At 29.7% G+C, this 57,671-nt stretch carries 48 protein-coding genes, 5 tRNA genes and 2 other annotated features (1 of these 55 running past the window's edge); of the genes, 2 read left to right on the top strand and 51 right to left on the bottom strand.

What is annotated here, in order from left to right; all coding sequences use genetic code 11:
• The 19 genes from sigF to B2694_RS13995 all read right to left on the bottom strand — a co-directional run.
• Window positions 1–194, bottom strand: partial view of an RNA polymerase sporulation sigma factor SigF gene (sigF, locus tag B2694_RS14085; RefSeq protein WP_035134413.1) — the beginning only. It extends 562 nt beyond the left edge of the window; only the first 194 of its 756 coding nucleotides appear in the window; its start codon is at window positions 192–194; the stop codon falls past the left edge of the window.
• 9 nt (window positions 195–203) lie between these two features.
• Window positions 204–635 (bottom strand): anti-sigma F factor, encoded by a 432-nt coding sequence (gene spoIIAB, locus B2694_RS14080; RefSeq protein ID WP_346886284.1) that lies wholly within the window; start codon window positions 633–635, stop codon window positions 204–206.
• A 17-nt stretch (window positions 636–652) separates the two neighbouring features.
• Window positions 653–988, bottom strand: coding sequence for an anti-sigma F factor antagonist (spoIIAA, locus tag B2694_RS14075; protein ID WP_346886283.1), 336 nt, complete (start codon window positions 986–988; stop codon window positions 653–655).
• Between the two features lie 410 nt (window positions 989–1,398).
• Entirely contained in the window at window positions 1,399–2,034 is a 636-nt protein-coding gene (locus B2694_RS14070; protein WP_346886282.1) for a cyclodeaminase/cyclohydrolase family protein, read from the bottom strand.
• Window positions 2,035–2,051: 17 nt separating this feature from the next.
• Window positions 2,052–3,308 (bottom strand): imidazolonepropionase, encoded by a 1,257-nt coding sequence (gene hutI, locus B2694_RS14065; protein ID WP_346886281.1) that lies wholly within the window; start codon window positions 3,306–3,308, stop codon window positions 2,052–2,054.
• A 22-nt stretch (window positions 3,309–3,330) separates the two neighbouring features.
• On the bottom strand, window positions 3,331–4,227 hold the full coding sequence (gene ftcD / locus B2694_RS14060; protein ID WP_346886280.1) for a glutamate formimidoyltransferase: 897 nt from the start codon (window positions 4,225–4,227) through the stop codon (window positions 3,331–3,333).
• Between the two features lie 116 nt (window positions 4,228–4,343).
• Window positions 4,344–5,867 carry a histidine ammonia-lyase gene (gene hutH / locus B2694_RS14055; protein ID WP_346886279.1) on the bottom strand — a complete coding sequence of 508 codons (1,524 nt, stop codon included), beginning with the start codon at window positions 5,865–5,867 and terminating at the stop codon, window positions 4,344–4,346.
• 285 nt (window positions 5,868–6,152) lie between these two features.
• On the bottom strand, window positions 6,153–7,037 hold the full coding sequence (locus B2694_RS14050; protein WP_035134402.1) for a DMT family transporter: 885 nt from the start codon (window positions 7,035–7,037) through the stop codon (window positions 6,153–6,155).
• 196 nt (window positions 7,038–7,233) lie between these two features.
• Complete coding sequence (locus tag B2694_RS14045; protein ID WP_414632736.1) at window positions 7,234–7,908, bottom strand: sugar transferase; 675 nt, start codon at window positions 7,906–7,908, stop codon at window positions 7,234–7,236.
• A gap of 218 nt (window positions 7,909–8,126) precedes the next feature.
• A complete protein-coding gene (locus B2694_RS14040) occupies window positions 8,127–9,296 on the bottom strand; it encodes a DegT/DnrJ/EryC1/StrS aminotransferase family protein (RefSeq protein ID WP_346886278.1) in 1,170 nt (389 codons plus the stop codon).
• Between the two features lie 11 nt (window positions 9,297–9,307).
• Entirely contained in the window at window positions 9,308–10,336 is a 1,029-nt protein-coding gene (locus B2694_RS14035) for a glycosyltransferase family 2 protein (protein ID WP_346886277.1), read from the bottom strand.
• Window positions 10,337–10,453: 117 nt separating this feature from the next.
• Window positions 10,454–11,617, bottom strand: a complete 1,164-nt coding sequence (locus B2694_RS14030; RefSeq protein ID WP_346886276.1) for a glycosyltransferase family 4 protein — start codon at window positions 11,615–11,617, stop codon at window positions 10,454–10,456.
• On the bottom strand, window positions 11,586–12,767 hold the full coding sequence (locus B2694_RS14025) for an O-antigen ligase family protein (RefSeq protein ID WP_346886275.1): 1,182 nt from the start codon (window positions 12,765–12,767) through the stop codon (window positions 11,586–11,588). The genes B2694_RS14030 and B2694_RS14025 overlap by 32 nt, the downstream gene beginning before the upstream one ends.
• Before the next feature lie 391 nt (window positions 12,768–13,158).
• Window positions 13,159–14,334, bottom strand: a complete 1,176-nt coding sequence (locus tag B2694_RS14020) for a glycosyltransferase (protein ID WP_346886274.1) — start codon at window positions 14,332–14,334, stop codon at window positions 13,159–13,161.
• 21 nt (window positions 14,335–14,355) lie between these two features.
• On the bottom strand, window positions 14,356–15,462 hold the full coding sequence (locus tag B2694_RS14015) for a glycosyltransferase family 4 protein (protein WP_346886273.1): 1,107 nt from the start codon (window positions 15,460–15,462) through the stop codon (window positions 14,356–14,358).
• Window positions 15,463–15,547: 85 nt separating this feature from the next.
• Complete coding sequence (locus tag B2694_RS14010) at window positions 15,548–16,648, bottom strand: Gfo/Idh/MocA family oxidoreductase (protein ID WP_346886272.1); 1,101 nt, start codon at window positions 16,646–16,648, stop codon at window positions 15,548–15,550.
• A 155-nt stretch (window positions 16,649–16,803) separates the two neighbouring features.
• Window positions 16,804–18,120: a nucleotide sugar dehydrogenase gene (locus B2694_RS14005; RefSeq protein ID WP_346886271.1), complete on the bottom strand. Its 1,317-nt coding sequence runs from the start codon at window positions 18,118–18,120 to the stop codon at window positions 16,804–16,806.
• A gap of 51 nt (window positions 18,121–18,171) precedes the next feature.
• Window positions 18,172–20,013: a nucleoside-diphosphate sugar epimerase/dehydratase gene (locus tag B2694_RS14000; protein ID WP_346886270.1), complete on the bottom strand. Its 1,842-nt coding sequence runs from the start codon at window positions 20,011–20,013 to the stop codon at window positions 18,172–18,174.
• Between the two features lie 181 nt (window positions 20,014–20,194).
• On the bottom strand, window positions 20,195–21,256 hold the full coding sequence (locus B2694_RS13995) for a tetratricopeptide repeat protein (protein WP_346886269.1): 1,062 nt from the start codon (window positions 21,254–21,256) through the stop codon (window positions 20,195–20,197).
• Between the two features lie 382 nt (window positions 21,257–21,638).
• On the opposite strand from B2694_RS13995, the gene B2694_RS13990 reads away from it, so the two are divergent.
• Entirely contained in the window at window positions 21,639–23,129 is a 1,491-nt protein-coding gene (locus B2694_RS13990) for an aminotransferase class I/II-fold pyridoxal phosphate-dependent enzyme (protein WP_346886268.1), read from the top strand.
• A 104-nt stretch (window positions 23,130–23,233) separates the two neighbouring features.
• Here B2694_RS13990 and B2694_RS13985 read toward each other — a convergent pair whose 3' ends face one another.
• The 21 genes from B2694_RS13985 to ytxC all read right to left on the bottom strand — a co-directional run bounded on the left by B2694_RS13985 (window position 23,234) and on the right by ytxC (window position 49,225).
• Window positions 23,234–24,094, bottom strand: coding sequence for a hypothetical protein (locus B2694_RS13985; RefSeq protein WP_346886267.1), 861 nt, complete (start codon window positions 24,092–24,094; stop codon window positions 23,234–23,236).
• Between the two features lie 271 nt (window positions 24,095–24,365).
• Entirely contained in the window at window positions 24,366–24,941 is a 576-nt protein-coding gene (locus B2694_RS13980) for an indolepyruvate oxidoreductase subunit beta (protein ID WP_346848610.1), read from the bottom strand.
• Window position 24,942: 1 nt separating this feature from the next.
• Window positions 24,943–26,709 (bottom strand): indolepyruvate ferredoxin oxidoreductase subunit alpha, encoded by a 1,767-nt coding sequence (iorA, locus tag B2694_RS13975; protein ID WP_346886266.1) that lies wholly within the window; start codon window positions 26,707–26,709, stop codon window positions 24,943–24,945.
• A 76-nt stretch (window positions 26,710–26,785) separates the two neighbouring features.
• Window positions 26,786–27,682 (bottom strand): phosphate butyryltransferase, encoded by an 897-nt coding sequence (locus B2694_RS13970; RefSeq protein WP_346886265.1) that lies wholly within the window; start codon window positions 27,680–27,682, stop codon window positions 26,786–26,788.
• Between the two features lie 250 nt (window positions 27,683–27,932).
• The gene (locus B2694_RS13965; protein ID WP_346886264.1) at window positions 27,933–28,955 is read right to left on the bottom strand and encodes an alpha-hydroxy-acid oxidizing protein; all 1,023 of its coding nucleotides are present in this window, start codon (window positions 28,953–28,955) and stop codon (window positions 27,933–27,935) included.
• 23 nt (window positions 28,956–28,978) lie between these two features.
• Entirely contained in the window at window positions 28,979–29,452 is a 474-nt protein-coding gene (locus B2694_RS13960; RefSeq protein WP_346886263.1) for a DUF523 domain-containing protein, read from the bottom strand.
• A gap of 24 nt (window positions 29,453–29,476) precedes the next feature.
• Window positions 29,477–31,843 carry an endonuclease MutS2 gene (locus tag B2694_RS13955; protein WP_346886262.1) on the bottom strand — a complete coding sequence of 789 codons (2,367 nt, stop codon included), beginning with the start codon at window positions 31,841–31,843 and terminating at the stop codon, window positions 29,477–29,479.
• A 17-nt stretch (window positions 31,844–31,860) separates the two neighbouring features.
• Window positions 31,861–34,227, bottom strand: a complete 2,367-nt coding sequence (locus B2694_RS13950) for a U32 family peptidase (RefSeq protein WP_346886261.1) — start codon at window positions 34,225–34,227, stop codon at window positions 31,861–31,863.
• 176 nt (window positions 34,228–34,403) lie between these two features.
• Window positions 34,404–35,396 (bottom strand): glycosyltransferase, encoded by a 993-nt coding sequence (locus B2694_RS13945; RefSeq protein ID WP_346848603.1) that lies wholly within the window; start codon window positions 35,394–35,396, stop codon window positions 34,404–34,406.
• A 166-nt stretch (window positions 35,397–35,562) separates the two neighbouring features.
• Entirely contained in the window at window positions 35,563–36,165 is a 603-nt protein-coding gene (locus B2694_RS13940; protein WP_346848602.1) for a cell division protein ZapA, read from the bottom strand.
• 305 nt (window positions 36,166–36,470) lie between these two features.
• The gene (locus B2694_RS13935; RefSeq protein ID WP_346848601.1) at window positions 36,471–37,142 is read right to left on the bottom strand and encodes an ABC transporter ATP-binding protein; all 672 of its coding nucleotides are present in this window, start codon (window positions 37,140–37,142) and stop codon (window positions 36,471–36,473) included.
• 21 nt (window positions 37,143–37,163) lie between these two features.
• Window positions 37,164–39,695: an ABC transporter permease gene (locus B2694_RS13930; protein ID WP_346886260.1), complete on the bottom strand. Its 2,532-nt coding sequence runs from the start codon at window positions 39,693–39,695 to the stop codon at window positions 37,164–37,166.
• Between the two features lie 288 nt (window positions 39,696–39,983).
• Entirely contained in the window at window positions 39,984–42,362 is a 2,379-nt protein-coding gene (gene pheT / locus B2694_RS13925; RefSeq protein ID WP_346886259.1) for a phenylalanine--tRNA ligase subunit beta, read from the bottom strand.
• An 18-nt stretch (window positions 42,363–42,380) separates the two neighbouring features.
• Window positions 42,381–43,400 carry a phenylalanine--tRNA ligase subunit alpha gene (gene pheS / locus B2694_RS13920; protein ID WP_035134359.1) on the bottom strand — a complete coding sequence of 340 codons (1,020 nt, stop codon included), beginning with the start codon at window positions 43,398–43,400 and terminating at the stop codon, window positions 42,381–42,383.
• Between the two features lie 170 nt (window positions 43,401–43,570).
• Window positions 43,571–43,785: a binding site (T-box leader), on the bottom strand.
• Window positions 43,786–43,888: 103 nt separating this feature from the next.
• Complete coding sequence (locus B2694_RS13915) at window positions 43,889–44,680, bottom strand: RNA methyltransferase (RefSeq protein ID WP_346877765.1); 792 nt, start codon at window positions 44,678–44,680, stop codon at window positions 43,889–43,891.
• Between the two features lie 12 nt (window positions 44,681–44,692).
• Window positions 44,693–45,352: a TrkA family potassium uptake protein gene (locus B2694_RS13910; RefSeq protein ID WP_346848593.1), complete on the bottom strand. Its 660-nt coding sequence runs from the start codon at window positions 45,350–45,352 to the stop codon at window positions 44,693–44,695.
• A 14-nt stretch (window positions 45,353–45,366) separates the two neighbouring features.
• Window positions 45,367–46,734 (bottom strand): TrkH family potassium uptake protein, encoded by a 1,368-nt coding sequence (locus tag B2694_RS13905; RefSeq protein WP_346886258.1) that lies wholly within the window; start codon window positions 46,732–46,734, stop codon window positions 45,367–45,369.
• Window positions 46,735–46,992: 258 nt separating this feature from the next.
• Window positions 46,993–47,346 (bottom strand): 50S ribosomal protein L20, encoded by a 354-nt coding sequence (gene rplT / locus B2694_RS13900; protein WP_346886257.1) that lies wholly within the window; start codon window positions 47,344–47,346, stop codon window positions 46,993–46,995.
• A gap of 27 nt (window positions 47,347–47,373) precedes the next feature.
• Window positions 47,374–47,571: a 50S ribosomal protein L35 gene (gene rpmI / locus B2694_RS13895; protein WP_035135823.1), complete on the bottom strand. Its 198-nt coding sequence runs from the start codon at window positions 47,569–47,571 to the stop codon at window positions 47,374–47,376.
• Window positions 47,572–47,590: 19 nt separating this feature from the next.
• Window positions 47,591–48,118 (bottom strand): translation initiation factor IF-3, encoded by a 528-nt coding sequence (gene infC / locus B2694_RS13890; protein ID WP_346886256.1) that lies wholly within the window; start codon window positions 48,116–48,118, stop codon window positions 47,591–47,593.
• A 33-nt stretch (window positions 48,119–48,151) separates the two neighbouring features.
• Window positions 48,152–48,262, bottom strand: a sequence feature (ribosomal protein L20 leader region).
• A 36-nt stretch (window positions 48,263–48,298) separates the two neighbouring features.
• Window positions 48,299–49,225: a putative sporulation protein YtxC gene (gene ytxC / locus B2694_RS13885; protein ID WP_346848591.1), complete on the bottom strand. Its 927-nt coding sequence runs from the start codon at window positions 49,223–49,225 to the stop codon at window positions 48,299–48,301.
• A gap of 188 nt (window positions 49,226–49,413) precedes the next feature.
• On the opposite strand from ytxC, the gene B2694_RS13880 reads away from it, so the two are divergent.
• Window positions 49,414–50,121, top strand: a complete 708-nt coding sequence (locus B2694_RS13880) for a DUF6873 family GME fold protein (protein ID WP_346886255.1) — start codon at window positions 49,414–49,416, stop codon at window positions 50,119–50,121.
• A 126-nt stretch (window positions 50,122–50,247) separates the two neighbouring features.
• Here the strand turns inward: B2694_RS13880 and B2694_RS13875 are convergent.
• The 11 genes from B2694_RS13875 to B2694_RS13825 all read right to left on the bottom strand — a co-directional run bounded on the left by B2694_RS13875 (window position 50,248) and on the right by B2694_RS13825 (window position 57,014).
• Window positions 50,248–50,321: transfer RNA gene (locus B2694_RS13875), tRNA-Cys, on the bottom strand.
• Between the two features lie 4 nt (window positions 50,322–50,325).
• Window positions 50,326–50,400: transfer RNA gene (locus tag B2694_RS13870), tRNA-Gly, on the bottom strand.
• Window positions 50,401–50,407: 7 nt separating this feature from the next.
• Window positions 50,408–50,483, bottom strand: a tRNA-Phe gene (locus B2694_RS13865).
• Between the two features lie 22 nt (window positions 50,484–50,505).
• Window positions 50,506–50,582: transfer RNA gene (locus B2694_RS13860), tRNA-Asp, on the bottom strand.
• A gap of 3 nt (window positions 50,583–50,585) precedes the next feature.
• Window positions 50,586–50,661, bottom strand: a tRNA-Val gene (locus B2694_RS13855).
• A 141-nt stretch (window positions 50,662–50,802) separates the two neighbouring features.
• Entirely contained in the window at window positions 50,803–51,684 is an 882-nt protein-coding gene (gene hslO, locus B2694_RS13850; RefSeq protein ID WP_346886254.1) for an Hsp33 family molecular chaperone HslO, read from the bottom strand.
• 4 nt (window positions 51,685–51,688) lie between these two features.
• Window positions 51,689–52,435, bottom strand: a complete 747-nt coding sequence (locus B2694_RS13845) for a class I SAM-dependent methyltransferase (protein ID WP_346886253.1) — start codon at window positions 52,433–52,435, stop codon at window positions 51,689–51,691.
• A gap of 218 nt (window positions 52,436–52,653) precedes the next feature.
• The gene (locus tag B2694_RS13840) at window positions 52,654–52,896 is read right to left on the bottom strand and encodes a small, acid-soluble spore protein, alpha/beta type (protein ID WP_035135812.1); all 243 of its coding nucleotides are present in this window, start codon (window positions 52,894–52,896) and stop codon (window positions 52,654–52,656) included.
• Window positions 52,889–53,011, bottom strand: a complete 123-nt coding sequence (locus B2694_RS13835) for a hypothetical protein (RefSeq protein ID WP_346886252.1) — start codon at window positions 53,009–53,011, stop codon at window positions 52,889–52,891. Before B2694_RS13835 ends, B2694_RS13840 begins: the two co-directional genes overlap by 8 nt.
• Window positions 53,012–53,108: 97 nt before the next feature.
• The gene (locus B2694_RS13830; protein WP_346886251.1) at window positions 53,109–54,806 is read right to left on the bottom strand and encodes a peptide ABC transporter substrate-binding protein; all 1,698 of its coding nucleotides are present in this window, start codon (window positions 54,804–54,806) and stop codon (window positions 53,109–53,111) included.
• 522 nt (window positions 54,807–55,328) lie between these two features.
• Window positions 55,329–57,014: a peptide ABC transporter substrate-binding protein gene (locus B2694_RS13825; RefSeq protein WP_346886250.1), complete on the bottom strand. Its 1,686-nt coding sequence runs from the start codon at window positions 57,012–57,014 to the stop codon at window positions 55,329–55,331.
• Between the last annotated feature and the right edge of the window lie 657 nt (window positions 57,015–57,671).

The raw sequence follows: 57,671 nt of genomic DNA, 5'->3' as shown, positions 1-57,671 counted from the left end.
ATGCATCCTATTTGAAATATATCATCGTACTCATAGCCTCTATTTAAAAACTTTTTGCTTATAGAAGAAACTAAAGGTAAATTCATTTCTGTTAAATATTCTAAAGCTTCATTATCTCCTTCTTTAGCCCGTTTTATAAGTTCCTTATTATCGTCATAATTATAGTTATTATTTCTATGAATTTTCTCACTCATATTTTTCACCTATCTTACAGTGTTGAAAGCTTTTTTCATTGTTACAGTTGTTCCCTCACCCTTTACAGATTCTACTATTAGGCTATCCATAAAAGTTTCCATAACTGTGAAGCCCATTCCTGATCTCTCTAGGTCAGGTCTAGATGTATATAGAGGTTGCATTGCCATATCTACATTATCTATTCCCGCACCATTATCTATTACTTTTACTGTAAACTCATTATCAATAATTGTAGCCTCTAATTTTACAAAGTTACCTTCACTTTCATTGCCATAGCCATGAATAATTGCATTGGTAACTGCTTCTGATACTGCAGTTTTTATATCACTAAGCTCGTCTAATGTAGGATCTAACTGCGCAGCAAAAGCTGCTATTACAACTCTTGCAAAGCTTTCATTTTTAGATAAACTACTAAATTCAACTTTGATTTTATTTTCCATATCATTAATTCCTCCCACTAAATGTTCCTTAGTGCTTCTTCAACATTTTCATACATTGAAATTATTTTAAACATACCTGAAAGTTCAAATATTCTCTTAACTGTAGGTGTGACATTTGTTAAGCACACCTTGCCACCCCTTAAGGACATCTTCTTATATCTTCCTATTACTGCTCCAATTCCTGAACTATCCATAAAATTCACACCAGAAAAATTAAAAATTAAAGCCTTATATCCATCTTTATCTAAAATATCATCAATCCTAGTTCTAACTTCTTCTGCACTGTGATGATCAAGTTCTCCTTGAAGTGTAACTATGATTTTGTCATCTAATGGTTCAAACCTAAGTAACATACGCTTCCCTCCAACCTATATTATATTCATAAATTTTTACATTTAGAACATACACTAATTATACACTATATTGTTAATTCGTTACAGTTTTTTCCAAAATTTATTTGAGAAATTTAATACAAAAATATTTACATGTCAACATATTTTTACATTCATCGCCTTCATTATTTTACATTTAAGCATAATTTTCATATTTACACAAATAATATTGATTTAAAACTTAGCAACTTAGCATAATAAAAATTAGAGGTATCGCTTCTCTGTATCTTTTTAATTTAAAAATTATTTAGTGAGTTCTTCATAGTTATAACTATATTTATAACTATAATCTTATTAAAAAAGAGAATGCACTCAATGGATATTCTTCCCTGAGACATTCTCTTTTATATAGTGTTTGTAATTATCTTAAGCTACATATGTTGATTTACAATAGCTAATATCTCTTTTTGCTTTTTCATACCATCTTCACTTAATTTTTTTAATTCACTTCTAATTTCCTCTGTATAAGCTTCATCCTTTATAGAAGAAAGATTTATTTTTACATTTAAAATTGCTCCTTCTATAGCACTTTGAGCCAATAATGCTGCTACACCACCATCAGAAATAGCGTTTTTATTACCATATTTAACGCATACAAGAATTCCTTCATAAATTTCATAGGATCTTCTTGCTACTTTTAATGGTACTTGTGTTGCCGCCTTATACCCTAATTGTATTTTACTACTTCTAACAGCTTTTTCTTCATCAGTATCCTTAGGCATTTTAAATGCAGCCATAAGTTCATTGAAAGCTTCTGTATCTTCATTCATAAGGTCTAAGAATTCATCCTTTTCTCTTCCTGATACTTCTAAATATTTATTTACTAATGCTTTTTCTTCCCCATTTAATGCTTCATAAGCTTTTTTGCCTACAGTTAAGTTAAAAACCATTGATGATAATGCACTAGATAATGATGCACAAAGAGCTGCTACACTTCCTCCACCTGGAGCTGGTGAATTTGAACCTAATTCTCCAATAAACTCTCTCACAGTTTTTGTATCTAACATAAATATTCCTCCTGTAATTACTTATTTTTTTCTCTATCTACAACTATCTTACCATTTTTTATTACCTTGTCTATAGAATTTATTCCAAAGTGATAAACTAGATAATTTAAGTTTTTGCTATTAAATATAGCTATATCTGCCTTTTTACCTTTTTCTATAGAACCTACAGATTTTTCTCTATTAATAGCACAAGCTGCATTTATAGTCATAGCATTGATTATCTCATTAGGAAGCATTCTCATTCCGAAACATGCAAAGGTCATAACATTTTGCATGGATTCAGTAGGAGATGTTCCTGGGTTACAATCTGTAGCAAGTGCAACGGCCACGTTATTATCAATCATATCTCTTGCCCTTGCAAACTTACCAAGCATTAAATAGAAAGCTGTAGATGGTAATAATACCGCTACCACATCATTTTCACTTAAAGCCTTTATTCCTTCATCAGAAGCTGCTATTAAATGCTCTGCTGAAATACATTTCAACTCTCCTGCAAGCTCTGCTCCCTTAACAGATTCAACTTCATCACCATGAAGCTTGAGTTTCATTCCATATTCTCTACCCTTTTCAAGGATTTTTCTACATTCCTCAGTAGTGAATACTCCTTCTTCACAGAAGCAATCTATAAATTCTGCTAAATTTTCTTTTGCTATACCTGGTATCATTTCTTCCATTATAAGTTTTATAAAACCTTCTCTATCACTTTTATATTCCTTAGGAATAGCGTGGGCTCCCATAAAAGTAGATACCACATCTATTGGATGAGTCTTATCCAATCTTTTATTTACTTCTAATATTTTTTTCTCGGTCTCTAAGTCTAAACCATAGCCTGATTTGCTCTCTACAGTAGTTGTACCGTGATTTAACATTATATTAAGTCTACTTTTAGCTTCTGCTACTAATTCATCTAGAGATGCTTTTCTAGTGTTTTCTACGGTACTTAATATTCCTCCACCCATATTTAGGATTTCAATATATCCTACCTTATTTAATTTTAGCGGTAATTCATTTTCACGACTTCCACTATAAACTAAATGAGTATGGGGATCTACAAGTCCCGGTGTAACTGTTTTGCCTTTACCACTAATAATTATGGTATCTTCATCTATATAGGATTTATATTCCTCATCTTTTCCTACAACAGATATTATCTCATCTTCTATAAATACAAAACCATTTTCTATGATATTGGCATCATTCATTTCCTTGCCTTTTTTTCTATGGCTACCTTCACAGGTAACCAGGCAATCAATATTCTTAATTAATATAGACATGTCTTTCAACTCCTAAGCTATTTTATTCGCTTATTCTTCTTTCTAGTATTTGATCCATGGAGAAATTCTCTATTTGAAGATAGTACTCAGCACTATTGATTAAAGCAGCCATTGGTACAAGTCCTATAACTTCACTACCAACTACTGGTACTCCATAGCGTTTTGCTTCCATCTTAACCATTTCAAAAGCTCTGTATACTGCTGTTTTTTCATAGTTTACTAAGTTCATAGATACTTGTGCTATATTTCTATCTTCAAGCATTACTCCCATAGCCTTTGCAAATCTTAATCCACCACCTAAATGTCTAACTGTCTTAGCAATAGTATCTGCTATTTGTAAATTGTCTGTTCCTAAATTTACATTGAAGGCTACTAAAGGTTGTCTTGCAGCAATAGCAACGCATCCACCCTTAACATTAACTTCTTTTGGACCATAGTCTGGTGCCCATTTATCTTCTTTTATTTTTTCAAAGAAGCCTTCATATTGACCTTTTCTTACCGTTGCTAAATTTTCTCTATGTGAAGCTGTAGCAGCTTTTTCATATAAATATACTGGAATATTAAATTTTTCTGCAATTACTTTACCAACTCTATTAGCTATTTCTACGCACTCTTCCATGGTAATCCCATCGATAGGTACAAATGGAACTACATCTAGAGCACCCATTCTTGGATGAGCTCCTGTATGAGCACTCATATCTATATTTTCATAAACCTTTTCTGCCATATTTATTATCGCTTTCTCTAGAGCTTCTGGTTCTCCTACCACAGTAACAACAGATCTGTTATGGTCTGCATCACTAGAATAGTCTAGTAACTTTACTCCCTCTACTCCTCTAAATACATTTACTATAGCTTCAATTTTTTCCTTGTCTCTACCTTCACTAAAGTTAGGTATACATTCTACTATTCTTGCCATAATTAACTCCTCCTATTTATTTGTAGTTGATACCAATACCTGTATTTATAGATATTGGTATCACTTTTTATTTTTAAATTATAATATACTAATTCTTTAAAATCTTTAGGGTTGTATTAATAATTAACCTTAACTACTTCTTCAACTTTATTAGCTAGTTCTCCACTACGAAGAAGATCTGTAACCTTATCTATCTCTTTATACATAACTACATCATTTTCTATAAAGTTAACTACATTTCTAACTGATTCATAGGCAACCTTAGTTCCTTTACCTAAAGTATAATCCTCTCTAAAATCGATAGCTTGACATGCCGCTAAAATTTCAGTAGCTACTACTCTCTCTGCATTTCTTATTATATCCCTTGCCTTTCTAGCTGCTATTGTACCCATGCTAACATGATCTTCTTGGTTCGCAGAAGAAGGTATTGAATCAACACTAGCAGGATGAGCAAGGATTTTATTTTCAGAAACTAAAGCTGCTGCTGCATATTGAGTTATCATAAATCCAGAATTTAAGCCACCATGTTTAACAAGAAAAGCTGGAAGATCATTTAATTGATAGTTAATTAATCTTTCAAGTCTTCTTTCAGATACATTGGCAATTTCACTCATAGCTATACCTAAGAAGTCAAAAGTTAATGCCATAGGTTGACCATGGAAGTTTCCTCCTGAAATAACGTCTCCTTCCTCTGTTACTATTGGATTATCTGTTACTGAATTAATCTCTATTTCTACTTTATGTTTTGCATAATTTAATGCATCCTTAGAAGCTCCATGAATTTGTGGTATACATCTTAAAGTATATGCATCCTGTACTCTAATTTCCCCTTGAGATGTCACAAGAGAACTTCCATCTACTAAAGCTAATATGTTCTTTGCTGTTTCAATTTGCCCTTCATGAGGACGTATGTTATGAGTTCTTAAATCAAAAGCATCTCTTATTCCTCTTAGTGCTTCTACTGTTAATGCAGCAGCTATATCGCCACTCTTAATTAAGTTTATTCCATCCCATAAAGCCAAAGCTCCAACAGCAGTCATAACTTGAGTACCATTAATTAATGCAAGACCTTCTTTAGCTATTAATTGAACTACTTCTATACCAGCTTTATTCATAGCTTCTCTACCACTTATTATTTCACCCTGATACTCAGCTTCTCCTTCTCCTAACATTGGTAATACCATATGAGATAATGGTGCTAAATCACCAGATGCTCCTAAAGACCCTTTCTCCGGTATTACTGGATGAACTCTCTTATTTAGCATAGCCACCAAGGTTTGTAGTGTTGATAATCTTATTCCTGAGTATCCTTTGGATAAAGCATTAGCTCTAAGCAAAATTATTGTTCTCACTATATCTGTATCAAGGCTGTTTCCAAAGCCACAAGCATGAGATATAATTAAATTTCTTTGAAGAGTTTTGCAATCTTCACCTGATATAGATACATCAGAAAATTTTCCAAACCCTGTAGTTATTCCGTAGACTACTCTATCTTCTTCAACAATTTTATCTACAATTCCTCTAGATTTTTCTACTCTTTTTATGGCTTCTTCACTAAGCTCAACTTGATAATTATTTCTAGCCACATTTACTATATCTTCAAGTCTTAGATCATTTCCATTGATTATTACTTTATTCATTAATATCTCCCCTTTACAATATACTTTCCTATATAATTACTATTCTTTATAAAATCAAAATAACCTTTTAATAACCCGTTCTGAATATTATGAATATTTTTAATGTATTATCATTTTAACTTACTAAAGAATTAGTTATTTACCTAAATAAATTGTTAAAATAGTATTATTCTTCTCTATTGTTTAAACAAAAAAATTTATACTATATTCATGTTTTATATATAATTTTATAATCTTAAAAGACTGTATCAGAATAGTTTTGCAATTTACACTGATACAGTCTTCCTAATTCCTAATGGTATCCTTAGCCAATTCAATCATGGCTAAGATAATAATAGTACTTCCAATTATTATTTTAAAAGATATGGATTCTCCTAAAATAATAACTCCTAAAACTAAAGATACTATAGGCTCTAAAGCACTAAAAATAGCTGAATTAGTCGGTCCTATTAACTTTACTCCTTTTAGGAATGCCATTAATGCAACAACAGTAGATATAAATGCAATCAACAATATAGATATAATTCCATAAAAATTGATTGGATTATTAAAACTATTAGTAACAATTCCTGTAGTACTTCCAACTATTGCTGAAATTATAGATATGTAGAAAGTCATAACATAACTATCTATATTTTTAACTTTATCATTAGAAGCGCCTAGGACGTATATAGCATAACATAATGCAGATAACAATACCAATACTACTCCAATAGTATTAATGCTTCCAACCTTAATATCTAACATTATAAATACACCTATAGTAGTTACCATTAAATATAAAAACTTTTTTAATTTGAATTTTTCTTTGTATATTATTATGGATAAAATCATAACCATTAAAGGATATGTATGTAATATCATTCCTGCTATACCTACATCTATATAATTATATGCTATGAATAATAGTATAGATGTCATAGAATATCCTATCACTCCCATAAATAATATAAGTTTTATTTGTTCTTTACTTACCCTAAGTGAAAGTTTTTTAGTTTTTATATATATAAACAGTATTATAGATGCAAAAGTAAACCTTAGAGCTAAGGTATTTATTGGATTTGCACCACCTTTATATGCAAGCTTTGCTAAAATGGGCATTATTCCAAAGGCTATAGATGCTATTGCAATATAAAAAATCCCCTTAATTTTATTGCTACTCTTATCCATGATTTTACCCCTCCCCTACTAAATCGACATGTATATTAAAATTTTAATATATATGAAAGGTACATCACAAATTAATTCTATACTTATATCTATTATTATTACAGCTGTGTTCGTGCTATTATTCTTTGTAACTACATCTGTATTCTTTTAGTATATAACCTTGTTTAAACCTAAAATAATTATTTCTATTCTATCTTTAAAAAGCTCCCTCTCTCTTAAATACTTTAAAAAAAGTAGTAAATAATATTTTTATATCATACCAAATAGAAAAGTTACATATATAAGTTAAATCATAGTAAATAGTTTTTCCTAATTCTATCTCTCCTCTTCCACTAACTTGTGCAAGTCCTGTTATTCCAGGTAATACTAATAATCTTTGATAATAGTTTTCTGGATAATATTTTACAACTTCAGGTATTTCTGGTCTTGGTCCAACTAAGCTCATATGGCCAAATAAAACATTAAATAATTGTGGTATTTCATCAAGGCTTGTGTTTCTCAAAAAACTACCTACTTTTGTTATTCTATTATCACTCTTACTCTGAAATACAAAGTTATCCATATTAGTTGGATCTATTTGCAATTCTCTCTTGCTTTCAGCTGATATCACCATAGTTCTAAATTTATATATGGTAAAATTTTTTCTATCTTTTCCTACTCTAACTTGCTTAAATAATACTGGCCCCTTACTATCTAGTTTTATTGCTATAGCAATAATTAAATATATGGGTGATAATAATACTATTCCTATAATCGATAGTATCATATCAAAAACTCTTTTTAAAAAAAATTGCATTTTTTTATTTTCTATTTTTTCTTTTTTATCTATTACTATATTGTTCTCCAAAATATTTCCTCCTTGTACGAACATAAGACTATTATATCATTTATTTTACAAAAAAAATATTTTTTAATTATTATGAATTTATTAATTTGTATTTATCATGCATGAGTTAATATCATATATTTTTAATGCTAAAGCCTATATTTCATACAATTTAATTAATTGTTATATTTATATAAATCATAAAGTAAAAGACTTAATTCTACTTTAAAAGAACTAAGTCTTTAGCATAATATAGTAAGATATTATTTATGATTTTCTTTTATTATATTAGTAACTGCATTAATCACATCTTCAACATCATCATCATTCATCTTTGGATACAATGGTAATGAAAGTATAGTATCAAAGTAACTTTCAGCTACTGGGAAGTCACCTTCCTTATAACCAAAATTCTCTCTATAGTAGCTCATTAAATGTACTGGTATAAAATGAACACTGGTACCTATGTTAGCTTCTCCCATAAGTTCTATAAACTTATCTCTATCAATTGTAAGTTTATCCAGCTCTAGTCTTACTACATAAAGATGCCATGAATGAGTAGTATAATCTGCTTCTGGTGGAAGTTTAATTCCATCAAGCGTAGAAAAGCCTTCTTCATATTTTTTTACAATTTCTTTCCTTCTATCTTGCATTGCAGATAATTTATTCATTTGTGTCTTCGCAAGAGCTGCTTGAATGTCGAACATATTATACTTATGACCCGGATATTCTATATCATATCTCCAAGCTCCACCTTTTCCATATCTATTCCATGCTGCTTTGCTCATGCCATGAGTTGACATTACTCTTGCTTTTTCAGCTATGTCTTCACTGTTAGTTGTAAGCATTCCACCTTCGCCTGTACATATATTTTTAGTTGCATAGAAACTAAAGGATGCACAATCACCTTTTTTACCTATTAAATCACCCTTATAAAAAGTATCAATTGCATGAGCTGCATCTTCTGATACAAAAAGATCATATTTTTCTGCTATAGCTCTAATTTTATCCATATCACAAGCATGACCTGTATAATGTACTGGAACTATAGCAGTAGTTTTATCTGTTATCTTCTCTTCTATCTTATTTGCATCTATACAAAATGTTTCTGGATCTACATCTACAAATACAGGAGTTGCTCCTACATGAATTATTGTATTAGCTGTAGCTGCAAAAGTAATTGGAGTTGTTATAACCTCATCTCCAGGTTTAACTCCCCCAGCTATCAAGGCAATATGTAATGCAGCTGTAGCAGAATTCATAGCAACAGCATATTTAGAACCTGTATATTCTGCAAATCTCTTTTCAAATTCTATAGTTCTTGGTCCTTTAGCTACCCATCCTGATTTTAATGTTTCTACAACCTCATTTATATCTTCATCATCAATTAGCGGCACTGCATAAGGTAAAAAAGTTTCTCTTTTTTTATACATATAAATTCTCCTTATCTTGACATTTCCGTATTTTTACTTATTTTTTTATTCGATTTAAATAAATAAAAATGAATCAGTCCTTCTAAAAATCCAATTCCATAACTAATATGTAATATAGGAAATATTATGGATGTATATTTGAATAATTTTCTTTTTTGTTTTGTAATTTTAAAGGATTCAAATAAATCACTTATTATGTATATTCCTAATACACTCATCCATATATAGAATATTGGCTTAAATAATATACTTAATAAAATCCCTAAGACATTTCCTAATACAAACATCATAGGAATTAGGTGTCTTATAGATGCAGTTTTACCATGTTTTTGCATAACTCTAACTTTCCAAAATCCATATTGATAATATTGTTTCCATAATTTTTTTAAGGAGCCTCTGCTATAGTAAACTGATTTAATACAAGGTGATAATAATATTTTATATCCATTTTTTATCACTCTAAAATTCAATTCATCATCTTGATTTCTAACTAACTCCTCATCAAAATATCCTATTTCATTCAATACTTCTTTCCTGTAACCTCCAAAAGCTACAGTATCAACAAATACTTCATGTTGAGCATATCTAAAAAGTGCATTTCCAACTCCAAAAGGCGAGCTCATAGCTAGAGATATTGCTTGCCCAACCTCATTCTCACTTACTGTTTCTATTGGGCCACCTACACAACCTATTTCCATATCTTTATACAACAACTTTACATTGTTCTCTACAAACTTTTCATTAGCATAAGCATGGGATCCAAAAATTATTATTATGTTAGAATTGCTATATTCTATCCCGCAATTCATACCTTTAGGTGCAGTCAATTCTTTATTATCTATTAATTTTACATTTTCATAATTACTTTCATATTTTTTTATTATTTCTCTACTTCCATCTATAGACATACCATCACATATCAATATTTCATATAAATTGGGGGGATAAGTTTGCTTTAAAAATGAATCAATACACTTTCCAATATACTTTTTTTCATTTCTGCAGGGTATTACTATAGAAACTGTTTTAGTAAATTCCATACTTTCACGTCCTAAATAATTAATTTATTACATACTGCTCTCCTTGAAGCAAAACGTAATTATTTCATGTTAATTAAAATGTTTTTATTGATTTTTCTTTATATATTGTAAAGCCTACTATAATGATTGATACAACTTAATTAATTTCTCGCTTTCACATTGCCAATTCAATTCTTCTTTTGCATTAATGCAGTTATCTACATAGACTTTATACATTTTATTATCAGATAGTATCTTATTAATAGCAGTAGCTATATTATTATCATCATCTGGATTTGTAACCTCTCCAACTCTATAATTAGTAACTATATCCTCCATGTCAGGATAATTACTACATAATACAGGTATTTCTGCTTGAATATATTCAAACATTTTATTTGGCAAACTATAGTAATAACTTAAACAAATATTTTTTATCATACTAACACCTAAATCTGCTGAAGCTGTATATTTTACTAGCACATCTGGAGAAACAGCAGGATGAAAATATACTCTATTTTCTAGATTCAACTCTTTAACATATTTCTTATAGCTTTCAACCATGCTACCATTACCTAGTACTACAAAAACTATTTTTTCATCTACTGATTTCATAGCTTCTATTAATTTTTCAATTCCTCTACCTTTACTGATTACCCCTTGATATATTAGTATTTTTTTAGTTTCATCTAATTTAAATTGTTTATGAAATAATTTTTCTTTTTTAACATTTTTGTATAAAAATGGTATATTTCTTATAAGTATCGGACTTTTTTGTAAATTATATACCTTTTTTAGATATTTAACTATTGATGGACTGACTGTAATAATTGAATCGCATTTTTTAATAACTTTCTTTTCTATAGAATTTTGAATATATAATAAAGATTTAGGCATAGTTATATTATTAGAGGCTTGAGACCATAATTCATGGGAATCATATATTAGTTTAATGTTCTCTTTACCTAACTTTCCTATTATCCTTTCGCCTATTGGTAATGTGTATACATCATGACAATGAACAAAATCTGGTTTGAATTTTATTGCTTCCTTCAAACACTTTTGCTTAAACTCCCAAAATTTAAAAGCCTGACTAAATTTATTTTTGCCTAATTTAGATCTTGTTGCTAGTTTAATTCTTTTTACTAAAAAAAATTGAAACTTTTCAACTTCCTTCAATCCATCATTGTGTAAAGCTAATACATTTACTTCAAAACCATTCTCTCCCAACGCATTAGCCTCTTTTATTATTCTTGAGTCATTAACAAAATCATTTTGAACAATCATTAGTATTTTTTTCAATAAAATTCATTCCTTCCCTTAAAACTATAAATCCTTCATTTTTCCAATTATATACAAACGAAAAACAAATACCCAATATAGTCCAGAATGGTGTAAACATTAAAATTGTACTTGGTGAAAAAGCTAGTACTACCATTATAATTCCTACAACTAAAAGCATAGTAGGAATAAACCAATCGTCATTAATAGTTTTTAATGTTATTATAAATGTATCCCATAACATCATACAATATATTAAAATTAAATATATGAACATACCTATACCAAAATCTCCAAGGTATTCGAACCATGAACTATGAATGTTGACTAATCCATTGGTGTTTCCTTTCCCCTCCACATACTTACCTATATTTCCAACACCATATCCTAAATATCTTTTTTCTCCTATTACACCTTCCAGAACATTTAAAATTAATGTTATTCTTTCATTTTCTGATCCTTCACCACCATACTCTAATTTTATTGGGGGTACTATTTCTGGTGTATCATTAATAGGAACTTTAAAAATTTCTTTTTTTACATTATTTATAATTAAAGAATCAGCAAACTTACCGTAATATGGATACATAAAATTAGGTAAAGATAATGCAACAAATATAAATAAAATCCAAATTGTTGTTACTACAGAACTAATCATATATGTTTTCCCAATATTTTTATTTTTAAATGTTAAAATTAATCCTCCTATAAATACTATAAGTAGAGTTAAGAATACAGTTAACCATCCTAATCTAGATCTTGTAAATATTAAATTAACTATTGATATTGAAATTAAAATATAAATAAAGAATTTTTCTTTTATTTTTTTTAGATGCAAACTATGTGTAAATAACATAGCAATCCCTAAATTAAGAACTACTGCATAATTATTGGGATTATAGAAAAAGGTAACTGGAATCCTTTTTGTATATTCATAGGTAATACCTGAATTAATATATATATTTTCTAATCCAATATTCACATTAAATATCTCTAATGTTCCTAAAAATAATATTCCTGCATATAAAATTAAAAAGAATCTCATAGTTTCTTTTAATTTATCTTTGTTATTATTCTCCATAAACATTAATGCAAAAAGTGCAATCATTATTACATACCTATACAAAGTTTTTACCGCTAAATATTTGTCTTCAGCTATAAATATACTCATAAATAAATACACAACGAAGATAATGAAAAATATTAAATATCTTTTACTATACCCTTTATTAAAACTTCTCCTACTTTTATGCTTATATAAATTATATAAATAAACAATTATATATAAAAAGTAAAATAGGAAAACAAATTTGCTATTACCCGAGGTAACACTTGCATAAAATAAGGTAGTAAAATAAAGATATCTTTTAGTATTAAACGTGAAATATTTATATATTAATATAGCAAAAATTAAATAAAATAAATATACTATAATTAAATCAGGTGTAGATATCATACTAATAATTATAATAATGATATTTATTAATAATATCATTTTATTCATTTGTATATTTGTTTTTTTCATAGTTTTCTCCCTTTAACATTATATAAGTATAGCGGAATCAGTCCTTATCTTTAGTAACGCTATTATAAATCTCTAGTTGTTTTTTCCCTATAGCTACATTACTAAAATTATCAATACAATATTGTCTTATCTCATTTTGATTATAATTACTATAGTTTACATATACATATTTTAATGCATGCGCTAACTCTTCAATATTATCAACTTCTACTAATTTACCAACCTTATCATTAACAATATCATAAGGTCCACCACAATTAGTGCTTACTATTGGAGTACCTGTAGATAATGCTTCAATTAATACAACTCCAAAAGTTTCAAATTTACTAGCCAAAGAAAATACATTGCAGTTTTGCATTTCCATTTTTACTTCTTTTCTATTTAATGAACCTAAGAATTCTATTTTTTCTTCTAATTCTAATTCTTTTACTAAATTCTCTAAATTCTTTCTTTCATCACCATCTCCACCTATTCTTAAAACAACATTATCATCTTTAAAAGCTAGATTAAATGCCTTTATTAGTATATCCATACCTTTATTCTTTTTTAAAAAAGCTACTGTGAAAAATGTGAATTTTTCTCTTCTTACATATTTCTTCATGGTGAAAAATTCTGTATCAACAGAATTTCCAATAATGTATACTTCCTTACCGTCCGTATACTCAGCTAATCTTTTTGCATAAGTAGAGCTCACTGCAAATATTTTTGAAGACTTTTTAAATATTTCTTTTATAGCTTCCTTCTTCCATTCTTCTATGTTAGTTAACACATAAGCTGATGAGTGTTCTGTAACTATATAGGGTATTTTATATTTCTCAGACAATTTCATAGCTACATAACCACCCCAAAGAGTACTTTGAGCATGTATTACATCAGGAATACCATATTTTTTTATATATTTTTCTCCCAATATTATTCCTTGTTTTACCCAATATTCAGCCTGCTTTCGAGGAAACCTTGGATATATATTCCATCCATGTTTTCTGAAAGTAATAAGTCCATCTTCTAAATGCTCTTTTGTTTGAAAATAGTTATTACGTAAATTAGTAAAATTCAATAGAGATAACCATCTAACTTCTGGATATATTATTCCAATTTTAGCACCTAACTTTTGAATATTAGTTGCTTGTTCTTTAAAAAATATACCTCTTAATTTATGTTCCTTAGTTAAATACCAAGATGGAATTACTAAAACATGAATATTATTGTTCATATATATCTCCTTTCATTAAAATTAATACTTTGAAAGCTTTCTATATAAGTTTAAAAGTCTTTCTTCACATATGCTCCAATTATATTTTTCTTTAACTATATTAACTCCATTTTTACCCATATTCATTGTAGAATTTAAATCATTTCCTAACTTAACAATTACATTTGATAATTCATTAACATCTGTTGGGTCAACAACAACTCCTGATTTCCCTTCATTAATTATACTTTTCATCATCGGAAAATCACTTGCAATAATTGCAGTTTCTGTCATCATATATTCAAATAACTTAATTGGTTCTGAATTTATATATCTCCAATTATCTGGTTGCAACAATACAAATCCAACATGTGCCATTGATAGATATTTAAAAACATCTTTATGTGGTATTTTACCAGTAAAAACAATTTCACCATCACTAATATTATCATTACACAGTTCCTTGACCTTTATTTCAAATTCATTTGTTTCAAATGGTCCAATAAAATAATATTTATATGGCTTATTTACTTTTTTTATAGCTTGTATAATTTTAAATATTCCTCGATCTTCTCTTAACCCCCCTACATAGATAAATGTAGGGGTTGAATTAAGTTTCTTAATATGTGGTTTATCAATTACAGGATAGTTTGGTATTAACTCTACCTTATCATTATAAGATTTAAATTTATTAATTAAAATATCATTTACACTGATAATATAGTCTGCTTTTTTTGCATTCCTTTTCTCATATCCATATATTAATTTAGTTATAATTGTCTTACCAAATTTAAAATGTTCTGCAAATCCCTGTGGATGATATTCATGAGAATCATAAATTATTTTGCACCCTAGCTTCTTCTTTAGCTTTATAGCTATTTGAAAAGAATCTGGTTCATGAGCATGATATATATCAGCATTAACTTCTAACGCTAGCTTATGCATTCTGTTCATAGGACGTAGTCTATCATGCCACGATTTTCGACCTTGAAAAGTCTTAACTTTAATACCATCCTCCGTAATAAAATCTTTATTACCTGGAGCAATTAAATATATATCACTATATTCTTTTTTTAAAGATAAAATTTCCTTATAATATATTCTATTATCAAATATATCATGACCAGATGTTAATATACAAATTTTCACTTATTACACCTCTTACTATATTTCCTTGTCATGTATAGTGTTTCAATTAATTAAGAATCTCATACTAATATACGAATTCTATTATTTACTTATTTTTCACTTTTTTCATATCCATAGTAGAAAAATCTCCTAGTGGAAACTTAACAGGCATACCTGTTGCCGTAGACTTATATGCAGCTAATATTATTTCTAATGGTTTTTTAGCCTCTTCTCCACTTACTAGTGGCTGTCTATCTTCTATGATAGAGTCTACTACATCTTTAAATAATAAAGTATGTCCAAATCCGTAAACACTATCTGGATCAGCTTCTTGAGCTGCTAAAACTTCCTCTTCACTTTCTTCTGAACCTTCAACTCTCCAAGTTTCAATTTTATTTACTGCAAGACCACCTATGCAAACAGCTGCCTTTTCCCCAAAAATACTTAATGTTTCCTCTAAATTCGTAGGATACACACAAGCACTTCCTTCTATTATTCCTATAGAGCCATTTTTAAACCTTATTAGTATAGCTCCAAAATCTTCAGCATCAATATCTCTTAAGAAAGTATCACATTGAGCATATACTGTATCAACATCTGAACACATCATCCATTGTAGTAAATCTATATTATGGATACATTGATTCATTAATGTTCCACCATCAAGTTCATAAGTCCCTCTCCAAGGAGCTTGCTCATAATATCCCATGTTTCTATTCCAAAGTATTCTTGCTGTACCATTAACCATCTTGCCAAAATTATTTGCTTCAACTTCACTTCTTAGTTTTTGAATAGCAGTATTAAATCTATTTTGATGTGATACACATAATTTAACATTGTTTTCTTTAGCACAAGCTATCATTTCATCAGCATCTTTAATTGATAACGCCATTGGTTTTTCAACTATAACATGCATATGTTTTTCCATACAATTTATAGCAATTTCTGGATGATATCCGCTTTCAGTTGCTATATACACTATATCTATATCTTCTTTTTCTAACATTTCTTTATAATCTTTATATGTATTTACTATTGCATCCTTACCTAACTTTTCGATATACTCATCTTTTTTAGCAATAGCTTTTTCTTCAATAGGGTCACAAGTTGCTACTAATTGCAAACTCTCCTTATTATTCACCACTGCTTCTATTCCCTTATAAGATATTCTTCCACATCCAATAACAGCTACATTAAAAATTTTCATATTTAATTCCTCCTAATATATTTTCAGGACTAAGACTAAACTCAAACCCTTTAAATATAGTTAATTATTTGCTACATTTTCCACTTAATTTTTATTCATAATTTTTAGATACAGTACTATTTTTGTACTGTATCTAAATTCAATCCCTAAATATGTTAAAGTTTATTTATTTTATCTCTATTTTTTTGAACATTCTTTGTCGCATTTCTTGTATCGTAAAGGAGCTTAGCCTTTTCAACCATTAATTCATAGTCATAACAACTGTGATCTGTAGTGATAATTACTATATCTGCATTATCAATTTCTTTTTGCCAATCTACTGATATATATTCAATACCTTTATGTTTAAAAGATGGGATATATGGATCATTAATCATTATCTCCGCACCATTTTTCTCTAATATGTCAAGGACTTTCAATGTTGGTGATTCTCTCATATCATCTATATCTTTTTTATATGCTGCACCCATAACAAGTACTTTTGCGCCATTTAATGCCTTTTTATGTCCGTTTAAAAGCTTCATCACATTCTCAACTACAAATTCTGGCATAGAATCATTAATTATACCCGAAGTCTCTATAAGTTTTGTGTGATAATCATACTCTTTAGCCTTCCATTCTAAGTAGAATGGATCTAGTGGTATACAGTGGCCACCAAGACCTGGACCTGGATAGAATGGCATAAACCCATAAGGCTTAGTTTTCGCAGCTTCAATAACTTCCCAAACGTCAATTCCCATCCTCTTACACAATATTGCCATTTCATTAGCTAAGGCTATATTTATATTTCTAAAGGTATTTTCAAGAATTTTTTCCATCTCAGCTACTGCTGGTGACGATACCTCCATAATTTCTCCATCTAATACACATCTGTATAAAGTTCCTGCAACCTCAGTACACTCTGGTGTACATCCACCTACAACCTTAGGTGTATTTTTAGTGTTATATTCCTTATTACCGGGATCTACTCTTTCTGGTGAAAATGCTAAAAAGAAATCTTCTCCACATTTTAATCCACTTTCTTCAAGAATTGGTTTTATAACTTCATCCGTTGTTCCAGGATAGGTTGTGCTCTCAAGAATTATAAGCATTCCTCGCTTTAAGTATTTTGCTACATCTTTTGTTGAGTTAACTACATAGGATAAGTCCGGCTGTTTATAAAGATCAAGAGGTGTTGGTACAGCTATACATACTGTATCTACTTCTTCTATGAAACTAAAATTCGTAGTTGCTTTTAGCTTACCTGCTTTAACAAGGTCTGATAAGTCATTATCTACTATATCACCTATATAATTTTCTCCATTGTTAACCATAGCAACTTTTTTATCTTGAACATCAAATCCTATAACTTCATATCCCGCTTTAGCTTTTTCTACTGCTAGAGGAAGTCCTACATATCCAAGACCTACTACACCTAGTTTAGCTGTTTTATTCTTTAATTTTAATAATAAATCTTCCTTTAATTGACTCATAATTGTTCCTCCCATTAGTAATTTATTAGATTACACAATTCGTTACATATCTTAGTCTCTCTTTCTTTTATATGTAGGAACTTTCTCTTCAAGCAATTTTATTATTTCTTCTTTACTCATATTATCTACATTTCTAAACTGTTTTATAGCTTCTTCAATAAATTCTATAGTAGCATCTTTAGGTTTTTCTACAAAAATTTTATTATGCTCTGTAGATGTAAGTGCTACTTCATCCATTAAAAGCTCTTCATACAACTTTTCACCTGGTCTTAATCCCACATATTCTATTTTAATATCTACATCTGGCTTATATCCAGATAATGTTATTAAATCTCTTGCTAAATCAACCATTTTAACCGGTTTACCCATATCTAATACAAATATCTCTCCACCATCTGCAAGACCACCAGCTTGAATAACTAATTGAGCAGCCTCAGGAATAGTCATAAAGAACCTTGTTATTTCTGGATGGGTTACAGTTACTGGTCCACCCTTTTCAATTTGCTTTTTAAATAGCGGTATTACTGAACCATTACTTCCAAGAACATTTCCAAATCTAACTGCTACATAATCTGTTTTACTAACTTCATTAAAAGCTTGAATTATAAGTTCACAAAATCTTTTAGTGGCTCCCATTACATTAGTTGGATTTACTGCCTTATCTGTGCTAATTAAAACAAACTTTTTAACATTATATTTATTACAGCATTTAGCTACATTATATGTACCTAAAATATTATTTTTAATAGCATCCCCTGCATTTCCCTCCATTAAAGGTACATGCTTATGAGCTGCTGCGTGGAATACCACTTCTGGTTTGTGCTCGTCAAATATTTGATCTATTCTTATCATATCTCTTACAGAAGCAATAATTACTTGTTTATTTATTTCTGGATAGTTTCTGTTAAATTCCATTTCTAAATCATAAGCATTATTCTCATATATATCCAGGATAATTATTTTTCTAGGTGAGAATTTTGCTATTTGTCTAATAATTTCAGACCCAATACTTCCACCACCACCAGTAACTAGTATTGTTTTATTTTTTATATATCTTTCTATATGCTCCGATTTTAGCTTTATTGATTCTCTTCCCAATAAATCATCAATGTTCACATCTCTCATATGATTTACATTTATGCTATCATCAATAATTTTATAAATACCTGGCATGGTTTTAATATTTTTTGTCACCTGCTTACATATATCTAAAATTTCTTTCTTAGTATTCTTATCCACTGATGGCATCGCAAGCATTATTTCATCAACTTTGTTTTGCTTACAAAAGGATATAATCTTATTTCTATCTCCTACAACCTTTACTCCATGAATCCTCTTACCTATCTTATTTATATTATCATCAATCAACCCAACAATTTTATAGTGCAAAGTACTATTATTATTTATTTCTTTAATAAGTATAGCTCCAGCATCTCCAGCACCTATAATTAACAAATTCTTTTTTTTGTTAATCGGTCCTTTATCTGTTCCATTATTCTCCATGATTCTATATAAAAATCTAACTCCACCTAAGCTTATTACGCTCAATAACCAAAATATAATATGAACAGTTATTGGAAATCTAAAAAATCTACTTTTTAACATAGTGTGGCTTATAAAATAACCATAGATTATAAATACTATATTAGAAGCAGTCATAGAATATACTATCGATAATAACTCCTCAACAGATGCATATTTCCAAATATTACTATATAGTTTGAATATCATATTAAATATAATTGTTAATGCTACAACTGGAAATATTGATAATATAAAAAACTCTCTATAATCAGGTTGGATCCTGAAATCAAATTTTAGTAATAAAGCCAAATATAAACTTATTGCGACAAGAATTACATCCAAAACTATATTTTTATTTTCTTTTTTCATAACTTCACTTCCTAAATCAATTATGGTAATCAAATACTTCAAGATGTTTTGAAATGCAAATTTCAAAAGTTTATCACAGTTATTATACTGTTTTTTGCATGTAAACACAATTGCATTCAAAGTTATTCATAAAATATTATTTAATTATTTATATTCTATTGATACATTCTTTTTCATTTGATTATCCTAATGTTTCTTCAAGTTCCTTTACAATTTCATCCTCTGGATTTAACTTTTTAGCTATATCTAAATGTATTTTTGCTTGATTAAAATCCTTAATATTTATATAACACATTATTAAATTAGTGCATACCTCTATAGATTTGGTAACCTCAAATACTTTCCTTAAATACTTAATTGCAGTTTCGAAATCATTCAAGCAAGCATAGTTTATCCCAAGTTCATTAAATACCTGAACATAGTTACTATCTATAGATAATGCTTCATTTAAATAGTATATAGCTTTTTCATAGTTTTGTAAAATTCTATAAGAAACTGCAATATAATAAAATATCTCAGCACTATCCCCTAATACATCTATTAGTGGTAATAATACTTCTAACGCTTTCTTTGGTTCTTCATATACAAGTTCTTTCCCCTTATCAAAAGAATTGATTATATCTAGATTCTCTTTTAAAACCTCAACCTCTTCACTCACATTTCCTCCCAATGATATATATTGTTTGATATTAAAATGAGCTTTTTCAAAATCTTTATCTTCATAACTTACTAAGGCTGAATAATAATAGGGTTGTGGATAATCCTTAATCTCTTTTCCAATTTCAATAAGTTTAATAACCTCTTCTTTAAATACAATATTATTTTTTCTCATTCCATCAATTAAAATAAAAGCTTTATTTAAATTATCTGTTGTAATTTCAACTTCCAATAATCCTTTTAATAATATATATCCATCTTCATACTTTTCATTTTTAATATTCTCAAATATTTTTCCTTTTATATAATTAACGCTATTAGGAATGGATTTTATTATTTCCTTATATACATGATTAAATTTAAAGTTTTTATCTGCTCCTAGTGCATAAAAAATTCCCTCTATAAAAAAATTAACAGGAATATTAGATAAATCATCTCCTTCTTTAGTTTTGGAAACTATTTTATCTGAATTTACTGGTAGATATATATTATCTTTAAATACATATTCATTTATTTTGCTACCTTTTTTTATTTCAAGAAATAGCATTTTCTCAAGTTTTTCTAAAAAATAATTTTCATTACTCATAATGCACCTTCTTACTATCCTATATTTTTTAATTTATTCCACTAAACTATATTACCATTTATTTTATTTTTAATCATCTGTTTTTTGTATAAAGTAATATTTTCGTAATTTTTTTATTTTTTATATAGCACAATTTAATAAACGCATAAAATTTATATGCTTTATTATACATTTATAATCTTATAACTCATATAATAAGTAAAACATTATAAATATTTAATTATAAACCAAAATCTTATTGCATTGATACTAATATTATTCTATAATAAATTTGTTTTATAACTTTATAAATATTATATTTGGAGTAAAATTATTATAGGGAGGTCATTAAATTATATTATTGATATCTCTATACTTTATAAATTAGAAAGAGGGTATGGAATTGTATAAGTTAAACCAAAATGAAACCCCATTATTTGATGCCTTAATGGAATATGTGAATAGAGACACTCTTCCATTCCATGTTCCTGGGCATAAAAAAGGTGTTGGAGTAGACATAGATTTTAAAAACTTCATGGGCGAAAATCCGTTTAAGATTGACGTTACAGTTTTTAAACTAGTAGATAGTTATCATCATCCAACAGGTCCTATAAAAAAAGCTCAAGAATTAGCTGCTGATGCCTACGGTTCAGATGCATGCTTTTTCTCTGTTCATGGAACATCCGGTGCTATTCAAGCAATGATTCTTTCTGTAGTGGGCGCTGGTGACAAAATAATAATTCCTAGGAATGTTCATAAATCCATTACTGGAGGAATTATCTTAGCTGGTGCTATCCCTGTATATATGCAACCTGAGTTAGATAAAAAGATAGGAATTGCAAATGGAGTTACACCTGAAACAGTAAGAACTACATTGGAAGCTAATAAAGATGCTAAAGCTGTTCTTATAATCAATCCAACTTATTATGGTGTATCTACAGACATTCAGCAAATTGCTGATATCGTTCATGAATATGATATTCCTTTAATAGTTGATGAGGCTCATGGACCACATTTAAACTTTAATAAAAGTTTACCTATGTCTGCCATGGAAGCTGGTGCTGATATCTGTGCTCAAAGTACTCATAAAATTATTGGTGCTTTAACTCAAGGATCTCTACTTCAAGTTAACTCTAAAAGAGTAAGTATTCCAAGGGTAAAACAGGTTTTAAACTTAATGCATACAACTTCGCCTTCTTATATTCTAATGGCTTCATTAGATACTGCTAGAAGACAAATTGCATTGGGTGGAGAAGAATTACTAGATAAAACAATAGAACTTTCTAATTATGTTAGAGATGAAGTTAATAAAATCCCTGGTTTCTATTGCTTTGGCGAAGAAATCTTAGGAGTTCCTGGAGCATATGCCTTTGATCCAACTAAAATTACAATAACTTGTAGAGATTTAGGTATAACTGGTTATGATTTGGATATGATTTTAACAAACAAGTATCATATTCAAATGGAACTTTCGGATTTATATAATGTCCTTATTGTAGGTTCCTTTGGCGATACTGAAGAGGGCATGGAAAGACTTTTAAGAGCTTTGAGAGAAATCAGTGATGACTATTATGGCAAGGGTACTGCTAAAGCAGACTTCATAGACATTCCTTCCATTCCTGAGCAAATACAAATTCCTAACGAAGCCTTCAACAGTGTTAAAACTTCTGTTAGAATTAAAAATAGCGTAGGCATGATTAGTGGTGAATTCCTAATGGCTTATCCACCAGGAATACCTGTACTATGCCCGGGAGAAAAAATCACACAAGAAATTGTAGATTATGTTCAACAACTAAAAGATACAGGTCTTTATGTTCAAGGTACTGAAGATCCTGAAGTTGAGTATATAAATGTAGTTAAAGATGAGGATGCAGTATTTATTAACGTTGAATAATAAATGTGAATTTTATATTATATAAATTATAATAATTAAAGGTATGATATCTCTCGGATACATACCTTTAATTATTTTTATTAATCTTTAAGCGTATTGCTTTGTTAATTTTTTTTCTTATTTCTTAACTCTAATAATTTAAATTCAGCATTGGTTTTTCCTGAATTTACTATACTTTTTAAATACTGATTATAAGACATGTTAATAATGCTTTCATAAGCTCTAATTAAACTTTCAAAATAACCCATCATATAGTTTACCTTCATTAATGGATCTGTATAAGATATATTAAATCTTATAGTATATTTTTTCCTTACTTTCTCTGCCGCCTTTTTTAAGCAGTTATAACTTGAAGATCCTTTAGCTATGAGTATCACCTTTTCATAATTACATGCCATCACTTCTTTATATGCTGGCATACATGCTTCAATAATATTTTCATCAAAGTATTTCTGTTTTGATGTTTCTTCCTGTACTACCTTAAGAAAATCTTGTAATTTCAAGTTAGTTTTAGCTCTAAGTTCTATTAGTTTTGATAATATATCTTTAACCTTTTCAACTTCCTTATGTTCAATATCATGTTTTTTATTCATTTTCTCAATGATTTCAAAGCCTTTCATCATTAATTCCAAATCAGTTTTATTTTTTTCTACTTCTTCTTCATTTTGAAGAGCCTTAATTATACTACCAATATCATCATTTAAGAATGCTTCCATGAAAAAGAATATTCTTCCTAGTCTCATTATTGTTTTCTCATCTTCTACTACTTTATTATTTGCATCAATATATATATATCCCTTTTTCTTACCAATTAAGCTGGCAATACCTTTCTTTTCAAATATTACCTCTTTATATGTATTTCCCAAAAATAGCGCTGGATCAGATATCTTAATATCTTCAAATAACTTACTATATTTTTTTATAGCTTTTTTTTCTTCTGAATTTGGTGCTTTGTATATTCCCATTAATTATCCTCCCATAGTAATTTTACTTATATAATTATGAATAGTAACCACTAAACTTAATATATTCTTATTATCATTAGATCTACTTTTCAGACTTTTATTATAATATATTATATCAGAAAATAATGAAAATCATATAAATTTATTGCTTATATAAAAAATATTAGCTTTACCTCTATATAATAGAGTAAAGCTAATATTTTATAGAAACTTATTCTAAACCTTATAATGAACAAGCTTCAACCATGAAATTAACTCTTCTGATTTTCCTCTATACTTCCATTCCTGCAACTAAAGCTTTCTTATTTAACTCTACAGCCTTTGCTGGAACTAATGAAGCTACAACCTCTTCCCAATTTACTTCCTTTATATCTAGGGCTTTAAGTAACGCTCCTAGTAATACAACGTTTTGCGCTTTCATATTACCTAGATCTTTTGCAATTTCTGCTGCTTTAATTATAACTGTATTTTCTGCTGTAGATCTTAGTGCCTCATTTACACCCTCTGGATATTTTTCTAGTCCTATTAGTACTGGTACAGGATGAATTTCATAATCATTTACTATTAAATGTCCACCTTCTTTTAAATAAGGTAGTGCTCTTAGTGCTTCACTTTTTTCAAAAGCAACTATGGCATCTGCTTTTCCTTTTTCTATTAACGGAGAATAGACTTTTTCTCCAAATCTAACTTGAGTAGTAACACTTCCTCCTCTTTGAGCCATTCCATGAACCTCAGACATTTTAACGTCATAGCCATTTCTTAACAAGCCTTCAGATAATATTTTTGAAGCTAGGATAGTTCCTTGTCCTCCTACACCTATAAATAATATACTTTTTACTTCCTTCATATTATTCACCAACCTTTTCTATAGCATCAAATGGACAAACTTGCTTACATATTTCACAACCATTGCACATGCTTTCATCTATTTCCACTACACCATTTTGGAATTTCAATGCTGGACATCCCGTTTTTAAGCACATTTTACATTTCTTACATTTCTCTACATCAACTTTACACTTTAAGTTAGCTCTTTTCTTTAATACGTCTTTTATTAAAGCACAAGGTTGTTTTGTAATAATTACAAAAGGTTCTGTGCTATCATGAGCTTCTTTTACAGCCTTTGAAGTTTCTTCTATTTTATATGGATCTACTACCTTTATATTTTCCTTTTTAATACCACATGCAAGGACTAAAGCTTCAATATCTACCATTGGAGCTTCTCTATTTTGAAGGGTTCTACCTGTTCCTGGATTTTCTTGGTGCCCTGTCATTCCTGTGATTCTGTTATCAAGAATTACAGTTACTATCGGTGTATTGTTATAAACACTTTCAATTAATCCAGTTACTCCTGAATGGAAGAACGTTGAATCTCCAATAAATGCAAATACCTTTTTATCTTCTCTATTAGCTACTATACTAGCTCTTTCCATTCCTACACCAGCTGATATAGAAGCACCCATGCAAATTACAGTGTCAGTTACACTAAGTGGTGCATTCATACCAAGAGTATAGCATCCAATATCTCCAGAAGCTATTACATCCTTATATTTTGATACTGCATAGAATATTCCTCTGTGAGGACATCCTGGACATAGTACTGGTGGTCTAGAAGGTGGGTTAGTATCTGCTGTATAAGTTATTTTATTTTCTTCTCCTAAAATACCTCTTCTAATAATGTCTGGATTTAGTTCTTCACATATAGGAATAACTTCCTTACCTATGCAGCTAATTCCTAAAGCTTTAACTGAATTTTCTAAGTATGGATCATTCTCTTCTACTACATATAATTTTTCTACCTTAGATGCAAACTCTTTAATCATTTCATCTGGTAATGGGTAAGAGAAACCTATCTTTAGGTATGATGCATTGTCTCCAAAAACTTCTCTACAATATTCATAAGAAATACCACTAGTAATTATACCTATCTTTGTATTGCCCATTTCCATTTTATTAAGCTTTGTAGTATTAGAATATTGTCTTAGCTTCTCTAATCTCTCTTCTACTTCATAGTGTTTAATTTTTGAATGACCCGGAGTCATTATATATTTTTTAATATTTTTTTCATATGGCTTCACTTCTACAGCTTGTTTATCTCCAACCTCTACTACTGTTTTAGAGTGTGAAATTCTAGTTGTAACTCTAAATAAAACTAATGTATCAAATTTTTCACTTATTTCATATGCTTCCTTCATATAGTCAATACATTCTTGTGAGTTTGATGGTTCAACCATTGCAACCTTAGCATGAGGAGCATAAAATCTGTTATCTTGCTCATTTTGAGAAGAGTGCATTCCTGGATCATCAGCAGTTACAACTACAAAACCTCCGTTAACTCCTTCATATGCCATAGTAAATAATGGGTCAGCAGCCACATTAAGTCCTACATGCTTCATTGTAGTAAGCACTCTTGCTCCTCCAATAGATGCACCTGATGCTACTTCAAAACCAACCTTTTCATTTGGTGCCCATTCTGCATATACACCTTCATATAATGCAAAGTTCTCTAATATTTCTGTACTAGGTGTTCCTGGATAAGCTGATGCTACATGACATCCAGCTTCATAGGCACCTCTAGCGATGGCTTCATTACCAGTCATTATAACCTTTTTCATATTCACATTCCCCCATTACAATTTATCTTTTAATAATTAATTAACTATCCTACTTCAATTATTCCCCAATAATTGTTTACCCTAAAATACTACCTAATGCTATTGAATAAAGCTTGGATTTTGCACTATCTGCTCTAGAAACCAATACTACAGGGCATTTTGCACCTACAATTACTCCAGCACTTTCAGCACCGGCAAAATAAGTCATAGACTTTCCTAGGAAGTTTCCAGCTTCAATATTAGGTACAAGAAGTATATCCACTTCTCCTGCTACATCACTTACAATTCCTTTGTGGTGAGCCGCTTCCTTAGATATAGCGTTATCAAGTCCCAGTGGACCATCTATTATGCAACCTTTAATTTGTCCTCTCTTATTCATTGCTGAAAGAGCTGCTGCATCTAAAGTTGCCTGCATTGATGGATTAATCACTTCTACAGCACAAATTGGTGCTACCTTTGGCATATCTATCTCTAGTGCTTTTGCCACTGTTACTGCATTCTTTAATATTCCTATTTTATCTTTTAATTCTGGATATGGCACCATTCCTCCATCGGTAAGAAGTAATAGCTTATCATAAGACTTTACATCATATACCATTACATGAGATAGTAGATTATTTGTTCTTAGATTTGCTTCCTTATTAAGTACAGCTTTTAATAAATCTGAAGTTCCAAGTAATCCTTTCATTACATAATTAGCTTCGCCCATTGTAACCAATTCCACAGCCTTTGCTGCAGCCTTAGTTATGTCACACTCATTAATTATTCTTACTCTAGATAAGTCTATATTAGAATCTTTTGCTATAGTTTTAATTTCATCTTCATTTCCAACTAATATAGCATTTATAATACCCATGTCCACTGCCTTTATCACTGCTTCTAGAACAACATTGTCTTGTGCTACTGCTACTGCCATAGTTTTCTTTTCTTTTTTCTTTGCTAATTCTAACAATTCTTCTAAACTTTTAACCATATTTTCACTCCTTATGTATAGGTTTACTAAAAAAATTGAAATAAGTAGTAGATATCCAACACTTTTTTTATAATATTTTATATTTTCTTACTTTTAAGTATAATGTGTAATCCTTTCCGAGTCAATTTTAACTGCTAAAGTGTAATAGTATATTTTTTATTTAAAATTAACAAAAATAGATATCTTAAATTATACAATTTAAGATATCTATTAAAAATTTTTATTACTTTAAAAAACTTTACTTATGCGATTATTTTCTTTGGAATATAATTCTCTTATCTATACTATCTACATCTTTACATCCCGTAAGTACCATAGCAGATTTTAACTCTCCCTTTAATCCATGAACATAAGTTTTTACACCATCACTTTTACCACCAAAGGATGCAGTTACAAAAGGCCTTCCTATTAATACAGCATCTGCACCAAGGGCTAAGAATTTAAGTACATCTACTCCTGTTCTTACTCCTCCATCAGCTAAAATCTTAACTTTACCCTTTACTGCTTTTGCTATATCTTCAAGAACATCTGCTACACCTGGAGTTTCATCTAAAACTCTACCTCCATGGTTAGAAACTACTATAGCATCTACACCTGCTTCTACTGCAAGTAATGCTTCATCTACTGTCATAATTCCCTTTAGTATAAATGGAAGTTTAGTACTATTAACTAATTCCTTTATCTCCTTTACTCCTTTAGGCATTACTGGCTTCCCATGAAGAGCTAAAGTTATAAGTCCACAGGCATCTATATCCACGCCTACGGCAAATGCTCCTGACTCCTCAGCTAATTTTATCTTTTCAATTATATTTTTATTTTCCCATGGTTTTATAAATACAATACCTTCACCATTAAACTCCTTTAACACCTTTAAATTAGTTGTTAAAAATGAATCTACTGCTGTATCTCCTACCATTGGGTATATACCTGCATCTAAAGTACCTCCAATAACCCAAGAAATATACTCTTCTTCAGAATACTTTCCGCCCATGTTAAGAGTAGTTCCTGAAACTGGAGCTGCAAAAACTGGTATATCTAACTTCTTACCAAAAATCTCAATAGCTGTATCTGGATCCTTAGCATCGTGAATTACGCGCATATTAAGCTTATATCTTTCAAGAGCTCTAATGTTTTCTGCAAATGCATTTCCAGTACCTTTTCCACCCATACCTGGGACTTCTCCTGCACAAACAATTCCATTGCATACATTACATACTTTACAGCTATTATTTAAATTAACTCTAGCTTCTTTTCTAACATCACTATAATTCATAAAATCCCCACCTAACTATAAACTTAAATATTATTTTCCTCAAAGAATTTATCTAATTCATCTTCAGTATAAATCTTTATATTATTTCTAATTAAAAGCTCTGCAGTTACTCCATTACCCGTTTTTTTACCACCTGAAAAAGTACCATCATATATAATTCCTTTTCCACAAGATGGACTCCTTGCCTTTAAAATAGCTGCATCAATTTTTAACTCTCTAGCTATATTTAATGTTTCCTCTGCGCCTTTAATAAATTCAGCAGTTACATCATCACTTACATCTCTTCCCAAAACCCTACATTTTCCATCTAAAACCATAGCACCATCACCATTTACAACCTCATGAGCCTCCCTAGGAGTCGCCTGTCCTCCAAGTTGCTCTGGACATACTGGTATAGCCTTTCCTTGTCTTAAAAGTTCAAGAACTTTTTCATTTAAATTATTGTTACCGTCATATTTGCAGTTAATACCACAAAGACATCCACTTACTAAAATCATTTCGTCAACCCCTATACTCTAGTATTACTTTAACTCAACCACAGTAACTCCTGTTCCACCTTCTCCATAATTACCAAGTCTATAGCTTTTAACATGGGGATGATGTTTTAACAAATCAGTGATAGAACTCTTAAGTACTCCTGTTCCTTTACCATGAATTACTGTAACTTCGCCGAGACCACCAAGATAAGCCTCATCTAAATACTTATCTGTGGTATAAATAGCCTCCTCGGAATCCATACCCCTTAAGTCTACTGAAGATGATACTGCTTTTAGATTAAGCTTAGCTTCTCTTCTTTGAACCTTAGCTTTTTTCTTATCTTCACTAGATATTTTTCCCTTCCTTAAATCCTTAAGCTTTACAGAGATTTTCATTATTCCAGCTTGAACTTGAACTTCTCCCTTATTATCCACCTGGGATACTACTATAACATTTTGATTTAAAGATGGAAGATATACCTCCTGTCCTTGAGTTACAGAAGTTAATCCTTCTCCTTTAGGCTCGTCTTTTTTACTTAATTTTTCTTCCATGTTGTCAAGAGAATCCTTTATCTTCTTTCTTTCATTCTCTATTTTAGTTCTTGCTTCTGAAGAATAGCCTAACTTTTCAAGTTCTCTTATGTTTTTAACAATGGAATCAGCTTCTTCCTTAGAAGCTTTTATAAGCTCTTTAGCCTCTCGTTGTGCTTCATAGATAGCTTTTTCTCTAACATTTTCAAACTTATATAACTTTTCTTCATATTTATTTTTTAATTTTTCAGCTTCTGCTTTTAAACCTTCTGCCTTCCTAGCATCATTTTCTGCTTTAATGCTCTTTTGTTGAAGATTTTGTATTAACTCTTCAAACTTTAAGCTCTCTGTGGAAATATTTTCTTTAGCACTATTTATAATATACTCTGGAAGACCAAGCCTTCTTGATATTTCAAAGGCATTAGATTTACCTGGCACACCTATAAGCAAATTATAAGTTGGTCTTAAAGTTTCAACATCGAATTCTACAGAGCCATTTTCTACTCCAACAGTTTTTAAAGCATAACCTTTAAGTTCACTATAGTGGGTAGTTGCTACTATTTTTGTATTTCTATCTCTTAAATTATCCAAAATACTCATAGCAAGAGCTGCACCCTCCGTTGGGTCTGTTCCCGAACCAAGCTCATCAAAAAGTGCTAAAGTATTTTCATCTGCTTCATTAATAATATTTACTATATTAGTCATATGAGACGAGAAAGTAGATAAACTTTGTTCTATACTTTGTTCATCACCAATATCAGCAAATATATTTGAGAATACACTAACAGCTGAACCTGCTCTTGCAGGAATCATCATTCCACTCATTGCCATAAGCTCTATTAAACCTACAGTTTTTAGTGTTACAGTTTTACCTCCTGTATTAGGACCTGTAATTACTAAAGAAGTAACCTCTCTACCAAGATAAATAGTGCTTGGTACTACTACCTTTTGGTCTATTAAAGGATGCCTAGCCTCTATTAAATCTATAATTCCTTTATCATTTACCTCTGGGCATATACAATTTAATTCATTTGCATACTTAGCTTTTGCAAATATGAAATCTAACTCCCATATTATACTTCCATTATTCTCTATAACATCAATGTTACCTGCAATTTTTAAGGTAAGTTCTTTAAGAATTCTATTAATTTCTGCCTTTTCTTTATTTCTAAGCTCTCTTATTTCATTATTAAGATCCACTAATCCCATAGGCTCTATAAATAATGTAGCACCTGTACCGCTCTGGTCATGTATAAGTCCCTTAACCTGTTCTTTGTACTCAGATCTTACAGGAAGCACATATCTATCTCCTCTTACGGTATAAAGGCTTTCTTGAAGATATTTAGAGTAGGTTCTAACCATGCTGTTAACTCTATCTTTAATGGAAGAACTTTTATCTTTTAGTTTCTTTCTAATTATAAATAAAGTTTCACTAGCTTTATCTGCAATTTCATCCTCTCCAATAATAGCTCTAAAAATTTCATCTTCAATATTCTTAAAAGGAACTATACCTGCTATTATATCTTCCAAAACTCTATAAGTTGTTTCCTCGTCCTTACTCTGTACATATTCCTTAAAATTTCTAGAACTTTTAAGCATATTACCAATTCTAAGTAATTCTACTGGCATAAGTGTAGAATTTTTCTTAGCTCTTAAAAGCGCTTCCCTAACATCATATATTCCTTCAAATGGTGGTGCACTTTTTGTAGTTAATAAAATTAATGCTTCCTTAGTCTCCTCTAAATGCTCTTTGATTTCATAGAGATTGTTATATGGTTTCAGATTATCAATTAAATCTTTCCCCGCTTTTGTAACTGTATACTTTTTTAATATTTCCTTGATTTTATAATACTCAAGTACTTTAAAGGTCTTTTCATTCATTTCTTATCCCCTACTTTCTATTCAATTCCCCTCTTATAATGTCCTTTTGTAGTTTTCCCTAAATCTACATCTTCATCTTTAAATATATATTTCATCACCTTTAAAACCTGATTATAATCTTCATCTATAAAGTCAACTCTATAATTGTTAATATTATTTTTCCTTAATTCCTTAATGAATGGAACTATATTTACAGGTAATGTATTATATATATGGCTTCTACAATATTTATCTGTGGTAACTAGAAATTCTTCATTCATCCTATCTCTTAATACAAACTTATCCTTGTCACATCTGAAATTACAGTTTGAAGTAGAGCTCTTATCACCAAAGGTACTGCCAATTACACAGTATTCACTTACCATAAGTTCATACTTACCATAAACTACTACTTGCACTGGAGTTTTAATATTTTTAGCTAGAGAGAACATTTCTTTATTGTTAAGTTCTACGCTTAAAGCTGATATATCTGTAAATCTGTTATAAAAATCATAGCTTTCACTATTTAAAATATTTAACTTATAATCTCCAATTATGTTAAGCCTGTTTTTAAACACATTTATTATACCTAAATTAGCTGTAATTAACCCCTTAATTTTAGAAATATTCTTTTCTATAGCTTCAGTAACTATATTAAATTCACTTTTTATTATATTAGGAACAATCATATATAAATTTTCATAATCTACTTCTTCTAAATTTAAACCTTCACCCTTTTTAAATAAATCTACTCCTATAGCTGGAGCTATATCTGGATTTTCATCTATAAAACTTAATACACTTTTTAATTGCTCTAGAGTTTTAACGCATATTAGATACTCATCATTAAATATATCTTTAGCTTCTTCAGAATTCCTATTAAATTCTTTATAAGCCTTTTCTTCCACATGCCGTTTATCACGAATTTTAATATACTTCATTATATCTTCAATAAGCTCACGTCTTACACTATTTATAGATGATAGCCTTAAAAATCCTTCTTCAAAGGTTTCAAATTCAATGTTTTCTAGTTTAAAAGGAGTATCCCCTAACTTATTGAGATTTTTAATTATAGCTTCCTTATCCATAGGCTTATTAGCTGCAACCTCTACATTTTCTCCATAGACTTCAAATTCTTTTTCCTGATAAACCGTAGATAAATAAAATCTTTCTCCTGGAGCAAATCTAACCTTTATAGTTAATGGTAACTTTACACCATAAATATCTTCATAATTTTTTTGAAGTTTAGTTAAAAGTTCAGTATCTGAAGTTACATATACTTTATCTCCAACCTTATATTTAGTAGGCATAAGCTTCACTTTTTCGCCTTTAAAGGCTTCTTTAACCTTTTCTTTCCCCTTTAAAATATTTGTGATTGTAAATCCACTATTATCAGTTCTAACTCCATCCTGGGCTTTTATATCCTTTTGAATCTGTATGGTTAAATCTTTTTCAACAGTTCCTAAAAATACCCCTGTATTTTTAGGGCAATTATATGCCATCATGTCTCTTCCAATGTTTCCTCTAAGATATGCCTTGGAAAACCCTTCTCTATTAAATAATTGATTTAGTATGGCCTTTTTAGGTGCTATCTCAAAACATTTGTTGTGATACACACTATCTATAGCTTCTCTATAGGTAGTTACAACACCACTTACATATTCAGGCTTTTTCATTCTACCTTCTATCTTTAATGATGAAGTCCCACTTTCAATTAAACTTTTAATTTCATCTATAGTACAAGTATCCTTTGGACTTAATAAATACCCTTCTCTATTTTCTCCACTAGATTTTTTTATTATATTATAAGGTAATCTACAGGGCTGTGCACATCTTCCTCTATTTCCGCTTCTTCCTCCTATGATACTACTCATAAGACATTGTCCAGAATAACTTATACATAATGCTCCATGGACAAATATTTCTGTTTCTATATCTAAGTCCTTTGAAATATATCTTATTTCATCTAGACTTAACTCCCTTGATAAAACTATTCTTTGAAAGCCCTCATTCTTTAAAAATATTGCCCCTTCTCCATTATGTATAGTCATTTGTGTGGATGCATGAATTTCAAACTCTGGTATAGCTTCTTTTATAATTTTAAATAATCCCATATCTTGAGTTATAATAGCATCTACACCAATTTTATATAAAAACTTCCCATATTCTAAAGCTTCATCTAACTCTTCTTCCTTTATAACAGTATTAAAAGCTATATATACTTTAACATTATATAAATGACAATAATTCACTACTTCTATTAATTCTTCTTCATTAAAATTATTTGCATAGGCTCTAGCAGAAAACTTATTCCCGCCCATATATATAGCATCTGCACCACCTTGAACAGCAGCATAGATACTTTCTTTACTTCCACCTGGCGCTAATAATTCTATTTTATCCATATGTTCTCAACTCCTATCAATAAGAAATGTCTTTATTCTATATTAAAAAAGTCATACTTATTTTATTAGTACTTATTTTTTACTTCTCATGGATTATTATATCACAATTCTCTTTGTTACAAACTGTAAAAAATAATAGGAGCTAATACCTTTTTATTGGTTAGCCCCTATACATCTTAATTCATCAATTTTAAATATCCCTCATATATGCCTTCTAACATATTCTTCAAGTTATAATTATATCTTATATATTCTTTTAGTTTATTATTTTTTCTTTCTGCCCTACTTTTCTCTACTGCTAATTTTATACTATTATGATTATAAGGATCACAATATATTGCCATATCCTTAAAATATTCCTTTGAAGCCCCTTCCTCCGTAACCACTATGTTACATCCATAAGCTGCTGCCTTAAGGGATGATAAACTTGTAACTTCTGAAAAACTAGCTAATACGTGAGCACTAGAAAAGGTGTATGCATTATACAAATCATAGTCATTCATAAATCCTAAATAATGTGTAGTCGGATAAGCTAAGCATTCTTTTAAGTAACGCTCCTCTGATGCCGTTCCAACTAGAACTAAGTCTACTCCTATTTCATTACATATCTTACTTAATTCTAATTGGTTTTTCACTTCACAAATTCTTCCTACACACAATATATAATTATCTAAATTATATCTCTCCTTAAAATTATATAACGGAACCTCATCATAATTTATATCTACTCCATTATAAACAACTTTAATATCTCCCTTTGTAGTGAAATCCTTGGTTATTAAAGACTTTTCGTATATACTATTGCAAAATATGATTTTACTCTTCTTCAAAATTAATTCCTTATAAGCTTTGCAATTATTCCATAGATTTTTTCGTTCCATATTATTACTATATTCGAAAAACTTCTCCATATTAAAATACATCGGTGATACTACTATACTACATTTACTATTACTAGCCAATTTAAAATGTTTATAAGCATCAAATATATTTTTAATATCAAATAGATGTACTATATCATAATCATCATAATTAGCCTCCTCATTGGCTCCACATATATCTACATTAACCCCTTTCTCTTTTAAAAAAGTGTATATTTTAAATATTATAGTAGTATCTCCTGAACTTAAATTTATATAATTACTTCTAGCACATAGCAAAACTTTCATGTATAATCCCCCTAAGAATTATGGTTTTACCTAATACCTATGCCCATAAAATTTTAATTATCACAATATTAAAGAATAAAATTATATTTAATTCATAAATATAGCTAATTATCCTAAAATAAAAAATAGGCGATAATATATAAATATAATATTATCACCTAAACTTTTACTTTTTTCTTACATTAACTTGTCCATTTTTCATAAGCTGAAGGTTTTTATCTTCAATCTCATGACTAAGTTGCTCTAGCTGTCTTACTCTAGCTATTTGGTCATATCTTAAATTATTATTTTCAGATAGAAGCTTTTTATTAAAGGTCATTTGTTTTTTATTATCCTTTTTTAACTCTTGAACAACTTGATCCATAAGTTCTAATTGCTCTTTAAGATATGTAACCTCATCCTTTAGCTTTCCTATCTCTTCATCTTTATCCGAAGTGTTAACTTTTCTTAAGTCTTCATTTTCTTTTTTTGCAGCCTGTAAATCTCTTTTTAGTCCTTCTACTTCGGAAATAAGATTTTTTTGTTCCTTTGCAATCATTTTATAATTTTCATTTGCCCTTTCGCAGGCCTCTTTATTTTTAAAAACCTCATCTCCTAAATTAATTGCTGCAAGAATAGTAGCATCAGGACGACTTATTTTAGAATTCTTAAACATTAGACTATTTATTTTATTATCTACATATTGAGCAACCATTTGTAGATACTCATCATTTTCTTCTCCTCTAAGGTTATATTCCATTCCATTTATCTTAACTGTTATAATGCTCACATAAACACCCTCTTAATTATAAATTTACATCTGCATAAACTTATAATCATTTTAACATATATTAGCTATTTATTAAATAAGGTATTTAATAAATATTCCAAATACTTGTCAACAATATGTTTCATAAAACTTAATTAAATATAAATATAATATATTATGGTACATATTTTATAATTATATTGTAAAAATTTACCATATTATCAAGCCACAGTTTTTATAAAAATTATTCTTTTCTAACTACCAAAGTATTGCAAATAAAAAATGTTACACAACTATTTCTTTATATTAGTTATGTAACATTCTTCTTATTTACCCTCTATAATCATTCCATCAGTAATAGTAATAATTCTATCTGCCATTTGTGCTATACTACCATCGTGAGTAATCATGATTAGTGTTTGATTATACTTTTCTATGGTTGATTTTAGTAGTTGCAATACTTCTTTACTATTTTTACTGTCTAAATTTCCTGTAGGTTCATCTGCAAATATTATGGACGGTTTATTAGCTAGTGCTCTAGCAATGGATACCCTTTGCTGCTGCCCTCCAGATAGTTCACCTGGAAGATGTTTTCTTCTTTCTTTTATATCAAGAACATCCATAATTTCATCAATATACCCTTCATCTACCTTTTTACCATCCATTAATACTGGAAGTTTTATATTTTCCTCTGCTGAAAGTATAGGAATTAAATTAAAAGCTTGAAATATAAATCCTACGTTCTGTCTTCTATATCTAGATAACTCATTTTCACTTAACTCATAAATATCTTGTTCATTAATAAATACCTTTCCTGCTGAAGGCTTATCTAATCCTGCAAGAAGATGTAGTAATGTACTTTTTCCAGAGCCACTAGGTCCTACTATGGCTACAAATTCTCCTTCTTTAATCTCTAAATCCGTAGGTTTTAACGCCTTTACTGCAGTTTCATTCATTCCATAGGTTTTAGCTAGACCACTGGTTATTAACATACTCATATTAATTCCTCCATTACTCTTCTACTCTACATCCCTAATACTCTCAACAATACTTGATTTAAATAATATTTTTGACGGTAATATAGATGATAGTAGTGTGATTATGATTGTAATTATTATAATTATAGTCATTTGGCCTATTGGTATATGCCAGCTTATAATCTGACCTAGCCAAAGCTCTGAATTTTTAGTTATAATTGCTGAAATTCCCAAAGTTAGCAGTACTGAAATTGCATAAGATACTATTCCATAAATGGCCCCTTCCCACATTATGATCTTCTTCACCTGCTTTCCACTAAGGCCCATAGCTCTTAGGAATCCAAACTCTTTCTTCCTCATAATTGCGCTCATATTCATGATATTAATAAGATTTATTATGCTTACTATGGCTACAACAATAACTATACTGTACATGGCAAATATAATTTGAGCATTATTTACCTTTACTTTTTCTAGTTCTTCTCTGTAAGATAATAATGTAGCTCCCTTATCACCATCTACAACTGCTCTTAACTCTTCTTCAACTTCTTCATAGTCATATCCCTCCTTAACATTCCCTTCCCAATATTGATATTTAGTCATTTCCATATGTTTCTTCATGGCAGAGTCAGGTAGAATTATTGCTGATGAGTGTACTGTTGTGCTTGGAGTACCTAAAGGTAATCCTTTTATTGCTTCTTCACTAACTATAGCTCCAACTTTAAACTCTGGATAAGTTCCACCTAAAAATTCTCCATTATCATTTAACTTAGTAAATGAAGGTTGTACAACATCTCCCACAGATAAATTAGTGTAGTTCAATCCATCTATATTTTGTACAAGAATTAATATATCTTCATTTTTCATCTTGTCTATATCTATCTCACCAGCAATGACATTTTTCTTTAAAGCTTCTAACTCCTCATCACTACGTCCTAAAATTGTAACTTCTATTAAATATCTATCCCTAGATATACACTGTGATATATACTGTACAGACTTTCCTAATTCTTCATAGGTTCTTAATCCTTCTTCTGTATAATTTTCTTTTTCAATATCCATAGTTGTGCCTCTTCTCTTAAGCTTTAAGGTTACATCCAATCCTTCCACAGAAGAAACCTTTTCTAGCGATAATCCACTTTTAGAATCAACTTTAAAATCTACCTTGAAGCTATCTTTAAAGATTGCCACAGGATTTGTAGAACCTACCACATAATTTACTGTCATAAACATGGTTATAGTTATAATTAAAGATAAACATGTAGATAAAAATCTTTTTTTATTTCTAATTATATTTATAAACGCCAAATTGATTTCAAAAGATACCTTTTTTAAAATAGATTTATCTAAGCTTCCTCTCATATTACTACCCTTTAAACTAGTATTTGCTCCTCCAGTTATAGCCTCTGTGGGTGATATAACCGAAGCTTTTCTAGCTGGAAAATAAGTTCCTATAAATGCAGTTAAAAGTCCCACTACAATTGCTACTAAGATAATTTTAGTATCCATTGTTCTCACTGTACCTAAATTCTCTATTCCAGTGACTATTTTTATAATATACCTAGTTATCCAGTTTCCTAATAAAATTCCTATAGGAATAAATACAATTGTTATAAGCATACCCTCAATTAAAATCATGGCTTTTATTTTCCATGGAGGACATCCCATTGCCCTAAGCATACCAAATTCTTTAGTTCTCTCTGATACACTAACATTAAATATGTTATAAACTATTACACTAGAAATTACTATTAATATTAATGAAACAAAAAACATTATATTATCATATTTTTCATATTCACTTTTTAATTGTAACTTAGGTTCGTTAGCAAAAAATCCTCCGGTAGAATATCTTGATTCAGTTAACTTTTTTACAGCATCCTCAACAGAGTAAGATGGCTTTATCATTATATATCCGTCAGCTTCTACACTTTGCATAGTAAGCTTTTTCTCTTTTAATATCTTTTCTCCAAATTCAGGTGTAATATATGCATTCCCTTCCTTTGGATAGAACCAGTTTCTATAGGTAAAATCATAAGTCCCTGTAAGTACGAACTCTGTTTCACCCTTCTCATAATAAAATTCTGTACCTCTGCCTCTGTGAACTATGGTATAAGGAATGGTTATCTTATCTCCTATTTCATACTTTTTAGGAAACAAATCTAAAATCCACTTTTCTATAGCTATTTCATTATCCTTTTCTGGATATCTACCTTCTATCAATTCTAGATTTAATATATCTGTAGCATTTTCTTTAAATGCCGAAATTTGAAGACTATTATCTGTATTCGGCACATCATATCTGCCAATTGGCCAAACCGTAGTAACTTCTTTTACAACCTCTTCTTTTGCAACTCTATCAAAATCCACATAACCTAAAGTTCCTAAATAGATATCATGTATTCCTCCTGAATCATCCTTCATCTTCTGATATAGCGATTCCTTTAAAGCTTCTGATATAGTGCCTAATGATACTATTAGTGCCATAGATACTATAATACCTAAAGCTACAAAGATAATTCTTTTTTTCCCCTTTTTAATATATCGTGGAATAATCCCCCAAAAACTTTTCATCTTTTCCCCACCTTAACTTTCCCTTATTAGCTGATATAACTATATTTTCATATGTAAAATATTATAATGTTAATCTATATATATCCATAATTGTACATTAATGAGTATACAAATTCAATGTTATAGGTACTTTTTTGTAGAATTATAACTTATTTTTATAACCTATGTCATACCCCTTTATAAGTCTCACAAAACCCTTCACTCTAATCAAATAGGATAACCCTATATAAAATTTCCCATAAAAAAATAAGTAGATGTAAATTTACACCTACTTATTTTAATTAATAATTATCTTAATTCTGCACCTAGCTTATGCTCTAAGCTTCTTAAAATCTTATCATGGACCTTATTTACTTCAGTATCAGTTAAAGTTTTATCTGCATGTCTATAGGTTATAGCATAGGCTATACTCTTCTTACCTTCTGGAATTTGGCTTCCTTTATAAACATCAAATAGTTTAGCACTTTCTAAGATGCCGCCACCTTGCTTTTTAATAGTGTCTTCTATCTCTTGTACTAGAACTCTATCATCTACTAAAACTGCAATATCTCTTGTTACTGCTGGAAATTTAGGAAGTGCTTTATGTTTTTTGTCTATCTTAGCACATTCCATTAACATATCTAAATTTAATTCAGCAACAAAACATCTTGTATCTATACCATAATTTTCACTTACATCTGGATGAATTTCACCTAAAACTCCAGAAATTTTATTTCTAAGTTTTAATGCAGCAGTTTTTCCTGGATGGAAGCTAGGGTTCTCACTTTCTCTAATAAAAATTCCATTATCTATTCCTAAAGCATTTAGTACATTTTCTACCACACCTTTAAGTTCTAAATAATCTCCCGCTCCATACATTCCTAAGGTTAAAATATTTCTTTCTTCTGGCAACTTCTCTTCATCAGTATTTTTTATATATACTTTACCTATTTCAAAAAGCATTGCACTTTCATTACTCTTTACATAGTTTCTAGCTAAAGATTCCATCATTGATGCAAGAGTAGTAGTTCTCATAACCTTGAAATCTTCTCCTAGAGGATTTCTAATTTCAACTACATTTCTAAGTTCACTATCTTGTGGAATTAAAAGTTTATCAAAAATTTTATTGCTTACAAAGGAATAACTTATAGATTGATTTATTCCACTGGCTACTAAAGCTTCTATTATTTTATCTTCTAGCTTATGCTTATCTGATTTTCCAGACTTTATAGCCTCACAATGAGGAAGGGTAGATTCAAAATTATTATATCCATGAATTCTAGCAATTTCCTCTGCTATATCCTCTTTTATATTTAGATCACTTCTAAATGTTGGACAATTAACAACTAAAACATCACCTTTAATTTCAGTATTTAAATCTAATCCATCTAAATATCTTTTCATATCTTCTTTTGATATATTACTACCTAAGAATCTATTAACCCAGTTACTATCTACTTCTAAGGTATGAGGTTCTATAACTTCATTATATATATCTATAACCCCAGTCATAACCTTACCTGCACCTAATTCTTCCACTAGGGCACATACTCTATCAATAGCTAACTTACATAGGTTTGGATCTAAATCCTTCTCAAATTTAGTTGAAGCTTCTGTTCTAAGTCCTAACTTTTTAGATGTATTTCTTATATTAAGACCATTAAAATTTGCACTTTCTAGGACTATCATAGAAGTATCTTCTTTAACCTCTGAGTTTAATCCTCCCATAACTCCTGCAAGTCCTATAGTTTTATCCCCATCCTTTATACAAAGCATAGAGCTATCTATAGTTCTTTCCTCTTCGTCTAAAGTAACAAATTTTTCTCCATCTTTTCCAGTATCAACTACTATAGTATTAGATACTATATCTCTAGCATCAAAGGCATGTAATGGTTGACCTAACTCTAACATAACAAAGTTTGTTATATCTACAATATTATTAATAGGTCTTACATCAGCTTCTAATAATCTCTCTTGCATCCACTGTGGTGATGGTTCTATCTTTATATTGCTAATTCCTTTAGCCATATATCTTCTACATAGTGGACTCTTAATTTCTACTTTATAACTATCAGTTATATTAGTTTTATCTTCTTCACTATATTTAAGATTTGGCATTTTATAAGTTAACCCTAGAGTCGCTGCTGTTTCTCTTGCCATTCCAATTATACTAAAGCAATCTGCTCTATTAGAAGTTATTTCAAAGTCAATAATAGCACTTTCAAGAGGTATTACAGACTTGATATCTACTCCAATAGATGTATCTTTAGGTAATATCATAAGTCCATGTACTGGCTCATCTCCAGCAATTCCAAGCTCTTCTTCTGAGCAGAACATACCGTTTGATACTACTCCTCTTAATTTACCTTTTTTTATTTTAAGTCCGCCATGCAGCGTTGCTCCGTGTAGTGCTACTGGAATAATATCCTGCTCCTTCATATTTGTAGCAGCAGTTACTATTTGTATTTCTTCCTCTTTGTTAATATCCACTGCACATACAACTAGTTTTTCTGCATCTGGATGTCTTTCTATCTTTGTTATCTTTCCTGTAACTACATTAGAAATTTCATCTCCTGTAAGTATAACCTCTTCAACATGAGACCCTGAAAGATTTAATGCATCTGCAAGTTCTACAGGGGAAACATTTATATCAACATAGTCTTTTAACCATTTAACTGGATACTTCATAATCTTCCTCCTTATATATTAAAACTGATTTAAAAATCTCATATCACTTTCATATAATAATCTAATATCTTCAATACCGTATTTTAACATTACAATTCTATCTAATCCAAATCCGAAAGCAAAACCGCTATATTTTTCTGGATCAATTCCGCAATTTCTAAGTACTTGTGGATGCACCATACCACAGCCTACAATTTCTATCCATCCACTACCTTTACAAACTTTACATCCCTTACCTCCGCATACAAAGCAAGTTGCATCCATCTCTGCTGATGGTTCTGTAAATGGGAAGTGGTGCGGTCTAAATTTAACTTTCATGTCATCTCCAAACATCTTTTGGATAAACATTTCTAGTGTTCCCTTTAAGTCTCCAAAGGTAATATTTTCTGCCACTACTAATCCCTCAATTTGATAGAATATTGGTGAGTGAGTTGCATCTACAGCATCTGAACGATATACCTTTCCTGGTGCAATCATCTTTATTGGTGGCTTTTGATTTTCCATAGTTCTTATCTGGATTGGAGATGTCTGAGTTCTTAATACTATATTATCATTTATGTAGAAAGTATCTTGTTCTCCTCTCGCTGGATGATCCTTGGGTATATTTAAAGCTTCAAAATTGTAATGATCAAACTCTACTTCTGGTCCTTCTTCTATAGAAAAACCCATAGATAAAAATATATCATTTACTTGATCAAGAGTTAAACTTAATGGATGTTTTTTCCCCATAGTTTGTTTCTTTCCTGGCATAGAAATGTCTATTACTTCACTATTTAATTTTTCAGTCTTTTCTGCACTTCTAATAGCTACTACCTTTGTATCAATGGCACTTTCTATTTCTTCTCTTACTTCATTAGCAATTTTACCTACCACCGGTCTTTCTTCTGCTGATAGTTTTCCCATACCTCTTAAGATTGCAGTAAGCTCTCCTTTTTTCCCTAGATACTTTACTCTAATATTTTCAAGTTCAGCTTTATCTGTTACTTGACTTAGTTGTTCTAGGGCAATTTTTTTAATTTGTTCTAATTGTTCTTTCATATTCTAAGCTCCTTTCTAAAATTCATGAATTCATTTAAAATTATGGATTAAAACTTTCTTTGAAAAAAAATTTTCACTTCATAATTAATGAAATTTCTACTTAATTCAAGTATAAATAATAGTTTCTGAAATTAAGTTTTTGCTTTATAGACATAAAAAAACCGTCCCTAAAAAGGGACGGAAAATCCGCGGTACCACCCTAATTGAGTTTTATTAAAACTCCTCTTAGTAAATCTATCGACCATAGCCGCTAATTACTACTACTACTTCATAATTAGTACTCAGAAGTGAACTTCGATATAATCCTATAAGAACAGCTTTCAGTCTTTGGCTCTTCATCCCTTATATAAATATATATATCTACTCTCTTCGTCATTGTATAAATATTTTATTTTACTAAACCAGTTTGGATACTATTTTACTTAAATAACATTTAAATCCTAACTTGATAGAAACATTATACATATAATATATAAAAATTTCAAGTATTAATACTTTTTATTTAACTTTTGTCTTACACCTTCATATATCATAATAGATGCAGCTATAGCAACATTTAAGGATTCTGTATTTCCTAGCATAGGAATTTTAACCTTAAAGGTAGCTAAATTCATAACTTCATCACTAATGCCATTACCTTCATTACCTACAGCTATTATTGCATTATCTACTAGATTAACTTCATAAAAGTTTTTTTCTGTGTCAAGGGAACTGCATACTAAATTATACCCTTCACTAATTAATCTTTTTGTGAAAACTAGATTTTCATCATGGATTATAGGAATATTAAATATGGAACCCATAGTAGCTCTTAAGGTTTTTTCATTGTATAAGTCTACTGTATCTTTACTTAAAATAACTCCCCTACAACCAGCACTATGAGCTGTTCTTATTATAGTTCCTAAATTGCCTGGATCTTGTATCTTGTCAGCTAAAATATACAGTCCTTCTTCTTTATTAAAATTTTCCTCTTTCATTTGAAGTACAGCTAAAACTCCTTGAGAATTTTCTGTACCTGAAATATTTTTAAATAGACTGTCATTTATAATAAATAATTTTTCTTCATATTTATTAATATAAAAAGAAAATTTTTCTTTAAATTTATCAACTGAGCTTTCCTTTATAAAAAGTTTATCTATAATAAAATCTGATTTAAAACCTTCTTCTAGAAATCTAAATCCTTCTACAATAAACTTCTTATTTTCAACTCTATATTTTTTTTCTTTTAATTTTTTAATTTCTTTTAATGTATTATTATCCTTACTTTTTATAACCTGCACTTATAAATCTCCTTATCTAACTAAACTTTCAATTCCGTTTAGCTCAGCAGTTCCTCCTATGGCTACTATTATATCGCCTTCCTGTATAACCTCATCTGCAGATGGAGATACCTCTATGTTATCATCTCTTTTAATAGCTACCACATTTACACTGTACCTCACTCTTAAATCTAGCTCTTTTAGAGAGTGACCTTCCCATTCCTTTGGGGTAACAATTTCTGCAATGCTAAAGTCTGGTGATAACTCTATATAATCAAGTATGTTAGAAGAACAAAGGTTATGAGCAACTCTAATTCCCATATCTCTCTCTGGGAATATAACTCTATTGGCACCTATTTTATATAAAACTTTTGCATGCAATGCATTATTAGCCTTAGTTATAATATGCTTAACATTCATTTCTTTAACTAAAAGAGTAGATAGAATATTAGCTTGAATATCAGAACCAATACTAATTATAGCCACATCAAAATTACCAATTCCAAGAGCTCTTAGGCTAACCTCATCATTTGCATCTACTTGAACAGCATGAGTAACTCTTTCTGCAATGTTTTGAACAGCTTCTTCATCTATATCTACAGCTAATACATCATTACCAAGTGCATATAAAGTCTCTGCTACTGAAGTTCCAAATCTACCTAAACCAATAACTATAAATTGTTTTTTACTCATTAATATATCCCCCTTTATCCAACTAAGATTTTATCTTCTGGATACTTAATAGAATTTCCTCTTTTACTTTTTCTTATAGAAATTGCTACAACTAATGTAAGTGGCCCAACTCTACCCGCATACATAGTTAGTGCTACTATAGCCTTGCCTATAGCAGTAAGCTCTTGAGTTAATCCTAATGTTAACCCAACAGTTCCAAAGGCTGAAGTAGCTTCAAATAAATAATGTTCAAAGGGAGCACCTGATGCTCTTTCTGTAATAGATAATAATATGGTTGTAGTAAACACTAACGCCAGTGCTATTACTACTACTGCTAAAGCCTTATATACAGTTTCTTTATTTATTTTTCTTTTAAATAACTCTGTATCTTCTCTTCCATTTATAACTGATAGTATTGTCATAAAAAGCACGCCCGCGGTAGAAGTTTTTATTCCCCCAGCCGTTGATCCTGGTGAACCACCAATAAACATCAACATTATGGATAAAAATGTAGATGCCATAGTCATCTTTGTCAAATCTATAGAATTAAATCCTGCTGTTCTTGGTGAAACCGATGCAAAGAATGCTGACAGCACTTTTTCTTTAATCCCCATAGGTTTTAAAGTATCTGGATTAGAAAGTTCAAATACAAGAAACATTATAAATCCAAACAAAATCAATCCTGCACTCACAGCTATTACTAGTTTAGTCTGAAGTGTTAATCTTTTAGTACGTCTATAATTAAATATATCATTCCATGCATAGAAACCTAGTCCACCAATTACTATTAAAGAAGATATAGTAAGTATTATCAAAGCATTATCACTATAGGCAGTTAAGCTACCGTAATTTCCCATAAGATCAAATCCAGCATTACAAAATGCAGAAACTGCATGAAATATACTATAATATATACCTTTAATAATTCCAAACTCAGGTATAAATTCAAAGGAAAGCAGTAAAGCTCCTATAAATTCTATTGAAAAAGTAAATACTAATATATATCTAGCTAATTTTACTATTCCTTGAAGAGATGTTGAATTTAATGATTCCCTTATAATTAATCTTTCTTTTAAAGTTATTTTTTTACCAATAATTAATGATAAAAGTGTAGCAAAAGACATAAATCCAAGACCACCAATTTGTATCAAAATAAGTATTACTGTTTTTCCAAAATAACTCCAATAAGTACCAGTATCTACAGTAACTAATCCTGTCACACAAACTGCAGAAGTTGATGTGAAAATACAATCTATAAATGGAGTTCCTACACCTTTTATAGTAGCAATAGGTAAGCTTAATAATAGGGCACCTGTAAATATTATAGTTGCAAATCCCATAGCTATTATTTGAACGGGAGTAAAATTTTTACGTCTTAGAATATCCCTTAATCTTAACTGCATAGATAACACCTCAAACTTTTTAAAAAATTTATCACGATTATATATTTATATATAGTTTCCCCATTTCCTTATTAAAATATATATAGTATAAAAATGTAGCCATGGCTACATTTCTATACTATATATATCCCTTTATTTATTATCTTTATTTCTTATATAAAAATAACAAATAATTATGTACATTAAAATTTAGTCTAACAAAATCCAGAGACATGACATAGTCATCCTCTGGCTTTTATTTTTTATATTTAATTAATCTTATAGATGCTTCTTAGCAACTTCTACTAATTCAGCAAATGCTTTTGGATCGTTGATTGCTATTTCAGAAAGCATTTTTCTGTTTATTTCAATTCCAGCAAGCTTCATTCCATTCATGAATTTTGAATAAGAAAGATCATTCATTCTAGCAGCTGCATTTATTCTAGCTATCCATAGTTTTCTGAAATCTCTTTTCTTTAATTTTCTTCCAACATAAGCATTTCTTAATGCTCTTATTACTGATTCATTAGCTGTTTTAAATAACTTGCTTTTTCCACCGTAGTATCCTTTTGCAAGTTTTAATACTTTTTTATGTTTTTTACGACTATTTATCGCTCTTTTTACTCTTGCCATTATATTTACCTCCTAGATAACTTCCTACTATAAGTATGGTAGTAATTTCTTCATTATTTTTTCTTGAGTAGTTGAAACATATCCTGTTTTTCTAAGATTTCTCTTAGTCTTTCTGCTCTTCTTAGTTAATATATGGCGTCTAAAAGCTTTAGATCTTTTTAACTTACCTGTTCCTGTCTTTTTAAATCTCTTTGCTGCACCTCTATGTGTTTTCATTTTTGGCATTGTAAAGTCCTCCTCTCGGTTATGCTCTTTTTGGAGCTAATATCATTATCATATTTCTTCCTTCTTGTCTAGCTGGCTTTTCAATAACATAAACATCGCCTAATTTTTTTACAAAAAGGTTTAATATCTTGTGTCCTACTTGTGAGTTTTCAATTTCTCTTCCTCTAAATCTCACAGTAACTTTAACTTTGTCTTCATCTAATAAGAACTTTCTAGCATTATTAGCTTTTATCTCAATATCGTGCTCTTCTATGCTAGCACTTAGTCTAATCTCTTTAAGAGTAGTGATTTTTTGTTTCTTTTTAGCTTCTTTTTCCTTCTTTTGTTGCTCATAAACAAACTTACCAAAATCCATGATTTTGCATACCATAGGTTTTGCATTTGGAGATACTACAACTAAATCTAATTCCTTTTGTAATGCAATTTCTAATGCTTCTTTTGTAGAAATTACTCCTAGTGCTTCCCCGTCTGAGTTAATAACTCTAACTTCTTTGTCTCTTATCTCTTCATTCATCATGAAATCTTTATTTTTACTGATAACATTCACCTCCGGCTTTTAAACCACATATTTTTATCTTATATAAAATAAAAAGGACAGCAAACGCCGTCCTGTTATTACAATTATTGTAAACCAAATTTTACCTTACTAGCAGCACTGTAAGGTGAGAAACGGCAGTTTCTACTTGTTAATTAGTTATTTACTTTTTCACTAACACAGTTAATCTTACTACACCTTTATATTATTGTCAATAGGCATTTCTATAATTTCTTTAAACATTAAACATTCATTACAACCACTACAATGATAAATTCTATTTTCAAAAACCTTCTCTAGAGTATTAATTAGCTCCTTATTTTTACATCTATTAGCAGAATGTATTACTATTTTTTTTGGGCACATAGTTATTAGTCCACTTATAACTAAATCATCTTGACTAACGTCTACTATATTTTTATTTTCGCAAATCTCATTCAAAAGGGTTTCCATAATATTATTTCCAAATTCATCTCTGAGTATATATGAATCTCCTCTTTTTCCAATATACAAATCTACCTTTTCAGCCTTACTTTCTTGTATCTCAACAAAATACTTTAAAAGACTAATAAATTCATTATACTCCTTTTCTATCATATAACTTTCTACCACTTTTTCTATTATCGCATATATCTGTGGCATTAATTCCTTGGATCTAAAGTCCATAAACCCTTTAATATTTAATACGTTACCTTCTTCTATACAATTAATAATTCTATCTAAAATACTATTTTTCTTATTCATATAATATATCACAGTATCATCTATAGGTACTTCTTCTTTTAAAATTTTATATATATCCTTTTTTACAATACTTATATCGTTATAGTTAAGAAAATTATATGTTTCATTCAGATGTTTATTAACCCTTTTTTCTAAAAATTCATTAATAATTACACCATATAAAATATTAGCTGTATAATAGTTAAATAATTTCTTAACTTCATCCTCAGTGTAATCACCATCTTCCCAATATATATGTATACATTCATCTAATTCATCATTTTCAATTTTCAAATTTATACTTTTCTTTTTTTCTCTTAAATACTCACTCATACTCTTAACTTGATTTAATACATAATCCTTATAACTATTATTTACAATGGTCAACAGTAGCATTCAATCACCCCACTTCATGTTAAGAATTTTATAGATACAGAACTTTACTTTAATATATTATGTATATTATGTGTTTTTATTTTTTACTATATACAATTTATTAAATCCAATTTATTCTACAAATAATATAACATATATGATATATTATTTTTAAGTTAGTAACAACTAACCTTAAGGTGGTGACATTTTTGAAATATGCTTTTGTAGACTTTAGAATTTCTTTTGAGGAATTATTTGCTTTAGAAAATTTAAATTGTAAAGTTATCCTTTGCGAATCTTGCAATTCATTATATCCAGCTATATGTGGTCATCCTGATATTCTTATGCATTTCATAGACAATAATAATATTATAATTCATAAAGATGCTTCTTCTATCTTTGAAGAAACTCTAAAATCTCTAAATCTAACAGTATTAAGAAGTACTAGTACTTTAACTGATAAATATCCTAATGATATTATTCTTAATGCTGTAAACACGCCTGATTTTTTTATGCATAATATAAGGTATACTGATAAAACTTTATTAGAAAATATTCATCATAAGACTTTAATAAATGTTAATCAAGGTTATACTAAATGCTCTACTGTAGTATTATCTAATAAAGCCTTCATAACTTCTGATATATGTATTTACAAAGAATTAAATAACTATGGATATGATGTACTCTTAATTCCACCAGGTGACATTCTTTTACCTCATTTGAATTATGGCTTTATTGGAGGAACTTGTGGTATGATAGATTCTAAAACTATAGTTTTTTATGGAGACCTAGATTTATATCCTCACGGGAATTTAATAAAAAGATTTTTAGATAAACATGGCATAACCCCTATTTCTTTAGCCAACTCTCAATTAATTGATAGAGGTAGTATATACTTTTTGGATATTCAGTAACTCATCTATACAAAATACTACAATATGAATTTTTAATACTTAATTTTAATGCCTCTCTCTAAGAAGCACATTTATATAATGCACAAAAAAAATAAAAAAGCAAGTAAATAAATTACTTGCTTTTTTTGGAGGCGCCACCCAGATTTGAACTGGGGATAAAGGCTTTGCAGGCCTCTGCCTTACCACTTGGCTATAGCGCCATATTGGAGCGGAAGACGAGATTCGAACTCGCGACGTTCACCTTGGCAAGGTGACGCTCTACCACTGAGCCACTCCCGCGTAATAATGGTGGCTCGAGCAGGAATCGAACCAGCGACACGAGGATTTTCAGTCCTCTGCTCTACCGACTGAGCTATCGAGCCAGACACAAATTTTAGAATTTATTGGCGACCCAGAAGGGACTCGAACCCTCGACCTCCGGCGTGACAGGCCGGCACTCTAACCAACTGAGCCACTGGGCCATATGGTGGTCGCAACAGGGATCGAACCTGTGACCCCCTGCTTGTAAGGCAGGTGCTCTCCCAGCTGAGCTATGCGACCAAAATTTAAATTTGTGACACCATTATCAAAAATAATCTTTGCTAAGCTTAAAAATCAATAAATCTTCCAAGTCTTAACAAAGACTATTATATTAAATTTTTAGTTTATTGTCAATATGGTTTTTAGAATTTATTATAGAAATTAGTTAATAGCTTCTAATATTTTTTTAATATCTTCTGGTTTAAAATCATATGTTTTATTACAGAAATGGCACAATATTTCTTCTGTCTTGCCATCATCATATATCTCTTGTAAATCATCTTTCCCAATACTAATTAGCACTCTTTCAACTCTTTCTCTTGAACAGTCGCATTTATACGCTGGTACTAAAGCATCATATATTTTCAAATCCATATCTTCAAATATAAATTCTAATATTTCTTCTATAGTCATTCCTTTCTCTATCATAGCCGTTACTGATGGAACTTCTTCCAATCTATAAGTTATAATATCTGCTAAGAATTCTGATGCACCTGGCATCATTTGTATAATAAATCCACCAGCAGCCTTTATAGATAAATCTGTATCTACCAATACTCCTAAAGCAACAGCAGATGGTGTTTGCTCAGATACCGTAAAGTAATACGCTATATCATCGCCCACTTCTCCTGTATATATAGGCACTTGACCTACATAAGGTTCTTTAAGCCCCATATCCTTAATTACTTTTAGATATCCATTTTTACCTATAGCACCACCAACTTCTAATTTACCTTTTTCATTTAAAGGTAAATCCACTTTTGGGTTTCCTATATATCCTTTAACACTTCCATCATGATGGGCAGTAACAGTAACACCTTTTGCTTCTCCACCACCATCTATTTGAATAGTTAAACTATCAGTATCATTTTTTAGCATAGCACCCATTAAAACCCCACCAGTTAACATTCTCCCCACTGCTGCTGAAGCTGTTGGCATACATTCATGAGTTTTAGTTGCTTCATTCACTAATTCAGTAGTAGTAGCTGCAATTATTCTTACTTGGCCATCCTTTGCAGTGGCTCTAATTAATTTATCTTTCATTACTCTAACATCCTTTCTTACTCAAAACATAGGTTATTCTTTCTGTATTCTCGCCTATGACAACTTCTTCATAGCAATTAAGTTTTTTTTCTATGACAAGGTTTGCTTCTTTTATAAACTTTTCTATTTTACTCTCGCTATAGGCTTTCTCTCTGTGATGTTCATCAAATCTATGATACACTTGTCCTTCTTTAACAAAAAAGGTTAAGTACATATCAACAATATCCTCTTGTAATTGATTTTCCCAAATATATACCACATCTTCTCTGTCATAGTTAAAGCTATTATTTCCTAATATATTTTTTATTTTGTACTCTGTATTAATGTCAAAAATAAAAATACCATCATCCTTTAAGTGTTTATTGACTGACATAAAATATAATTGAAGTTTTTTATCTTCAATTATATAATTAGTAGAATCCAATCCACAAGTTATCAAATCAAACTGCTTTTTAAGATTAAAGGTACATATATCTTGGCACATAACCTTAGCTTTAATTCCCTCTGCCTTTAATTTTTCATCAGCAATAGATAACATATACTCTGATAAATCTATAGCCGTTGTAAATATAAAGTTTTTCCCAATTAACTTGGTAAAATTCCCTGTACCACAAGCTAAATCTAAATACTCTCTTCTTCCAACATTATATTCCTTGCAAATCTCAATAATTTTATCTGCCCAACCTCTATAATTGATATCTTCATTAATAAGTTCATCGTATATATCAGCAAAATCATTATAACAGTCCATAGGTTCACCATCTTTTCTATATAATCACCTATTTATTTTACATTACTTTTTTTATTTTGTCTAAGAATTCTTCCATGACTATGTAACAAATTTCATATCTATATGTTTATTCATGTACTAAGCTATAATTATATCTCTTCATTAAATTAATATAATTCATCTTAATTATTTTAACAAAGTCTTAGTTAAACTTGATTATTATTATATATTATATAAACCTAAAAAAACTCATCATTCTTAGGAATATTTAAACCCTTCTTCTTTTTGGTCATCATACCTCCAATTCTCCCCGTTTCTTCTGCAGTTAAACTGCTCCATCCAAATTCATTTACTTTATCAGCCAAACCTAATTCTTCTACTATATCATATTTTATTTGCTCTCTTAAAGCCTCCTGTGGCGTTAATTCTTTATTAGCTTTCAATTTAGATTTTATAACTTTTTTTATAGGAGTCTTACCCACAAGCTTCCACCTCCGCATTATTAAAATATAGTTTTAATGTAATAACTATATTTTCTACCATAGACTTTTTTTTATTCATATCCTTTATAAAATCTATAGTTTTTCTTACTCCCATCAATAAGTAGTTTTAAATTTACACTAACTAATAAAATACTCCTTAAAGTATTTCTAAATACTTTAAGGAGTATCAAACATTATAATACTATTTTATATTATTTTCTACCTGAAGTGTAAGTGTATTTTAAATCAACTGTTCCAAATAATGGAGCACTGTAACTCTTAACATACTTTCTTACATATGTGTTTTTAAATCTCCAAGATTCTGGACTTATAACAGCATCTTCATATAATAAAATTCTTTCTGCTTGTTTAAACAATTCTGTTCTTTCTGCTGGATCTACAGTTTTTGCTGCATCAGCTATAAGCTTATCGTATTTAGGATTTGACCATCCTGTCATTACAACGTTAGCTCCAGTTACCCAGAAATCAAGGAATGTGTTAGGATCATTGTAGTCACCGCCCCATGCCATAGCTGCTACTTGATAATCAAAGTTATCAGTTCTTTCTTGGAACTGCGCCCACTCAACATAATCAACTTTTACTTTTACACCAAGTTTATCTTCATAAACACGTTGTTGGAATTCAGCCCATACCTTATTTTCAGCTGAAGTACCTGATTCTAAGTAGTTAATAGTTATTTTAGATGGATCATCTCCAAGTCCTAATTCTTTCATTCCTTCAATTAATAAAGCCTTTGGATCTGGATTTTCATCTATAAGATCCTTAACTGGAGTATCACCTACTTTATCTCTATAATCCTCTCCGCCTATTTGTACTTTAGGAGGTACGAAAGACATAGCTGGCTCTCCAAGACCTTTTCTTAAAGTTTTAATTTTATTTTCTCTATCTTCAGCTACCATAAATGCTTTTCTTACCTTAGCATTACTAAATAACTTATCTTTATGGTTGAAGAAAGTATAAGTAGTAGAACCATCATATCCTTTTTTAGACTCATACTCACCAGTTTTATCAAACTTTTCTATCCATTCTGGTTTAGAAACTCCTGCCATATCTAATGAACCATTAAGTAATTCATTCATTTGAGCAGATTCTTCTTTTATAATTTTCATTGTAGCTTTTTCAAGTTTTACATTTTCAGCATCCCAGTATTCTGGATTTTTAGTAAATTCAATCTTATTGTTGTGTACCCATTCAGAGATTATGAATGGTCCACTATATACCATTGTATTTGCTTCAGAACCATATTTATCGCCATGTTCTTTTATTATATCTTCTCTTTGTGGTTGCATTACTTTAAAGTATGTTAAATCTAAGAAGTATGGACATGGTGAATTTAATGTAAATTCAATTGTTTTATCATCTACAGCCTTAATACCTAAATCTTCCGCTTTAGCTTTACCTGAGTTAAATTCTGAAGCATTTTTGATTGGGTATAATAAGAATGCATATGGTGATGCAGTATTTTGATCTAAAGTTCTAGTGATACCATAAACGAAGTCTTGTGCAGTAATTGCTTTTCCATCACTCCATTTAGCATCTCTTAATTTAAATGTCCAAACTGATTTATCATCGTTAGGTGTCCAACTTTCAGCTATACCTTCTATGATTTTATCTTTTCCAGTTTCATCTTGAATAATTCTTGTTAAAGCCTCTTGGCTGTTTGCAAGAACTTGTGATGAATACAAATCACTTGATTTTGATTGGTCAATTGTCTTTGGTTCAGCCCTCAATAATAAGTTAAGATACTGTTCTTTATCCATATCTCCAGAAGCAGCAGTCTCTTCACCTTTGCCCTCATCTTTTTTGTCATCTTTACCACAACCTACTAAAGCAACAGAAGTTACCATAGATACAGCTAGTAAAGCAGCTAATATTTTTTTGCTTTTCATGAATAATCCCCCTTCATTAATCATCAATATAATAGATATAATGTCATATCCATCTGATTTAAATTTATTATATATTAACACTTTCACTATTGCAATACCTATTATCTGAATATTTATAAGATTACCTCAATTCGACTTATTATCCTATGTAATTACAAATATCTTACGAAATATTAATACAATATCTAATTTTGATTGATAATATCATTTTTTTTTAAATTAAAATTTATTCCTTTATTTATTTTACTTTTTTTAGTCTGTTTATTTTTCTTTTTTCTACTTATTTCTTTGTTAATCGAGTTCTATTTGCCTATAAATTCGAAATTTGTAATACGAATTTTATCATTTAATCCCTATATACATTATATATATCATAGTATTTTAAATAATATTGACTTCTTTACCCTAACTTTGTATCGCATTAATTTAAAATTTTTCTTATAATCCCACTTTTATAAGCACAAAGCATAAAAAAGTGAAGCATTCATTTCTTGCTTCACTTTTTGGCATTTCATTATAATACTATTTTCTTCCAGTAGTATAAGTATATTTTAAGTCAATTGTTCCGAATAACGGAGCAGTGTAGTTTTTAACATACTTTCTTACAAAAGTATTTTTGAATCTCCAAGCTTCTGGACTTACAACACCATCTTCATATAATAGTATTCTTTCAGCTTCTTTGAAAAGTTCAGCTCTTTCATTTGGATCATCACTTTTTCCTGCTTTAGTTATAAGTTCATCATACTTAGGATTTGACCAGCCTGTTGGTACAACTCCAGCTGTCGATGTCCATAAATCTAAATATGTGTTAGGGTCATTATAGTCTCCAGTCCATGCCATACCTGCAACTTGATAATCAAAATTATCAGTTCTTTCTTGGAATTGTGCCCACTCAACAAAATCAACTTTAACATTAATTCCAAGTTTTTTTGTATAAACTTGTTGTTGGAATTCGGCGTACTCTTTAGCTACTGCATCAGTACCTGATTGTAAGTAACTAATAGTTATTTTAGATGGATCTTCTCCAAGCCCTAGTTCCTTCATACCTTCTATTAATAATGCTTTTGGATCTGTGTTTTCATCCATTAATTTTTGAACTGGTAATTCATTTACTTTTGTTCTATATTCTTCTCCACCTATTTGTACAGACTTTGGTACAAATCCTAGAGCAGGTTCGCCAAGACCTTTTCTTAAAGTCTTGATTTTATTTTCTCTATCTTCTGCTACTATAAATGCTTTTCTTACCTTAGCATTACTGAATAATTTATCTTTAAGGTTAAAGAAAGTATATGTAGTCGAACCATCATATCCTTTTTTAGATTCATATTCACCAGTAGAATCAAATTTTTCTATCCATTCTGGTTTAACTACTGTAGCCATATCTAATGAACCATTAAGTAACTCATTCATTCTTGCAGACTCTTCTTTTATTATTTTCATTGTAACTTTATCAAGTTTTACATTTTCAGCATCCCAATATTCAGGATTCTTAACAAATTCTACTTTATTATTATGTACCCATTCAGATATCATAAACGGTCCACAATATACCATGCTATTAGCTTCTGAACCATATTTATCACCGTGTTCTTTTACTATATCTTCTCTTTGTGGTTGCATTACTTTAAAGTATGTTAAGTCAAGGAAGTATGCACATGGTGATGCTAATGTAAACTCAACAGTTTTTTCATCTATAGCTTTAACACCTAAGTCTTCAGCCTTAGCTTTACCAGAGTTAAATTCTACAGCGTTAGCTATAGGATATAATAGGAAGGCATATGGTGATGCAGTATTTTGATCTAGAGTTCTAGTAATTCCATATACAAACTGCTCTGCAGTAACTGGTTTACCATCACTCCATTTAGCATCTCTTAATTTAAATGTCCAAGTTAATTTATCATCTGAAGTTTCCCAGCTTTCAGCTATACCCTTTTCAATTTTATCTTTGCCATTTTCATCTTGTACAATTCTTGTTAATGATTCTTGACAGTTTGCAAGAATTTGTGAAGAATATGAATCACTTGATTTAGATTGATCAATTGTTTTTGGTTCAGATTGTAAAAGCATATTTAAATATTGTTCAGCATCTGCTTCTCCATTAGTAGCAGTTTCTGCACCCTTTTCTTCACCTTTACCACACCCAACTAATGCCACTGATGTTATCATAGATAATGCTAATAATGATGCTAGTATTTTTTTACTCTTCATAAGTAATCCCCCTTAAAATAATTTGCTTTAGTTCAAAAATTAAAAATTTTCTTTCTAACCTCGGCTCATCTTTGCGTTATTCCTTGTGCATATTTCTACACATTTCCTCATAACTTTTATTTATATTTATAGTACACTCTTTTTACGACAATGTCAATGTTGACCACCTCCACTTAAGACATTGCAATTTTAATTTTATTCAATTATACGAATTATTACCTTTATTTTTTACGTAAAATTCCCTATATTTCAACAAAGTATTATGAATTCACGAATGATAATTGATTCTATTACCATTGGTACACCTCAACTTCAAGGTTTTATATTTTCTTTTGTCGTAATTTGTAGTTTTTTTCATAAATTAATCATTAAAAGAAGATATATGAATTGCTTTTTTTAGCAAAATTCTTTTTTCTGTATTTTCTTTAAATAACACTCAATTAAATTCAATATGTTCTTTACTACTAAACACCCATATATCACTCCTTTTATAATATTATTAAAAGATATATGAATTTATATACCTGGTAATAAAACTCAATAATTGAATAAAGTTTATATTCATCGGATAAAGTCTTTGTTGGAAATTACAATGATTAAAAATAGAATTTTACTAAGCTTTTAAATAAAAAAATGGGGCTGTATCAAAATTAAATA

Source organism: Clostridium sp. UBA4395 (assembly GCF_002390995.1).
Lineage (GTDB): Bacteria > Bacillota > Clostridia > Clostridiales > Clostridiaceae > Clostridium_J > Clostridium_J sulfidigenes.
The sequence above is the reverse complement of the archived record's forward strand: the minus strand, read 5'-3'. Positions and strand labels throughout refer to the sequence as shown.

Excerpts from the sequence above, each read along its gene's own strand:
- B2694_RS14005 (WP_346886271.1), bottom strand. The coding sequence starts at position 18,120 with ATGAGTCAATTAAAGGAAGATTTATTATTAAAATTAAAGAATAAAACA.
- B2694_RS13910 (WP_346848593.1), bottom strand. The coding sequence starts at position 45,352 with ATGAGTAAAAAACAATTTATAGTTATTGGTTTAGGTAGATTTGGAACT.
- hutI (WP_346886281.1), bottom strand. The coding sequence starts at position 3,308 with ATGTCTATATTAATTAAGAATATTGATTGCCTGGTTACCTGTGAAGGT.
- ftcD (WP_346886280.1), bottom strand. The coding sequence starts at position 4,227 with ATGGCAAGAATAGTAGAATGTATACCTAACTTTAGTGAAGGTAGAGAC.
- iorA (WP_346886266.1), bottom strand. The coding sequence starts at position 26,709 with ATGAAAAAGGTTATAATGACTGGTAATGAAGCCATCGCTAGAGGTGCC.
- B2694_RS13830 (WP_346886251.1), bottom strand. The coding sequence starts at position 54,806 with ATGAAAAGCAAAAAAATATTAGCTGCTTTACTAGCTGTATCTATGGTA.
- B2694_RS13965 (WP_346886264.1), bottom strand. The coding sequence starts at position 28,955 with ATGAATTATAGTGATGTTAGAAAAGAAGCTAGAGTTAATTTAAATAAT.
- pheT (WP_346886259.1), bottom strand. The coding sequence starts at position 42,362 with ATGAAGTATCCAGTTAAATGGTTAAAAGACTATGTTGATATAAATGTT.
- spoIIAA (WP_346886283.1), bottom strand. The coding sequence starts at position 988 with ATGTTACTTAGGTTTGAACCATTAGATGACAAAATCATAGTTACACTT.
- B2694_RS13905 (WP_346886258.1), bottom strand. The coding sequence starts at position 46,734 with ATGCAGTTAAGATTAAGGGATATTCTAAGACGTAAAAATTTTACTCCC.
- spoIIAB (WP_346886284.1), bottom strand. The coding sequence starts at position 635 with ATGGAAAATAAAATCAAAGTTGAATTTAGTAGTTTATCTAAAAATGAA.
- B2694_RS13970 (WP_346886265.1), bottom strand. The coding sequence starts at position 27,682 with ATGGTTAAAAGTTTAGAAGAATTGTTAGAATTAGCAAAGAAAAAAGAA.
- ytxC (WP_346848591.1), bottom strand. The coding sequence starts at position 49,225 with ATGCTACTGTTGACCATTGTAAATAATAGTTATAAGGATTATGTATTA.
- B2694_RS13995 (WP_346886269.1), bottom strand. The coding sequence starts at position 21,256 with ATGAGTAATGAAAATTATTTTTTAGAAAAACTTGAGAAAATGCTATTT.
- B2694_RS13950 (WP_346886261.1), bottom strand. The coding sequence starts at position 34,227 with ATGGATAAAATAGAATTATTAGCGCCAGGTGGAAGTAAAGAAAGTATC.
- rpmI (WP_035135823.1), bottom strand. The coding sequence starts at position 47,571 with ATGCCAAAAATGAAAACACATAGAGGTGCAGCAAAGAGATTTAAAAAG.
- B2694_RS13845 (WP_346886253.1), bottom strand. The coding sequence starts at position 52,435 with ATGGACTGTTATAATGATTTTGCTGATATATACGATGAACTTATTAAT.
- B2694_RS14050 (WP_035134402.1), bottom strand. The coding sequence starts at position 7,037 with ATGGATAAGAGTAGCAATAAAATTAAGGGGATTTTTTATATTGCAATA.
- B2694_RS13980 (WP_346848610.1), bottom strand. The coding sequence starts at position 24,941 with ATGAAGGAAGTAAAAAGTATATTATTTATAGGTGTAGGAGGACAAGGA.
- B2694_RS13985 (WP_346886267.1), bottom strand. The coding sequence starts at position 24,094 with ATGGGAATATACAAAGCACCAAATTCAGAAGAAAAAAAAGCTATAAAA.
- B2694_RS14025 (WP_346886275.1), bottom strand. The coding sequence starts at position 12,767 with ATGAGTATATTTATAGCTGAAGACAAATATTTAGCGGTAAAAACTTTG.
- B2694_RS13930 (WP_346886260.1), bottom strand. The coding sequence starts at position 39,695 with ATGAAAAGTTTTTGGGGGATTATTCCACGATATATTAAAAAGGGGAAA.
- B2694_RS14000 (WP_346886270.1), bottom strand. The coding sequence starts at position 20,013 with ATGAAAAAAGAAAATAAAAATATAGTTTTGGATGTAATTCTTGTCGCA.
- hslO (WP_346886254.1), bottom strand. The coding sequence starts at position 51,684 with ATGAAAGATAAATTAATTAGAGCCACTGCAAAGGATGGCCAAGTAAGA.
- B2694_RS13960 (WP_346886263.1), bottom strand. The coding sequence starts at position 29,452 with ATGATTTTAGTAAGTGGATGTCTTTGTGGTATTAACTGCAAATATGAC.
- B2694_RS13955 (WP_346886262.1), bottom strand. The coding sequence starts at position 31,843 with ATGAATGAAAAGACCTTTAAAGTACTTGAGTATTATAAAATCAAGGAA.
- B2694_RS14020 (WP_346886274.1), bottom strand. The coding sequence starts at position 14,334 with ATGAACAATAATATTCATGTTTTAGTAATTCCATCTTGGTATTTAACT.
- B2694_RS14040 (WP_346886278.1), bottom strand. The coding sequence starts at position 9,296 with ATGTATAAAAAAAGAGAAACTTTTTTACCTTATGCAGTGCCGCTAATT.
- hutH (WP_346886279.1), bottom strand. The coding sequence starts at position 5,867 with ATGAATAAAGTAATAATCAATGGAAATGATCTAAGACTTGAAGATATA.
- B2694_RS14035 (WP_346886277.1), bottom strand. The coding sequence starts at position 10,336 with ATGGAATTTACTAAAACAGTTTCTATAGTAATACCCTGCAGAAATGAA.
- B2694_RS14045 (WP_414632736.1), bottom strand. The coding sequence starts at position 7,908 with ATGTTCGTACAAGGAGGAAATATTTTGGAGAACAATATAGTAATAGAT.
- B2694_RS13835 (WP_346886252.1), bottom strand. The coding sequence starts at position 53,011 with ATGGGAGTAAGAAAAACTATAGATTTTATAAAGGATATGAATAAAAAA.
- B2694_RS13935 (WP_346848601.1), bottom strand. The coding sequence starts at position 37,142 with ATGAGTATGTTAATAACCAGTGGTCTAGCTAAAACCTATGGAATGAAT.
- B2694_RS13825 (WP_346886250.1), bottom strand. The coding sequence starts at position 57,014 with ATGAAGAGTAAAAAAATACTAGCATCATTATTAGCATTATCTATGATA.
- rplT (WP_346886257.1), bottom strand. The coding sequence starts at position 47,346 with ATGGCAAGAGTAAAAAGAGCGATAAATAGTCGTAAAAAACATAAAAAA.
- B2694_RS14070 (WP_346886282.1), bottom strand. The coding sequence starts at position 2,034 with ATGTTAGATACAAAAACTGTGAGAGAGTTTATTGGAGAATTAGGTTCA.
- B2694_RS14010 (WP_346886272.1), bottom strand. The coding sequence starts at position 16,648 with ATGAAAATTTTTAATGTAGCTGTTATTGGATGTGGAAGAATATCTTAT.
- B2694_RS13945 (WP_346848603.1), bottom strand. The coding sequence starts at position 35,396 with ATGAAAGTTTTGCTATGTGCTAGAAGTAATTATATAAATTTAAGTTCA.
- pheS (WP_035134359.1), bottom strand. The coding sequence starts at position 43,400 with ATGAAAGAACAATTAGAACAAATTAAAAAAATTGCCCTAGAACAACTA.